Annotated in this window: 48 protein-coding genes (2 of these 48 cut by a window edge); 34 read left to right on the top strand and 14 right to left on the bottom strand. The window is 66.4% G+C overall.

From position 1 onward, the window contains the following. Nucleotides 1–521, top strand: partial view of an outer membrane beta-barrel protein gene (locus tag ABRP17_RS01200; protein ID WP_349985565.1) — the 3' portion only. Its footprint begins 166 nt before the window's first position; 521 of the gene's 687 nt are visible here — the last part of the coding sequence; its start codon lies beyond the left edge, outside the window; the stop codon is at nt 519–521. 104 nt (nt 522–625) lie between these two features. After that, nucleotides 626–1,288 carry a MarC family protein gene (locus ABRP17_RS01195; protein ID WP_349985566.1) on the top strand — a complete coding sequence of 221 codons (663 nt, stop codon included), beginning with the start codon at nt 626–628 and terminating at the stop codon, nt 1,286–1,288. A 61-nt stretch (nt 1,289–1,349) separates the two neighbouring features. Here the strand turns inward: ABRP17_RS01195 and ABRP17_RS01190 are convergent, their stop codons facing one another. Together ABRP17_RS01190 and ABRP17_RS01185 are read right to left on the bottom strand one after the other, a co-directional pair. Continuing rightward, complete coding sequence (locus tag ABRP17_RS01190; protein ID WP_188324217.1) at nt 1,350–1,706, bottom strand: response regulator; 357 nt, start codon at nt 1,704–1,706, stop codon at nt 1,350–1,352. After that, nucleotides 1,699–2,856 (bottom strand): ATP-binding protein, encoded by a 1,158-nt coding sequence (locus tag ABRP17_RS01185; protein WP_349985567.1) that lies wholly within the window; start codon nt 2,854–2,856, stop codon nt 1,699–1,701. Before ABRP17_RS01185 ends, ABRP17_RS01190 begins: the two co-directional genes overlap by 8 nt. A gap of 145 nt (nt 2,857–3,001) precedes the next feature. On the opposite strand from ABRP17_RS01185, the gene ABRP17_RS01180 reads away from it, so the two are divergent. The 9 genes from ABRP17_RS01180 to thrC all read left to right on the top strand — a co-directional run bounded on the left by ABRP17_RS01180 (nt 3,002) and on the right by thrC (nt 15,586). Beyond that, nucleotides 3,002–6,145, top strand: a complete 3,144-nt coding sequence (locus tag ABRP17_RS01180; protein ID WP_349985568.1) for a response regulator — start codon at nt 3,002–3,004, stop codon at nt 6,143–6,145. Further along, nucleotides 6,142–6,966 (top strand): protein-glutamate O-methyltransferase CheR, encoded by an 825-nt coding sequence (locus tag ABRP17_RS01175; protein WP_188324214.1) that lies wholly within the window; start codon nt 6,142–6,144, stop codon nt 6,964–6,966. Before ABRP17_RS01180 ends, ABRP17_RS01175 begins: the two co-directional genes overlap by 4 nt. Continuing rightward, nucleotides 6,966–7,535, top strand: coding sequence for a chemotaxis protein CheB (locus ABRP17_RS01170; protein ID WP_188324213.1), 570 nt, complete (start codon nt 6,966–6,968; stop codon nt 7,533–7,535). Before ABRP17_RS01175 ends, ABRP17_RS01170 begins: the two co-directional genes overlap by 1 nt. Continuing rightward, the gene (locus ABRP17_RS01165; protein WP_349985569.1) at nt 7,532–8,644 is read left to right on the top strand and encodes a hybrid sensor histidine kinase/response regulator; all 1,113 of its coding nucleotides are present in this window, start codon (nt 7,532–7,534) and stop codon (nt 8,642–8,644) included. The genes ABRP17_RS01170 and ABRP17_RS01165 overlap by 4 nt, the downstream gene beginning before the upstream one ends. Before the next feature lie 104 nt (nt 8,645–8,748). Further along, on the top strand, nt 8,749–9,486 hold the full coding sequence (locus ABRP17_RS01160; protein ID WP_349985570.1) for an AraC family transcriptional regulator: 738 nt from the start codon (nt 8,749–8,751) through the stop codon (nt 9,484–9,486). 33 nt (nt 9,487–9,519) lie between these two features. Further along, on the top strand, nt 9,520–10,467 hold the full coding sequence (locus tag ABRP17_RS01155; RefSeq protein ID WP_349985571.1) for a DMT family transporter: 948 nt from the start codon (nt 9,520–9,522) through the stop codon (nt 10,465–10,467). Between the two features lie 387 nt (nt 10,468–10,854). Further along, on the top strand, nt 10,855–13,359 hold the full coding sequence (gene thrA, locus ABRP17_RS01150) for a bifunctional aspartate kinase/homoserine dehydrogenase I (RefSeq protein ID WP_349985572.1): 2,505 nt from the start codon (nt 10,855–10,857) through the stop codon (nt 13,357–13,359). Further along, nucleotides 13,356–14,270 carry a homoserine kinase gene (locus ABRP17_RS01145; protein WP_349985573.1) on the top strand — a complete coding sequence of 305 codons (915 nt, stop codon included), beginning with the start codon at nt 13,356–13,358 and terminating at the stop codon, nt 14,268–14,270. The genes thrA and ABRP17_RS01145 overlap by 4 nt, the downstream gene beginning before the upstream one ends. 26 nt (nt 14,271–14,296) lie before the next feature. Continuing rightward, entirely contained in the window at nt 14,297–15,586 is a 1,290-nt protein-coding gene (thrC, locus tag ABRP17_RS01140; RefSeq protein ID WP_349985574.1) for a threonine synthase, read from the top strand. 315 nt (nt 15,587–15,901) lie between these two features. Here the strand turns inward: thrC and ABRP17_RS01135 are convergent, their stop codons facing one another. Next, on the bottom strand, nt 15,902–16,573 hold the full coding sequence (locus ABRP17_RS01135; protein ID WP_349985575.1) for a helix-turn-helix domain-containing protein: 672 nt from the start codon (nt 16,571–16,573) through the stop codon (nt 15,902–15,904). A 214-nt stretch (nt 16,574–16,787) separates the two neighbouring features. Here ABRP17_RS01135 and hisS point away from each other — a divergent pair, with 214 nt between their 5' ends. From hisS to ABRP17_RS01075, 12 genes are all read left to right on the top strand, one after another. Beyond that, on the top strand, nt 16,788–18,185 hold the full coding sequence (gene hisS / locus ABRP17_RS01130; RefSeq protein WP_188324205.1) for a histidine--tRNA ligase: 1,398 nt from the start codon (nt 16,788–16,790) through the stop codon (nt 18,183–18,185). 173 nt (nt 18,186–18,358) lie between these two features. Next, on the top strand, nt 18,359–18,667 hold the full coding sequence (locus tag ABRP17_RS01125) for a YerC/YecD family TrpR-related protein (protein ID WP_349985576.1): 309 nt from the start codon (nt 18,359–18,361) through the stop codon (nt 18,665–18,667). Between the two features lie 40 nt (nt 18,668–18,707). Next, a complete protein-coding gene (hisG, locus tag ABRP17_RS01120) occupies nt 18,708–19,619 on the top strand; it encodes an ATP phosphoribosyltransferase (protein ID WP_188324203.1) in 912 nt (303 codons plus the stop codon). Then, the gene (gene hisD, locus ABRP17_RS01115; RefSeq protein ID WP_349985577.1) at nt 19,616–20,911 is read left to right on the top strand and encodes a histidinol dehydrogenase; all 1,296 of its coding nucleotides are present in this window, start codon (nt 19,616–19,618) and stop codon (nt 20,909–20,911) included. Before hisG ends, hisD begins: the two co-directional genes overlap by 4 nt. Further along, nucleotides 20,908–22,002, top strand: a complete 1,095-nt coding sequence (gene hisC, locus ABRP17_RS01110; RefSeq protein ID WP_349985578.1) for a histidinol-phosphate transaminase — start codon at nt 20,908–20,910, stop codon at nt 22,000–22,002. Before hisD ends, hisC begins: the two co-directional genes overlap by 4 nt. Then, nucleotides 21,999–23,072, top strand: coding sequence for a bifunctional histidinol-phosphatase/imidazoleglycerol-phosphate dehydratase HisB (gene hisB / locus ABRP17_RS01105; RefSeq protein ID WP_349985579.1), 1,074 nt, complete (start codon nt 21,999–22,001; stop codon nt 23,070–23,072). The genes hisC and hisB overlap by 4 nt, the downstream gene beginning before the upstream one ends. Beyond that, nucleotides 23,069–23,671, top strand: coding sequence for an imidazole glycerol phosphate synthase subunit HisH (gene hisH / locus ABRP17_RS01100; RefSeq protein ID WP_188324199.1), 603 nt, complete (start codon nt 23,069–23,071; stop codon nt 23,669–23,671). The genes hisB and hisH overlap by 4 nt, the downstream gene beginning before the upstream one ends. Beyond that, complete coding sequence (hisA, locus tag ABRP17_RS01095) at nt 23,668–24,402, top strand: 1-(5-phosphoribosyl)-5-[(5-phosphoribosylamino)methylideneamino]imidazole-4-carboxamide isomerase (protein WP_349985580.1); 735 nt, start codon at nt 23,668–23,670, stop codon at nt 24,400–24,402. Before hisH ends, hisA begins: the two co-directional genes overlap by 4 nt. Beyond that, nucleotides 24,396–25,172 (top strand): imidazole glycerol phosphate synthase subunit HisF, encoded by a 777-nt coding sequence (gene hisF, locus ABRP17_RS01090; protein ID WP_192093722.1) that lies wholly within the window; start codon nt 24,396–24,398, stop codon nt 25,170–25,172. Before hisA ends, hisF begins: the two co-directional genes overlap by 7 nt. Further along, nucleotides 25,162–25,797, top strand: a complete 636-nt coding sequence (gene hisIE, locus ABRP17_RS01085; protein ID WP_349985581.1) for a bifunctional phosphoribosyl-AMP cyclohydrolase/phosphoribosyl-ATP diphosphatase HisIE — start codon at nt 25,162–25,164, stop codon at nt 25,795–25,797. Before hisF ends, hisIE begins: the two co-directional genes overlap by 11 nt. 300 nt (nt 25,798–26,097) lie before the next feature. Continuing rightward, complete coding sequence (locus tag ABRP17_RS01080) at nt 26,098–27,690, top strand: calcineurin-like phosphoesterase family protein (protein WP_349985582.1); 1,593 nt, start codon at nt 26,098–26,100, stop codon at nt 27,688–27,690. 174 nt (nt 27,691–27,864) lie between these two features. Continuing rightward, the gene (locus ABRP17_RS01075; protein WP_349985616.1) at nt 27,865–30,249 is read left to right on the top strand and encodes a GH92 family glycosyl hydrolase; all 2,385 of its coding nucleotides are present in this window, start codon (nt 27,865–27,867) and stop codon (nt 30,247–30,249) included. Between the two features lie 88 nt (nt 30,250–30,337). Here ABRP17_RS01075 and ABRP17_RS01070 read toward each other — a convergent pair whose 3' ends face one another. After that, the gene (locus ABRP17_RS01070) at nt 30,338–33,403 is read right to left on the bottom strand and encodes a TonB-dependent receptor (protein WP_349985583.1); all 3,066 of its coding nucleotides are present in this window, start codon (nt 33,401–33,403) and stop codon (nt 30,338–30,340) included. 476 nt (nt 33,404–33,879) lie between these two features. Between ABRP17_RS01070 and ABRP17_RS01065 the strand changes: the two genes are divergently transcribed. From ABRP17_RS01065 to ABRP17_RS01040, 6 genes are all read left to right on the top strand, one after another. Further along, nucleotides 33,880–36,276, top strand: a complete 2,397-nt coding sequence (locus ABRP17_RS01065; RefSeq protein ID WP_372487042.1) for a GH92 family glycosyl hydrolase — start codon at nt 33,880–33,882, stop codon at nt 36,274–36,276. A 94-nt stretch (nt 36,277–36,370) separates the two neighbouring features. Further along, nucleotides 36,371–37,426, top strand: a complete 1,056-nt coding sequence (locus tag ABRP17_RS01060) for a LacI family DNA-binding transcriptional regulator (protein ID WP_188324192.1) — start codon at nt 36,371–36,373, stop codon at nt 37,424–37,426. 44 nt (nt 37,427–37,470) lie between these two features. Next, nucleotides 37,471–38,787 carry a sugar MFS transporter gene (locus ABRP17_RS01055; RefSeq protein ID WP_349985585.1) on the top strand — a complete coding sequence of 439 codons (1,317 nt, stop codon included), beginning with the start codon at nt 37,471–37,473 and terminating at the stop codon, nt 38,785–38,787. Between the two features lie 5 nt (nt 38,788–38,792). Beyond that, on the top strand, nt 38,793–39,788 hold the full coding sequence (locus tag ABRP17_RS01050; RefSeq protein ID WP_188324190.1) for a carbohydrate kinase: 996 nt from the start codon (nt 38,793–38,795) through the stop codon (nt 39,786–39,788). After that, nucleotides 39,788–40,978, top strand: a complete 1,191-nt coding sequence (locus tag ABRP17_RS01045) for an AGE family epimerase/isomerase (RefSeq protein ID WP_349985586.1) — start codon at nt 39,788–39,790, stop codon at nt 40,976–40,978. The genes ABRP17_RS01050 and ABRP17_RS01045 overlap by 1 nt, the downstream gene beginning before the upstream one ends. A gap of 83 nt (nt 40,979–41,061) precedes the next feature. Then, the gene (locus ABRP17_RS01040) at nt 41,062–43,707 is read left to right on the top strand and encodes a glycoside hydrolase family 2 protein (protein WP_349985587.1); all 2,646 of its coding nucleotides are present in this window, start codon (nt 41,062–41,064) and stop codon (nt 43,705–43,707) included. A 146-nt stretch (nt 43,708–43,853) separates the two neighbouring features. Here ABRP17_RS01040 and mtnC read toward each other — a convergent pair whose 3' ends face one another. From mtnC to ABRP17_RS01015, 5 genes are all read right to left on the bottom strand, one after another. Beyond that, entirely contained in the window at nt 43,854–44,549 is a 696-nt protein-coding gene (mtnC, locus tag ABRP17_RS01035) for an acireductone synthase (protein WP_349985588.1), read from the bottom strand. A gap of 6 nt (nt 44,550–44,555) precedes the next feature. After that, complete coding sequence (locus ABRP17_RS01030) at nt 44,556–45,110, bottom strand: acireductone dioxygenase (protein ID WP_349985589.1); 555 nt, start codon at nt 45,108–45,110, stop codon at nt 44,556–44,558. Nucleotides 45,111–45,206: 96 nt separating this feature from the next. Beyond that, complete coding sequence (locus tag ABRP17_RS01025; RefSeq protein WP_188324185.1) at nt 45,207–45,848, bottom strand: methylthioribulose 1-phosphate dehydratase; 642 nt, start codon at nt 45,846–45,848, stop codon at nt 45,207–45,209. Between the two features lie 147 nt (nt 45,849–45,995). Then, complete coding sequence (locus ABRP17_RS01020) at nt 45,996–47,423, bottom strand: amino acid permease (RefSeq protein ID WP_349985590.1); 1,428 nt, start codon at nt 47,421–47,423, stop codon at nt 45,996–45,998. A gap of 96 nt (nt 47,424–47,519) precedes the next feature. Next, nucleotides 47,520–48,995: an amino acid permease gene (locus tag ABRP17_RS01015; protein WP_349985591.1), complete on the bottom strand. Its 1,476-nt coding sequence runs from the start codon at nt 48,993–48,995 to the stop codon at nt 47,520–47,522. A 180-nt stretch (nt 48,996–49,175) separates the two neighbouring features. Between ABRP17_RS01015 and ABRP17_RS01010 the strand changes: the two genes are divergently transcribed. Continuing rightward, nucleotides 49,176–49,739: an NUDIX hydrolase gene (locus ABRP17_RS01010; RefSeq protein WP_349985592.1), complete on the top strand. Its 564-nt coding sequence runs from the start codon at nt 49,176–49,178 to the stop codon at nt 49,737–49,739. An 88-nt stretch (nt 49,740–49,827) separates the two neighbouring features. Here ABRP17_RS01010 and serA read toward each other — a convergent pair whose 3' ends face one another. Next, on the bottom strand, nt 49,828–51,069 hold the full coding sequence (gene serA / locus ABRP17_RS01005; RefSeq protein ID WP_349985593.1) for a phosphoglycerate dehydrogenase: 1,242 nt from the start codon (nt 51,067–51,069) through the stop codon (nt 49,828–49,830). Nucleotides 51,070–51,240: 171 nt separating this feature from the next. On the opposite strand from serA, the gene ABRP17_RS01000 reads away from it, so the two are divergent. From ABRP17_RS01000 to ABRP17_RS00985, 4 genes are all read left to right on the top strand, one after another. After that, complete coding sequence (locus ABRP17_RS01000) at nt 51,241–52,629, top strand: FAD-binding oxidoreductase (RefSeq protein WP_188324180.1); 1,389 nt, start codon at nt 51,241–51,243, stop codon at nt 52,627–52,629. Nucleotides 52,630–52,690: 61 nt separating this feature from the next. Then, nucleotides 52,691–53,005 (top strand): DUF2388 domain-containing protein, encoded by a 315-nt coding sequence (locus ABRP17_RS00995; protein WP_372486851.1) that lies wholly within the window; start codon nt 52,691–52,693, stop codon nt 53,003–53,005. Continuing rightward, nucleotides 53,005–54,816, top strand: a complete 1,812-nt coding sequence (locus ABRP17_RS00990; RefSeq protein WP_349985594.1) for a DUF4105 domain-containing protein — start codon at nt 53,005–53,007, stop codon at nt 54,814–54,816. The genes ABRP17_RS00995 and ABRP17_RS00990 overlap by 1 nt, the downstream gene beginning before the upstream one ends. 49 nt (nt 54,817–54,865) lie before the next feature. Further along, complete coding sequence (locus ABRP17_RS00985; protein ID WP_188324178.1) at nt 54,866–55,321, top strand: hypothetical protein; 456 nt, start codon at nt 54,866–54,868, stop codon at nt 55,319–55,321. A gap of 90 nt (nt 55,322–55,411) precedes the next feature. Here the strand turns inward: ABRP17_RS00985 and yeiP are convergent, their stop codons facing one another. From yeiP to ABRP17_RS00965, 4 genes are all read right to left on the bottom strand, one after another. Further along, a complete protein-coding gene (gene yeiP, locus ABRP17_RS00980) occupies nt 55,412–55,978 on the bottom strand; it encodes an elongation factor P-like protein YeiP (RefSeq protein ID WP_349985595.1) in 567 nt (188 codons plus the stop codon). Nucleotides 55,979–56,030: 52 nt separating this feature from the next. Continuing rightward, the gene (locus ABRP17_RS00975; protein ID WP_349985596.1) at nt 56,031–56,801 is read right to left on the bottom strand and encodes an SDR family oxidoreductase; all 771 of its coding nucleotides are present in this window, start codon (nt 56,799–56,801) and stop codon (nt 56,031–56,033) included. Between the two features lie 33 nt (nt 56,802–56,834). Then, the gene (locus ABRP17_RS00970; protein ID WP_349985597.1) at nt 56,835–57,077 is read right to left on the bottom strand and encodes a hypothetical protein; all 243 of its coding nucleotides are present in this window, start codon (nt 57,075–57,077) and stop codon (nt 56,835–56,837) included. Nucleotides 57,078–57,194: 117 nt separating this feature from the next. Then, on the bottom strand, nt 57,195–57,267 hold the final stretch of the coding sequence (locus tag ABRP17_RS00965) for an EAL domain-containing protein (RefSeq protein ID WP_349985598.1). It continues 2,483 nt past the right edge of the window; 73 of the gene's 2,556 nt are visible here — the last part of the coding sequence; its start codon lies beyond the right edge, outside the window; the stop codon is at nt 57,195–57,197.

Raw genomic sequence — 57,267 nt, 5'->3', positions numbered from 1 at the left:
TCGTGCCGGGCAAGCAGGACGACAAGTTCACCACCGGCTCGTTCGCACTGGGCTACAAGTACAACAACGGGTGGCGCGTGGAGGGTGAATACACCCTGCCGAAGACCGACACGTTCACCAGTGGGTCGACCACCTTCCCGCTCAGCAACAACGTGCATTACATCGAGGCCCAGCGCCTGATGGCCAATGTGTACCGCGATTTCGCCATCACCGACCAGGTGTCGCTGTACGGTTCGGTCGGCATCGGTATCGCCCGCCTGAAGTCTGATGGCTGGCAGGGCACGGTTGCACGCCAGTACAACGTCGGCCGCCAGGACAACCTGTCGTGGTCGCTGGGCGCCGGTGTGGCGTATTCCCCGATCGATAAGCTGACCCTCGACCTGGGCTACCGCTACGTCGACATGGGCCGTACCGAGAGTGGCTGGAATGCGTTCCCGAACGCGCGTTCGCTGCAGGACGAAAAGATGAGCGCCAACCTGGTGTCGAGCGAAATCTACCTCGGCGGCCGTTACGCCTTCTGATCTGACGGGACGGTGTGGGGCCGCTGTGTCCGCCGAGCTTGGCTTGGTGCGACAAGGTGGCCCCTCTTCATTGGCGGGTAATGACCCGCTGGCGTGGAGGTGACATGGAATACATGATCGCGCTGTTGAAGGAAATGGCGCTGGTCCCGGTGACCCTGCTGCCGATCATCAACCCGCTGAGCATCGCCTCGATTTTCGTGTCGTCCGTCGGCAACAAGCACGGACTTGCGCGCCTGCTTGCTCGGCAGATCGGGATGAACGTGGCATGGGTGATCATCGCCTCGATGCTGGTCGGCACCTACGTGCTGACCGTTTTCGGCATTTCGCTGGCGGTGGTGCGCTTTGGTGGTGGGCTGCTGGTCGCGGCGAGTGCATGGCGCATGTTGGCGCCTCGTCCCGATACGTCGCCGACCGCGCACGAGACCGAGGCAGCGGGCATCGCGGATGACCAGTTGATGCAGCGCAGTTTCTACCCGCTGACATTCCCGTTGACCACCGGACCGGGTGTGATTTCCGCCTGCATCACCCTTGGCGCACACGGCGAATCAATGAACCCGCTGCACTTCCTGTCGGGCGCGATCGTTGCGGTCGGCGGGGCGCTGATGGTGGCGGTGGTGATCTACCTGATCCTGCGCAACTCGATCGTGGTGGTCACGCGCCTGGGGCCCTCCGGCGCGGTGGTGATGCAGCAACTGGTGGCCTTCGTGCTGCTGTGCATCGGCATCCAGCTGGTGTGGTCAGGCTGGCTGGATCTGAGCGCAACGTAGGGCCCACTTCAGTCGGCTGGGGTCATATACAGCCGACTGAAGTCGGCTCTACCCACCGCGTTCAGCGTGGGCTGAGCAGTTCCAGCAGCTGGCGTAGTCGATAGGGTTTGGGCAGGAACTCGACGTGGCCGGGCAGGGGCGGCAGCTGCGAGCGGGCGTAGCCCGACGACAGGATCATGCGGGCACCGGGCTGGGCGCGGGCGACGTGCTCGCTCAGTTCGATGCCGGACATGCCATTGGGCATGCTGACATCGCTGAATACCACGTCGTACTCGCGTTCGCTTTCCATCATCGCCACGGCCTCGTGGCCGTCTGCGGTGGTGTCCACGGCGATGCCCATGTCCTGCAGGGCCAGCCCGATCATGTCGCGCAGGTCTTCCTGGTCTTCGACCATGAGTACGCGGATGGGGTCAGTCATTGGCGGGAACCTCCAGGGCAGGCAGCAGCAGGCTGACCGTCGTACCACCACCTTCGGTGCTCGACACGTCGACGAATCCGCCGCATTGGGTAATGAATCCGAACACCTGGCTCAGGCCCAACCCGCTGCCTTGGCCGATGTCCTTGGTCGTGAAAAACGGTTCGCTGGCCCGTGCTGCGATATCCGGCGCCATGCCATGGCCTTCATCCTGGACCCGGATGGCGACGAAATCACGGTAGGTCGGGGTGTCGGCCTGCGGGTCCAGCCGGCGCTCCAGGTCGCCGATGATACAGATATGCCCACCCTCGGGCATGGCGTCGCAGGCGTTGCCCACCAGATTGAACAGGGCCGCCTCCAGCTGCGAGGGGTCCAGCAGCACGTCGGGCAGTACCCGGGTGACCTGCAGTTGCAGCGTGTGTTTGGCCAGGCAGCGCTGCTGCAGGGCGGCCAGCGCAGGCTGCAGCCAATCGGCCGTGGACACACGCTCCCGCACCAGGGTCTGGCCGGCGCCGAAGGCAAGCAATTGTCGGGTGAGCAGGGCGCCGCGGTCGGCTGCCGCCTGCGCGTTGCCGATCAGCCGTTCGGTCGTGTCGTCTTTGTCACAGCGCAGCGCGATGAGGTCCAGGGCGTTGTGGATGGTGGTCAGGAGGTTGTTGAACTCGTGCGCCAGGCCGCGGCTGAGCTGACTGACTTTCTCGAACTGTTGGGTGCTGGCCAGCGCCCGCTGCGCGTCACGCAGCAGTACCTGGGCCTGGTAGCTTTCGGTGATATCGCGGGTGACCTTGACGAAGCCCACCAGCACCTCGGATTCAAATACCGGCTCGATGACCACGCTCGCCCGGAACCGGCTGCCATCACTGCGTAGCCGCCAGCCTTCGCCGGCGTAGCGTCCTTCACGTGCGGCAATGTCCAAGGAACGGTCCGGCTCGCCCGCATCGCGGTCAGTGGGGCAGTGGAAGCGACTGAAATGCGTACCGATGACGTCTTCGGCCGCGTATCCCTTGATCCGCTCCGCCCCCGGGTTCCAGCTGCATACCAGGCCATCCGTGTCGAGCAGGTACAGGGCGTGATCAGTGACGCTCTCGATGAGAAGCTTCAACTGTTGGCTGGACTCTGTCTGTGAGGTGAGCTTGGTGACGGCGTTTACCACGAGACTGCGCTGAAGACCCCTGAGGCCGGTGAAGCTAGAAGCGATAGTGTGAAGGATCTGTGTAGGTGGGCGCGTGCCGAAAGTCGTGCAGGAAACGACAGTCATTCAGTTACCATCTCACTTCTTTGTGCCGGGATCTCACTCCATGACCTCTGCTTCAAGCACGCGCGACCCCTGGGTCTGGGGGCTGTCTGCCGCCTTGTTGGCCTCTACTGCGGCGCTTGAACTGGTTGTCCCGCTTGGATATGCGGTCTGGTTGGCTTATTTCCTGGCCATTGGCGTGACGGTGTTCCAGCGCCATGCGGGCTTGCCGCTGCTGGTGGCCGTCGCCGCCTGCATCTTCCTCGCGGTGGGCTACAACATCGCACCGGCGAGCACCAATTCAGCTTTCTCGTTCGTCAACCGCACCATTGGCGGCTTCGCCTTCCTGATGATCGCGCTGATCGTCAACCGCGCAATCCAGGCCCGCCGTGAAGCCTCCGAAGCACTCTGGTTGCAGGAGAGTGAAAACGTGGTGGCGATGAGCCTGCGCGGTGACCTTGGCCCGGAAAAGATCGCCGAGGCGGCCATGACCACGCTGGCCGAGCAGCTGAACGCGCAGACCGCCGTCATGTATCGCATTGAAAACCACCAGTTGCTGTTGACCGGTGGTGTGGCGCTGCCAGGCGGCATACCGCAGTCGCTGGGGCTGGCCGAGGGCCAGCTGGGGCAGGTGGTCCGCGAGGGCAAGGTCCGTCACCTGCGCGAGGTGGAGGGCAGCGTGCTGAAGATCAGTTCCAGCCTGGGCGACACCCCCCTGCGTGAGCGCCTGCTGGCGCCGATCCTCAGCGACGATGTGATCGTTGGCGTGGTCGAGCTGGGTCGCATCCGCCCGGGGCGCGTTCCGCACCTCGACCGCGTGCTGCTGGAGCGCTGCGCCGACACCATCGGCATCGCACTGCGCGCGGCCGTGCTGCGCGCAAGGTTGGCCGAGCTGCTGGAGGAATCGCAGCGCCAGGGTGAAGAGTTGCAGGCACAGCAGGAAGAACTGCGCGTGTCCAACGAAGAGCTGGAAGAGCAGAGCCGCAGCCTGCTGCACTCCCAGACCAACCTGGAGCAGCAGCAGGCGGAAATGGAACAGACCAACGTGCAGCTGGAAGAGCGCACGCACGAGCTGGAAGGGCAGAAGCAGGCGCTGCTGATCGCGCAGGCTGCGCTGGTGCGCAACTCCAACGAGCTGTCTGCTGCCTCGCGCTACAAGTCCGAGTTCCTGGCCAACATGTCGCACGAGCTGCGGACGCCGCTGAACAGTTCGTTGATCCTGGCCAAGCTGCTGTCCGACAACCGCGACGGCACGTTGAGCGATGAGCAGGTCAAGTACGCGCAGGCCATCCTGTCGTCCAACAATGACCTGCTGTCGTTGATCAATGACATCCTGGACCTGGCCCGCATCGAAGCCGGCCATGTGGAACTGTCCGATGAGGTGGTGGTGATCGACGGCGCGCTGCAGCGCCTGCGCGAGACGTTCGAGCCGCTGGCGCGCGAGAAAGGGCTCGCACTGGAGATCGTGGCCGATGCCGGCGCGCCCAGCCAGTTCACCGCAGACAGCCAGCGCCTGCAGCAGATCCTGAAGAACCTGCTGGCCAACGCGGTCAAGTTCACCGAACACGGCACGGTCAGCCTGCAGGTGCAGGCCGTGGCCCCTGATCGGGTGCGTTTCGTGGTGCGCGACAGCGGTATCGGCATCGCCGCCGAACAACTGGACGCCGTGTTCGAAGCGTTCCGCCAGGCCGACGGCAGCACGCGTCGCCGCTATGGCGGCACCGGTCTTGGGCTTTCGATTTCGCGCGACCTCGCCACCCGCATGGGCGGCGACATCCGGGTGCAAAGCGAGCTTGGGCGTGGCAGCACGTTCTCGTTGGAATTGCCGTTGAGCGGCTCGCCCGAGCAGGCCGACGCGCCGCCGACGATGGGCAGCGCCCACGCCACATCGACGCCTGCCAGCCCTCGTGTGCCTGCAGCGGCGCCGGCCACCATCCCGGTACAGGCGCGCAGTGAAGCCGCAGCGGTGTCCGCGTCGCCGTCACTGGTGGCGTGGCAGGCGGCGGCGAACCAGCGTGCCGGTTCCCTGCGCAGCGAGCGGCTGATCCTGGCCGTGGAAGATGACGCCACCTTCGCCGAGGCGCTGGTGACGCTTGCGCGTGAACTGGACTTCGACTGCGTGGTCGCGACCACGGCCGAGGAGGCCCTGACGATGGCGCGCGAGCTGCGCCCGAGTGGCGTGCTGCTGGACATCGGCCTGCCCGATGTGTCCGGGCTGAGCGTGCTGGAGCGCCTGAAGCGTGATCCGTTGACCCGCCACATTCCCGTGCACGTGGTGTCGGGCATGGAGCGCAGCCAACTGGCGATGGAGCTGGGCGCTATCGGCTATGTGATCAAGCCGGCCACCCGCGAGCGCCTGGTGGAAGCCATCCAGCAGTTGGAAAAGACCAGTCAGCGTGACGTGCGCCGTCTGCTGATTGTCGAGGACGACACCGAACTGCGTGGCAACCTTGAACTGCTGCTGGGCCGCGAACAGCTGCAGATCACCGCTGTCGGCACCATCGCCGAGGCAGTGCAGCAGCTGAGCAGTGCGACCTTCGACTGCATGGTGACCGACCTGGCGCTGCCCGACGGCAGTGGCTACGACCTGCTGGAGTACATGGCCAAGAGCGAGGACGTCGGCTTCCCGCCGGTCATCGTGTACACCGGCCGCGCGTTGGGGCGCGAAGAAGAACAGCGCCTGCGCCGCTACTCCAAGAGCATCATCATCAAGGGGGCTCGTTCGCCGGAGCGCCTGCTCGACGAAGTGACCCTGTTCCTGCACAGCGTGGAGGCCAACCTGCCCACCGACCAGCAGCGCCTGCTGCGCGAGGCGCGTCGCCGCGATTCGGTGCTGGATGGCCGCACCGTACTGCTGGCCGAGGACGATGTCCGCAACATCTTCGCCCTGTCCAGCGTGCTGGAGCCGTTGGGGGTGAAGCTGGAGATCGCACGCAACGGTCGCGAGGCCGTGGACCGGCTGGCGACCATGGAAGTGGACCTGGTGCTGATGGACATCATGATGCCGGAGATGGATGGGTTGACCGCCATGCGCGAGATCCGCAGCCAGCGCCAGCACAAGGACCTGCCGATCATCGCGCTGACCGCCAAGGCCATGCCCGATGACCGCGAGCGCTGCCTGCAGGCCGGTGCCAACGACTACATCGCCAAGCCCATCGACGTGGACAAGCTGGTGTCGCTGTGCCGCGTGTGGTGCTCGCGGCAATGAACGAGGCGGAGCTGTTCGACCTGGAGTTGAAGGTGCTGGTGGAAGCCATCTACCAGCGCTACCACTACGATTTCCGTAACTATGCGGTGTCGTCGCTACGGCGGCGCATGCGCCAGGCCATGCAGCGCTATGAGTGCGAGCGGCTGTCTGACCTGCAGCATCGGCTGCTGCATGAGCCGGACCTGTTCGCCCAGGCGATGCAGTTCTTCACCGTGCAGGTGTCGGAGATGTTCCGCGACCCGTCGTACTTCAAGGCGCTGCGCGAGCTGGCGGTGCCGGTGCTGCGCACGTATCCGTCGATCAAGCTGTGGGTAGCCGGCTGCAGTACCGGCGAAGAGGTGTGGTCGCTGGCGATCCTGCTGCAGGAAGAGGGGCTGTTGGATCGCAGCATCATCTACGCGACCGACATCAACCCCTCTGCATTGGCAGCGGCGGAGTCGGGCACCTACGGTATCGACCGGATCGCCCAGTTCAGCCGCAACTATCTGCAGGCCGGCGGCCAGAGCTCGCTGTCGGATTACTACACCACCGGTTACGACGGCGCGGTATTCGACCGACGCCTGCGCCGCAACGTGGTGTTCGCCGATCACAGCCTGGCCACCGATACCGTGTTCTCCGAAGTGCACCTGGTCTCGTGCCGCAACGTGCTGATCTATTTCAACCGTCCACTGCAGGATCGCGCCGTAGGGCTGTTCCGCGAGGCGCTGGTACACCGCGGCTTCCTCGGGCTGGGCAGCAAGGAGTCGCTGCAGTTCGGCGAGCACGGCAACGCGTTCGAAACCTGCGCGCGGGAGCAGCGCCTGTACCGGAAGGCGGCCTGATGGGCGCTGCGTTTCCGCGGCTGCTGGTGATCGGCGCCTCTGCCGGGGGCGTCACCGCGTTGCAGCGGGTGCTGGCAGCGTTGCCTGCGGCACTGGGCTGTCCGGTGCTGGTGGTGTTGCACCTGCCGCGCGATCGGCCCAGCCGGATTGCCGAGTTGCTGGATCCGTCGTCGGCATTGACCGTGCGCGAGGCCGAAGACAAGCAACCGCTGGAGCGGGGCACGGTCACCTTCGCACCGCCGGATTACCATCTGCTGGTTGAAGATGCGTCGTCCATTGCGCTGTCGATGGATGCACCGGTGTTGTTCTCGCGTCCCGCCATCGACCCGCTGTTCGAATCGGCGGCCGCCGTGTTTGGTGAGGATGTGTTGGCGATCCTGCTGACGGGAGCCAGCAGTGATGGCAGCGAAGGCGTGGCGGCCGTGCGTGATGCGGGTGGCCAAGCCTGGTTGCAATGCCCCGAAGATGCCGAGGCGTCGATGATGCCCGCTTCGGCCCTGCAGCGTGCCGGTGCCGATGCGGTGCTGACGCTTGAAGAGATATGCAGATGCCTGAAGGATTTGAAATGAACCTGCTTCATCCCGTGGCTGTAGCAGACGCAGCGCCGGTCAATGTGTTGATCGTCGATGACGTGCCGCAGAACCTGGTTGCGATGGAAGCGCTGTTGCGCCGTGATGGACTGCGTATTCTCTGCGCGTCCTCCGGCTATGAGGCGCTGGAGCTGTTGCTGGAACATGATGTCGCCTTGGCGCTGCTGGATGTGCAGATGCCGGAAATGGACGGCTTCGCGCTGGCCGAGCTGATGCGGGGTTCGGCGCGCAGCCGCGATGTGCCGATCATCTTCCTCACGGCCTCGCCGCAGGATCCGGTGCGTGCGTTCAAGGGCTATGAAAGCGGTGCGGTGGACTTCCTGCACAAGCCGATCGAACCGCAGATCATTCTCGGCAAGCTCGGTGTGTTCATCGAGTTGTACGAGCAGAAGCGCTTGCTGAAATCGCGCAACGAGGCGCTGGAGCGCGCGCTGACGCTCAATGAAACGATGATGGCCGTGCTGACCCACGACCTGCGCACGCCACTGTCGGCGATCCTGTTGTGCGCGGACAAGTTGTCGCTGGACATCCCGCAGGATGCCAGCGCGCAGCAGACGCTGCGGCACTTGGAGTCCAGTACCCTGCGCATGGCGCGGATGGTCGACCAGTTGCTCGATTTCTCGCGCATCCGGTCCGGCGGCTTGCGCCTGGAGCGTACGCCATGCAACGCCGCAAGCGTGGTCACCGCCGTGGTACAGGAAGTGGAACGCGGCCAGGCCAACGCGGCCATCGACGTGCGGCAGTCCGGTGATGCGCGCATGCAGGGCGATCCGGATCGCCTGGCGCAGGTCGTGTCCAACCTGATCGGCAATGCGCTCGTGCACGGTGGCAACGAACCGGTCGAAGTGCAGGTGGACGGCGAGGATCCGGCGCAGGTCGTGCTGCGCGTGCGCAATCGCGGGCATATTGGCGACAGCCTGCTGCCGCGCCTGTTCGAGCCGTTCAAGGCCAGCTTCCATGCCAGCAAGGGGTTGGGGCTGGGGTTATTCATTGCCGACCAGTTCGTGCGCGCACATGGCGGCGAACTGGAAGCACGCAACGAAGCACAGGACGTGGTGTTCGAAGCCCGCCTGCCCCGGCGGGCCTGATCGGACCCGCGCCGTAGAACGGCAGGTTTCTCTCGCACCGTAAAAGCGCCTTGGTCCCGCTTGCCCTGCTTGCGCGGGTTCAAGGCGAGCGCGAGACTTGCCCGATGAACACCCCGTGCTTCCATATCCGCAGTTACGGCGACGCCGGCGGTGGCGACCGCCACGACTTCGCGCAATGGGTGCTGCCGCTGCGGGGTGAGCTGCAGTTCGAACTGGACGGTCAGGGGGCGCGGCTGGATGCCTTTCAGGGCGTGTTCGTCGCCCCAGGTGAGCACCATGACCAGAGGGGGCAGGGGTGCAATGCCCATCTGGTGATCGATTGCGATCTGCAGTGGTTCGACGACCACACCTTGGACCACCTGCGCCGTCAGCGCTGGCTGTTCCTGCCGCAGTCGCTGCGCCGCGCGTTGCACGCCACGCCCGCCGGCGATCGCGCTTCGCTGATGCCGCAGCTGTTGCAAGCGTTCGCGCCTGACGGCAGTGGCGCACGTCTGCAGGCGCTGTGCACCCACATCCAGGATGCGCCGGGTGAGCCGTGGCCGGTAGAGCGCATGGCGCGACGGGCGGGGTTGAGCGTCAGCCACCTGCATGCCTGGTTCGTGCGCGAAATCGGGCTGCCTCCACAGGCGTGGTTGAGTGCCGTGCGCCTGCGCCTGGCACGCCATCTGCTGTGCACGACCGCGTTGCCGATCAGCCAGGTCGCTCAGCGTGCGGGCTATTCCGAGCAGAGTGCGCTGACGCGTGCGCTGGTGCGCGAAACCGGGCGTACTCCTACCACCTGGCGCTCTCGCGGGCCCGCGACCATAGCCCGGGTCAAGACACGCCGCGCACGCACCCCCTAGACTTCCCGGCCTGACAGCAGGGTAGGCGGTGTGATGAATCGTTCGATGGGTGTGGGCATCGGCAATGGCGTGGCGGCAGGCGCGCTCTGGGGCGTGGTGTTCCTGGCTCCCGCCGTACTGATGGCCTTCGATGCGGTGCAGCTCTCCGCCGGCCGCTATCTGATCTATGGGCTGGTGGCCGTGGCCCTGCTCTGGCCGCGCTGGAAGCGCTTGGCGCCGCAGCTCGGTGCTGCCGAATGGCGCGGGCTGGTGTGGCTGAGCTTGGCCGGCAACCTGGTGTATTTCCTGCTGCTGGCGACCGCCGTGCAGTGGGCAGGCGGTGCGGCGGCATCGCTGATCGTCGGCTTGATTCCCGTCGTGGTGACGTTGGTGGGCGTGCGCGAAGAAGGGGCGGTACGGTTGGCCAAGCTGGCACCGGCGCTGCTGCTGTGCCTGACAGGCGTCGCCCTGGTCGGTTACGAGGCCCTGGTGTCCGAGCACGTGGCTACGCCGTGGCGACAACGCGTGCTGGGCCTGCTGTGTGCGTTTGGTGCCTTGCTGTCCTGGGCGGCCTATTCGGTGGGCAACAGTCGCTGGTTGCAGCGTCGCCCGGATCTGTCCGCACATGATTGGTCATTGCTCACCGGCGTGGTCACCGGCGCGCTCGCGCTGCTGCTGGTTCCGATGGCCTTCGTCTTCAACACGGCGCATCACGATGCGGGGGCGTGGGGGCTGTTCTGGGTCGTCAGTGCCGGCGTAGCGATCATCGCCTCGCTATTGGGCAATGCCTGCTGGAACCGCGCGAGCCGTCTGCTGCCGTTGACGCTTACCGGCCAGATGATCGTGTTCGAAACCCTGTTTGCCCTGCTGTACGGCTTCGGCTGGCAACGGCGCTGGCCCACCGCGCTGGAGCTGGCGGCCATCGCCTGCCTGGTGACCGGGGTGCTCTGGTGCGCGCATGCGCATCGCACGCCACGCGCGATCACCGAGCATGCTGGATGAGGAAGACGATGTCGTGGCCGCCGCGCCGCGCGCCAGCGACATGGTCACCGATGCAACCATTTTCGCCGACGATGCGTGCATATGAAGCGCTGGTGTTTTTGCAGCGCAGCACTTGACAGCAGCGGGGTCGCCGGTGTTTTCTAGACCCATGGTCACCGCCTCCGCTCCCTTCGCCCTCGCACACGTCGCCTTCGCGGCGCCAGATCGTGCGCGGTTGGATGTCGGCAGCACCATGGCCATTACCACGATTACCACCACCACCGGCACCACCTGCCGGGTGCGGTCCGTCGTCTTCGCGTAACTCACGAAAACCACGGCCCCGCACCGAACCAGGTGGCGGGGAAACCTTCCACCGAGCGCGATGCGGGGCCTCCCACCGAGGTTGCCATGTCCAGTGCCGTTTCCGTAGAACCCGCCGCGTCGCCCTTGCCGGTGCCCCCGTGCACCGTCGTGCACAAGTTCGGCGGCACGTCGGTGGCCGACGCCGATCGTTACCGCCATGTGGCTCGTCTGCTGCTGCAGCGCCCCGAGCGGATGCAGGTCACCGTGGTGTCTGCGATGAAAGGGGTGACCGATGGCCTGATCGACCTGGCGCGGATGGCGGCGGCGGGCTCGCCGCAGTGGCGGGATGCCTGGCATGCGCTGCGCGCGCGTCATCGCGGTGCAGCCGCCTCGTTGCTCGGCGAACATTCCGGGGCGAGCGTGGAATGGCTCGACGCGCGCTTCGATGAGTTGGCCGAACTGCTTGCCGCGTTGGCGGTGATCGGCGGGTTGCCGGACGACGTGCTGGACCGGGTGCAGGGACTGGGAGAAGTGTGCTCGGCGCACCTGCTGGGGCATCATTTCCTGGCAATCGGCGAGGACTGTGCGGTGCTGGACGCGCGCGAGGTGCTGGTGGTCGAGCATGGCGAACTGGGTGTCAACGTGGACTGGGAGACGAGTGCCGCGCGGCTGCAGGCGTGGCGACAGCGGCATCCGCAGACGCGGGTGGTGGCTACCGGATTCATCGCGCGCGACGGCAGGGGGCGCATCACCACGCTGGGGCGCAATGGCAGCGATTACTCCGGGGCGATCTTCGCCGCCCTGTTCGACGCCGATGAACTGCAGATATGGACCGATGTGGACGGCGTGTTGTCTGCCGATCCGCGACTGGTGCCCGAAGCGGTGCAGCTTGATGCACTGAGCTACGACGAAGCCTGCGAACTGGCCTATTTCGGCGCGAAGGTGGTGCATCCGCAGACGATGTCGCCGGCCATCCAGCGCGGCTTGCCGATCCTGATCCGCAATACCTTCCAGCCAGACCATCCGGGCACCCGCATCACCGCCGAGCGCTCGGTGCGCGGACCGATCAAGGGGCTGACGCTGAGTGCCGAACTCGCCGTGCTCAACCTGGAAGGCACCGGCCTGATCGGTGTGCCGGGCACCGCCGAGCGGGTGTTCTCGGCGTTGCGCCAGGCACACGTATCGGTGGTGATGATCTCGCAAGGGTCGTCCGAACATTCCATCTGCTGTGTGGTGCGTGGCAACGAGGCCGTGCGCGGCCGCGATGCCTTGCTGCAGGCGTTTGCACATGAGCTTGCGGTGGCGCAGGTGCAGCGCGTGCAGTTGACCACGGGCGTCAGCGTGCTGGCGGCGGTAGGCGATGGCATGGCGGGCCAGCCCGGCGTGGCGGCACGTCTGTTCGAGTCACTCGGCCGCGCGCAGGTGAACATCCTCGCCATCGCGCAGGGGTCCTCCGAGCGCAACATTTCAGTGGCCATCGACAGCGGCGACGCGACCCGTGCCCTGCGCGCCGCGCATGCCGGATTCTGGCTGTCGCCGCAGACGTTCGCGGTGGGCGTGATTGGTCCGGGCAACGTCGGTGCGGCCTTGCTGGACCAGTTGCAGGCCGAGCAGGGGCCGCTGCTCGGCAAGGCCAACATCGACCTGCGCCTGCGCGCGGTGGCATCGCGCGGCGGCATGTACCTGGCACCGCGCGCGCTGCAGGGCAAATGGCGCACCGCGCTGCAGGAGGGCAGGGAAGCCAACGACCTGGATCGCTTCACCGCCCATCTGCTGTCAGCGCATCTGCCGCATGCGGTGGTGATCGACTGCAGCGGCAGTGCCGAGGTGGCCGAGCGTTACGCGGGCTGGCTGGCGGCCGGCATCCACGTGGTCACGCCGAACAAGCAGGCTGGCTCCGGACCCCTGGAACGCTATCAGCGCATTCGCGCAGCCGCGACCGCCAGCGGCGCGCGCTTCCGTTATGAAGCGACCGTCGGTGCGGGGCTGCCGGTGATCACCACGTTGCGCGACCTGGTCGACACCGGTGACGAGGTGCTGTCGATCGAAGGTATTTTTTCGGGCACGCTGGCGTGGCTGTTCAATCGCTTCGACGGCAGTCAGCCGTTCTCTGCCCTGGTGGAACAGGCGCGTGGCATGGGCTATACCGAGCCCGATCCGCGCGACGACCTGTCCGGCATCGACGTCGCACGCAAACTGGTGATCCTGGCGCGTGAGGCGGGCCGCGCGCTCAGCCTGGAGCAGGTGCAGGTGCAGAGCCTGGTGCCGGAGGCGCTGCGCGGCGGCAGCGTGGAGGCATTCATGCAACGCCTTGCCGACAACGACGCGGCATTGCTGCAGCAGCTGCGGCAGGCGAGCGAACGCGGTGCCGTGCTGCGCTATGTGGCCGCGCTGACGCCGCAGGGCGCGTCGGTCGGCCTGGTCGAGGTGCCGCTGGACCACGCATTTGCCAATCTGAAACTCACCGACAACGTGGTCCAGTTCCGCACCCGTCGGTACTGTGACAACCCGCTTGTGGTGCAGGGTCCGGGGGCTGGCCCCGATGTGACCGCCGCCGGTGTGTTCGCGGACCTGCTGCGCGTGGCTGCCGGCGAAGGGGCGCGCCTGTGATCGCACGCGCGTTCGCACCGGCGTCGGTCGGCAATGTCGGCGTCGGCTTCGACATTCTGGGCCATGCCATCGCCGGCGTCGGTGACACGGTGACCGTGCGCCGGATCGCCGAGCGCGAGGTGCGGATCGACGCCATCCGGGGTGCTGACCTGCCGCTGCCACGGGAGCCCGCGCTCAATACGGCCGGCGCGGCCTTGATGGCGATGCAGGAGGTGCTCGAACTGCCGTACGGCTTTGCCGTCGAGATCGACAAGGGCATCGCGCTGGGATCGGGCATGGGCGGGTCGGCCGCCTCCTGCGTAGCGGCACTGGTGGCCGCCAATGCGTTGCTTGATGCACCCCTGGACCGTAAGGCGTTGTATCCGTTCGCGCTGGAAGGCGAGATGGTCGCCAGCGGCGGCCGCCATGGGGACAACCTGGGGCCGATGCTGCTGGGTGGGCTGGTCTTGAGCACCGCTGACCGGCTGGTGTCCATCCCGGTACCGGCAGCGTGGCACAGCCTGCTGGTGCACCCCGACGCGGTGCTGGAAACCCGTCGCGCACGCGAGGCGTTGCAGGGCAGTTATGCCTTGGGTGATTTCGTGGCGCAGAGCGCGAACCTTGCGCTGGTGCTGGCCGGTTGCTTCCAGAACGATGCGGCACTGGTCCGTGCCGGCCTGCGGGATGTACTGGTCGAGCCGCGGCGTGCACCGCTGATCGGTGGCTTCGCGGCGGCCCGTGACGCCGCGCTGGCAGCGGGGGCGATGGGCGCCAGCATCTCCGGCGCCGGGCCCAGCGTGTTTGCCTGGTTTGAAGACAAAGCCAGCGCACAGGCCGCCGCCGCGCCGGTGCAGGCCGCGTTTGCTGCGGCAGGCTTCGCCAGCCAGGCGTGGGTATCTCCGTTGTCCGCACTGGCGGCGGTGCTGTTGTGAACTCTCCCCCCCTTCAGGAAGCTGCGATGCACTTTGTTTCCACTCGCGGCCAGTCCGTACCCGTATCACTGAGCGCAGCCATTGCCGCGGGGCTGGCCCCTGATGGCGGCCTTTACGTGCCGCAGCAGCTGCCAGCGGCGCGCCGCTTCGTCGCCACCGATTCGCTGGCAAAAACGGCCGCGCAGGTACTGGCACCGTTCTTTGACGGCGACGTATTGTCGGATGCACTGCCCAAGATCTGCGACGAGGCCTTCGACTTCCCGCTGCCGCTGCGGCCATTGGCGCGTCGCGGCGACCATGTGCTGGAGTTGTTCCATGGCCCAACGGCGGCGTTCAAGGATGTCGGTGCCCGTTTCCTCGCTGCCGCCTTGGCGCGCCTGCGGGCGGGGCATGCCCAGCCGCTGACGATTGTGGTCGCGACCTCGGGAGATACCGGCGCTGCAGTGGCCGCCGCGTTTCATGGGCAGCCTGGACTGCGCGTGGTGGTGCTGTACCCGGATGGCCGGGTGTCGCCGCGACAGGCGCACCAGCTGGGGTGTTTTGGCGGTAACGTGCAGGCGTTCCGGGTTTCCGGATCATTCGATGACTGCCAGGCCCTGGCGAAACAGGCGCTGGCGGATACGCAGCTGCAGGCCCAGGTGCCGTTGAGTTCGGCCAACAGCATCAGCCTGGGCCGGCTGCTGCCGCAGATGAGTTACTACGCGCACGCCGCGCTGCAGCACCAGCAGGCCGGGGGCGCGCTGCTGAATCTGGTGATTCCCACCGGCAACCTCGGCAATGCGATGGCGGCGATCCTGGCACGCGCGGTGGGCCTGCCCATTGGACGCATCGTGCTGGCGACCAATGCCAATGATGTGCTGCCGCGTTACTTCGCCGGCGAAGATTTCAGCCCGGGTGTGAGTGTGCCCACGACGGCCAATGCGATGGACGTCGGCGCGCCCAGCAACTTCGAGCGGCTGCGCTGGCTGTTCGCGGGGGATGATCGCGCGCTGCGGGAGACGTTCACCGCATACAGTGTGGATGACGTGGCGATCCGCGCGACCATCGCCAGTGCGTTCGCCAGCACCGGCGAGGTGTTCTGTCCGCATACCGCGACGGCCGTGCGGGTGCTGGATGATCTTCGTACGCAGGGTGCCAAGGGGGACTGGGCGGTCGTCGCCACTGCGCATCCGGCGAAGTTCGAATCGGTGGTGGAGCCGTTGATCGGCACCGCGCTGGAGGTGCCGCCTGCACTGGAGGCGCTGCTGCGTCGGCCGACGCATGCCGAACCGATGGCGGCGGACTATGGCGCGCTGCGGGCCGTGTTGCAGCAGTAGCGCCGAGCCGCGCTCGGCGGATTGCGTCCGACGTTGTAGTGCCCGCCGTCGGCCGTGCCGCTGCGCTCGCCGACCATGGGTCGGCGCTACCCGATGATCACGGGCCCCCGCGACCGCAGCGGATTCGCGTAGCGCCGAGCCACGCTCGGCGGATTGCGTCCGACGTTGTAGTGCCTGCCGTCGGCCGTGCCGCTGCGCTCGCCGACCATGGGTCGGCGCTACCCGATGATCATGGCCCCCGCGACCGCGGCCAATGCGCGTAGCGCCGAGCCATGCTCGGCGGATTCCGTCCGACGCTGCGTGGCCTCGAACGGCTCAGCCGGTGGCCAGTCGACGCAGGGCGGGTTCGTCGAGGATCTCCACGACGCTCAAATGGGGCAGGGCGATCAGCGCCTGCTGGCGAAGGCGGGTGAAGGTGCGGCTGACGGTTTCCATCGTCAGGCCGAGATGATCGGCGATGTCTCCACGCCCCATCGGCAGGGTGACACGCAGGGCCACGCCGCCCAGGCGCACTTCGCGCTCGGCCAGCCGCAGCAGGAAATCGGCGACCTTCTCCGGTGGCTGCAGGCGTGCCAGCGACAGTGCTGCATCCTGCGCATCGTCCAGCGCCTGGCAGGCACGCTGCAACAATTTGCGCTCCAAGTGCGGGTAGCGATCACGCAGCTCGCGCATGTGGGCCACCGATACGCGGCAGACGCGGCTGTCGGCGATCGCTTCGACATCGTGGCGGTGGAGATCACTGCCGCTCAGGCCCAGATAATCGCCGGGCAAGACGAACCCGTTGATCTGCCGGCGCCCGTCGGACAGCGTGCGCACCAGCCGCAATGCGCCCTGCGTCAAGGTATAGACATGGTGGCGGGGTTCACCACTGCGGGCCAGCGTGCTGCCCATCGCCACCTGCTGGGACACCGTAACGGCCTCCAGCGCCTGGCCTTCTTCTGGTGACAGCGCCGAGCAGACCGCCAGATGGCGTACCGAACAGTGCATGCAGTCCAATGTCGAGCAGCCGGGCGTGGCAGGGCGGAAGGCATCGGCAGGGCTGGAATCGAACCGCGACATGGCGTGGGGGGCAAAGCGCGCTGCGAGGGGAAGTGGCCATGATACGACATGTGGCCGATGCGCCCGGACGCGGGCGCGGCGGACGGCGCTGCCGCTACAATGTCCGCCCTTGCCCTTCCCCCGTTTTCTGCAGGAGCCCCACGTGATCAAGCCCCGTACCCCGCCCGGCATCATGGAACTGCTGCCGCGCGAGCAGATCGCGTTCCAGCGCATGCTGGACGTCATCCGCCGCAACTACGAGCGCTTCGGGTTCCTGCCGGTGGAGACGCCGGTGTTCGAGCTGTCCGACGTGCTGCTGACCAAATCCGGTGGCGAAACCGAGCGCCAGGTGTATTTCGTCCAGTCCACCGGTGCCTTGGCCAATGCAGCGCAGGCCGAGGACGCCTCGTTGCCGGAACTGGCCCTGCGCTTCGACCTGACCGTACCGCTGGCCCGCTACGTGGCCGAGCACGAACACGACCTCACGTTCCCGTTCCGCCGTTACCAGATGCAGCGCGTTTACCGCGGCGAGAGGGCCCAGCGCGGCCGCTTCCGTGAGTTCTATCAGTGCGACATCGACGTGATCGGCAAGGATGCGCTCAGCATCCGTTACGACGCGGAGGTGCTGGCGGTCATCCATGCGGTATTCGCCGAACTGCGCATCGGTGACTTCGCCGTGCAGTTGAACAACCGCAAGCTGCTGCGCGGCTTCTTCGAAACCCTGGGCGTAGCCGAGGGCGAACGCCAGCTGGCCGTGCTGCGGGAAGTGGACAAGCTGGACAAGCGCGGACCGGACTACGTGCGCGAGACGCTGGTCGGCGCCGACTTCAACATCCCGGCCGATCAGGTCGAGCGGATCCTTGCCTTCGTGGCGGTGCGCTCGCAGGGGCACGACGATGCACTGGCGCAGCTGGCGCTGCTGGAGGCCGACGCGGCGGCGACGGACACGCTGCGCACCGGCGTGGCGGAGCTGCGCGAAGTGCTGCAGCTGGTGAAGGCGCTGGGTGTGCCGGAGCAGGCGTACTGCCTGAACTTCTCCATCGCCCGCGGCCTGGATTACTACACCGGCACGGTGTATGAAACGATGCTCACCGACCACCCGCAGATCGGCTCGATCTGCTCGGGTGGGCGCTATGAAGACCTGGCCAGCCACTACAGCAGGTCCAAGCTGCCGGGCGTGGGCATTTCCATCGGCCTGACCCGGCTGTTCTGGCAGCTGCGCGAAGCCGGCCTGATCGAAGGGATCGAGGCCAGCAGCGTGCACGCGCTGGTCGCCCTGATGGACGAGCAGGGCATGCCGCAGTCGCTGGACATCGCCCGCCGGCTGCGCATCGGTGGCATCAACACCGAGGTGCAGATGGAAGCGAAGAAGATCGGCAAGCAGTTCCAGTACGCGGCCAAGGCGGGTATCCGCTTTGTCGTCCTGGCCGGCGAAGACGAGCTGGCGCGCGGCGTGGTGGCAGTGAAAGACCTGCTGCGCGAACAGCAGTTCGAAGTATCCCGTGACGAGCTGGCCAGCACGCTGCAGGTCGAACTGGAGCAGGCCCGCGCCATGGCGTGAGGGTTGCCCGGGGCGGGATCCCTTTCGCTCGGTGAGAGGGATCCCCGCCCAAGACACGCGCCGCCGAACCACCCACCTTAATCGGTGGGTTTTTTTTGCCCGGGATTTGACCGGTCACCGGGATTTGCGCTAATGTACTAGCACGCTATTACATTGATACCTGCTGCGATCCCATGAAAGCCCGTCCCGCCCCGAACCCGAAAGACACCCAGGCCGACCTTGCATCGCTCGCTGACGCATTCGCCGCGCTGGATGACGTCGGGGAGGTCGCCGCGTTCCTGCGTGACCTGTGCACCCCGGCGGAACTGGAAGCCATTGCCGACCGCTGGAAAGTGGTGCCGTTGCTGCAGCAGGGCATGCCGTACCGCGAGATCCATGAGCGAACCGGCGTCAGCGTGACCACTACCGGTCGCGTGGCCCGTTCACTGGAGCATGGCCACCGTGGCTACGCTGCCGCCATCGCGCGCCTCGCCACGCGCTGAACCGAATGCTCCACCCCTGAATTCCAAGAGACTTTCCCCCATGAGTGCACTCCAGGCAGCCCCGGCACGAGACCGGCTGCGTATCGCCATCCAGAAGAACGGGCGCTTGGCCGAACCCGCGCGCAACCTGCTCAGCGCGTGTGGCCTGAGCTGGCGCGAGAGCCGCGACAAGCTGTTCTGCTATGGCGAATCACTGCCGGTGGATCTGCTGCTGGTGCGCGACGATGACATTCCCGGGCTGATCGCCGATGGCGTGTGTGACCTCGGCATCGTCGGCCGCAACGAGCTGGACGAGCAGGGCGCGGCACGCGTGCAGCGTGGCCTGAAGCCGGCCTTCCAAGCACTGCGCGGGTTGGGCTTCGGTGCCTGCCGGTTGATGCTGGCCGTCCCCGAAGAATGGGAATGGGAGGGTCCGGCGCAGGTGGCCGGCACCCGCATCGCCACCAGCTATCCGGCCATCCTGAAAGACTGGCTTGCCGCGCGCGGGATCGACGCGCAGGTGGTCGAACTGTCCGGCTCGGTGGAGATCGCACCGCGCTTGGGAACTGCCGAACTGATCTGCGACCTGGTGTCCAGCGGCGGCACCTTGCGCGCCAACCAGCTCAAGCCGGTGGAGACCCTGCTGGAGAGCGAAGCCGTCCTGGCCGGCGCCGTGCATGCCCCCGACGACGCGCGCGGCGCGTTGCTGGCCATGCTGCTGCGCAGGCTGGATGGCGTGGTGCAGGTGCAGGATCGCAAGCTGCTGATGTTCCGCGCCGACCCGTCGCGCATCGCGGCACTGGAAACACTGCTGGCCGATGCCGAGCCGCTGGTGCGGTTGCCCGCCGATGACGGTGCGCTGCGGTTGCAGACCATGTGCCCGGGGCCGCTGTCGTGGCAGCGGATGGAAGAACTGGAGCGCGCAGGCGCCCAGGGCCTGATGGTATTGAGCGTGGAGCGGTCGCTGGCATGAATCGTCTGATGTGGTCCCAACTGGATGAACTGTCACGCAGCGACGCGCTGCAGCGCCCCGTGCAGGCTGTTGCCGCGCAGACGCGCGAGGCCGTGGCGGCACTGATCGCGCAGGTGCGCGCAGACGGCGATGACGCGCTGCGCGCGATTACCGCGCGTTTCGACCGGGTGCAGCTCGATGACATCGAGGTATCGGTGGCCGAGTTCGACGCCGCCGAGCAGGCCGTGCCTGCGGCGCTGCGCGCGGCGATGGAAGAAGCGGCGGCACGCATTACGCGCTTCCACGAAGCCGGCATGAGCCAAGGCTATTCGGTGGAAACCGCCCCCGGCGTGCATTGTGAGCGGATGATCCGGCCGATCGGCCGGGTGGGTCTGTACGTGCCTGCGGGCAGTGCCCCGTTGCCGTCCACGGCGCTGATGCTCGGCGTGCCGGCAGCGCTGGCCGGTTGCCTGCAGGTCGTGCTGTGCACGCCGCCGCGTGCTGATGGCAGTGCCGATCCGGCGGTGCTGGTTGCGGCGCGTCTGACCGGTGTGCAACGCGTGTTCAAGCTGGGCGGCGCGCAGGCGATCGCTGCGATGGCGTACGGAACGGCCAGCGTGCCCGCGTGCGACAAGCTGTTCGGCCCCGGCAACAGCTTCGTCACCGAGGCCAAGCAGCAGGTCGCGCAGGACGGCAGGGTGGCGATCGATATGCCGGCCGGCCCGTCCGAAGTGCTGGTAATCGCCGATGCCGGCGCCAACGCGGCCTTCGTCGCCGCAGACCTGCTGTCGCAGGCCGAGCACGGCCCGGATTCCCAGGTGCTGCTGCTCACCGATGACGAGGCGCTGCTGCAGGCGGTGGAAGCGGAGGTGGAGCGCCAGGTCGCGCTGCTGCCGCGCGAAACCATTGCCCGCCAGGCCTTGTCGGCATCGCGGTTGATCCAGGTGGATCGCCTGCAGGATGCCTTCGATATCAGCAACCGCTATGCGCCGGAGCACTTGATCCTGGCGCTGCGCGAACCGCGTGCGTGGCTGGGCCAGGTGCAGGCCGCCGGTTCGGTGTTCCTGGGTGACTACACCCCCGAAGCACTGGGTGACTACTGCAGTGGCACCAACCATGTGCTGCCAACGGCCGGTGCGGCACGCGCCTGGAGCGGGGTCAGCGTGGCCAGTTTCCAGAACACCATCAGCGTGCAGCGTGCCAGCGCTGAAGGCATCGCGGCGATCGGCGGTTGCGCGCGCATTCTTGCCAGTGCGGAGGGCCTGGACGCGCATGAGCGTGCCGTGGCACTGCGCATGGGGGCCGTGGCATGAGCGAGGGCATACAGGCGGTGCTGGACCTGCTGCGCCCGGACCTGCAGTCCTTCGCCGGCTACAGTTCGGCGCGCAGCAGCGCCGTGCAGGGCTCGGTCTGGTTGAACGCCAACGAATCGGCGTGGCCGAACCCGGCCGATGCGAAGGGCAGCAGCCGACGCTATCCCGATCCGCAGCCGCCGGCACTGCTGCGGGCACTTGCCGATGTGTACGGCATGCAGCCCGCGCAGTTGCTGGTCGGCCGCGGCAGCGATGAGGCCATCGACCTGCTGGTGCGTGCATTCTGCCGTCCCGGCACTGATCCCGTGCTGGTGACACCGCCCGTGTTCGGCATGTATGCCGTGTGCGCACGCCTGCAGGGTGCGCCGCTGCTGGAGATTCCGCTGCTGGATGCGCCTGCGGGGCTGCAGGTGGATATCGACGCAGTGATCGACCTGGCACGCGAACAGCGTGCGCGTCTGGTGTTCCTGTGCTCCCCTTCGAATCCGGCCGGCAGCGAAATCGCCACCGCGGATGTCGTGCGTACTGCACAGGCATTGCAGGGCCAGGCCATCGTGGTGGTGGACGAGGCCTACATCGAGTACAGCAGCCAGGCCTCGGCCACCGCGTTGCTGGCAGCGCACCCCAACATCGCCGTGCTGCGCACGCTGTCCAAGGCGCACGCGTTGGCCGCGGCCCGCATCGGTACGCTGATTGCAGCGCCCGAGCTCATTGCCGTGCTGCGCCGCTGCCAAGCGCCGTATCCCGTGCCCCAGCCGTGTGCGGAACTGGCGGTGGCTGCGCTGCAGCCTGCGGTACTGGCGAAGACCAGTGACCGGATCGCCGGCGTCGTGTCCGAGCGCGAGCGCTTGTTCCATGCCTTGCAGGCAGCCCCCGGCGTGCGCCGCGTCTACCGGTCTGCCGGCAACTACCTGCTGGTGCGTTTCGATGACGCGCAGGCCGCGTTCGATGCCCTGTTGGCGGCCGACATCGTCGTGCGCGACCAGCGCGCAGCCCCGCAGCTGGGCGATGCGCTGCGGATCAGCATCGGTAGTCCTGAGGAAAACCAACGCGTGCTTGCCGCGCTCTCGGCCCGGAGGGCTGCCGCATGACCCCCATTCTGTTCATTGACCGCGACGGCACCCTGATCGAGGAACCGGCCGACCACCAGATCGACGCTTACGAGAAACTGCGCTTCGTGCCGGACGTGATTCCTGCCCTGATCCGGCTGCGCGATGCGGGCTGGCAGTTCGTGATCGTCAGCAACCAGGATGGGCTCGGCAGCGAGAGCTATCCACGCGCTGTTTTCGATGCGCCGCACGCGCTGATGATGCACGTCTTCGAAAGCCAGGGCATCCGGTTCCGTGACGTGCTGATCGACAGTTCGTGGCCGCATGAGAACCTGCCCACGCGCAAGCCCGGCATCGGCCTGATGACGCGGTATCTGCAGGACCGCAGCATCGACTGGACACGCTCGGCGATGGTGGGCGACCGCCCCACCGACATCCAGTTCGCCGAGAACCTCAACATCCGCGGCTTCCAGTTGCGTACCAAAGAGTTCGGTGGCGAGTGGGACTGGCCCGGTATCGCACACGCGCTTGCCGATGCACCTCGCACGGCTGTCGTCCAGCGCAACACCAAGGAAACGCGCATCCGCGTGGAGCTGGATCTGGACAAAGCAGCGGAGCCGCAGATACACACGGGGCTGCCGTTCTTCGACCACATGCTGGAACAGATCGGCAAGCACGGCGGCATCTCGGTGCGGATCCAGACCGAAGGTGACCTGCATATCGACGAGCACCACACCATCGAAGATACGGGGCTTGCGCTGGGCCAGGCGCTGCGCGAGGCGCTGGGCGACAAGCGGGGCATCGGCCGCTACGGCTTCACCCTGCCGATGGACGAAACCCTGGCCAGTGCGGCGCTGGATTTCAGCGGCCGTCCGTATTTCGTCTTCGACGGCGAGTTCAAGCGCGAGCGGGTGGGTGACCTGCCAACCGAACTGGTGCCGCACTTCTTCCGTTCTCTGTGCGACGCGGCCGGGTTGAACCTCAACCTGCAGGTGCGCGGCGACAACGATCACCATAAGGTCGAAGCCTGTTTCAAGGCACTCGCCCGTGCACTGCGCACGGCCGTGGCCCGCCAAGGCACCGACCTGCCCAGCACCAAGGGGGCGCTGTGAGTGCCGTTGCGCTGATCGATGCGGGCGGGGCCAACCTCGGCTCGGTCCGCTACGCGCTGGAACGTCTGGGTGCAGAGGTGCGCCTGGTGCGCAACGCCGACGAACTGCGCGGCGCAACACGGGTGATCCTGCCTGGCGTGGGCGCCGCGGTGCCGGCAATGCAGCGGCTGCATGGGCAAGGCCTGTTCGAGCCACTGCGTCAGTTGCAGGTTCCGTTGTTGGGCATTTGTCTGGGCATGCAGTTGCTGTTCGAGCGATCGGAAGAGGGCGGCGTCGAGACGCTGGGACTGATCCCCGGCACGGTGCGCAAGCTGGTGCCCGCCACCGGCATACGCGTGCCGCACATGGGCTGGAACCGCCTGTTGCCGCTGCGTGAGTCGCCGTTGCTGCGCGGTATCCCGGAGCGCGCCAGTGCCTACTTCGTGCACAGCTACGCGGCGCCCTTGAATGCCCACACGGTCGCCGCCTGTGACCATGGCGGGCTGTTCAGCGCGGTGGTCGAGCATGGTCGCTATTTCGGTGCGCAGTATCACCCCGAGCGTTCCGGTGATACCGGCGCATTGCTGTTGCAAAACTTCCTGCAGGACACCGCCGCATGAGCTTCATTGTCTATCCCGCCCTTGATATCCGCGAAGGCCGCGTGGTGCGCCTGCGCCAGGGCGACTACGCACAGGAAACCCGTTACGGCGATGATCCGCTTCCGCGTGCGCAGGCCTTCGCCGCACAGGGCGCGGGCTGGATGCATCTGGTGGATCTGGACGCTGCACGCGCCGGTGGCTACACGCTGGCACCGCTGCTGAGGCAGATCCGTGCCGAGGCTGGGTTGGACGTGCAGACCGGCGGCGGCGTGCGCGGCCGCGATGACGTGGTGCGTATCCTTGACGCCGGCGCGAGCCGCATCGTGGTGGGGTCGCTGGCCGTGCGCGAGCCGGAGGCGGTGATCGGCTGGCTGGCGGAGTTCGGCGCCGAACGCATCACGATCGCGCTGGACGCCCGCCAGGATGAGGCGGGCACCTGGCAGCTGCCGATCCATGGCTGGACCGAGAATGCCGGTGTCACCCTGGATGCGCTGGCGCAGCGTTACGCTGCCGCCGGGATGCGCCACCTGCTGTGCACGGACATCGCCCGTGACGGCATGCTGGCCGGACCCAACATCGACCTCTATCGGCACCTCGCCGCGCTGCTGCCCGGCGTCGCGATCCAGGCCTCCGGTGGCATCCGCGACGTGTCCGATGTGGTCGCCGCGCGAGCGGCAGGCTGCAGCGGCGCGATCCTGGGCAAGGCGCTGCTGGAGCAGCGCATGGACCTGGCCGAGGCACTGGCATGTTGAGTCGCCGCATCATTCCGTGCCTGGACGTACGCGATGGCCGCGTGGTGAAAGGCGTGCGCTTCCGCGACCACGTGGACATGGGCGATATCGCCGAACTGGCGCTTCGCTATCGCGATCAGGGCGCGGACGAGCTGGTGTTCTATGACATCGGTGCCAGCCCGGACGGGCGCAGCGTGGACGTCGCATGGATCGAGCGCATCGCGCGGCTGATCGACATCCCGTTCTGCGTTGCCGGCGGCATCAGTGACGTGGAGACCGCGCGGCGCGTGCTGCATGCCGGTGCGGACAAGATCTCGATCAACTCCCCGGCATTGGGTCGGCCTGAGCTGATCAGCGAGCTGGCCGAGGCATTTGGCGTGCAATGCGTGGTGGTGGGTATCGATTCGGTGCGCGAGCCCGACGGACAGTGGCGGGTGCGCCGCTTCACCGGCGACCCGTCCAAGACGCAGGCGGTGGCGCTGCGCACGCTGGACTGGGTGCGTGAGGTGCAGCAGCGCGGTGCCGGTGAGATCGTGCTGAACTGCATGGACAGTGATGGGGTGCGGCGCGGGTATGACGTGGAGCAGCTGCGCCATGCGCGCGCGGCCTGCCACGTGCCGCTGATCGCATCGGGTGGGGCAGGTACGCCGGAACATTTCGCCCAGGTCTTCGACCAGGCGGACGTGGATGGGGCCTTGGCCGCCAGCGTGTTCCACAGCGGCGCCATCGCCATTCCCGAATTGAAGCGCTATCTGCGCGAACAACAGATCGAGGTCCGGGATGTCTACTGAAGTTGCAATCATCAACGTGCTGCCCGACCGTGCGGCGCTGGCGGGCCTGGACTGGGGCAAGGGCGATGGGCTGCTGCCTGCCGTCGTGCAGGATGCCGACAGCCTGCAGGTGCTGATGCTGGGTTACGTCAACGCCGAGTCACTGCAGGTCACTCTGCAGCACGGTCACATGACCTTCTTCAGCCGTAGCAAGGATCGCTTGTGGACCAAGGGCGAGCAGTCCGGCAACGTGCTGGTGGTGCAGTCCATCGCGGTTGACTGCGACGCGGATACGTTGCTGGTGATGGCGCGGCCGGCAGGACCGACCTGCCACACCGGTGCGGAAAGCTGCTTCCCGCAGGCCGCAAAGGACTTCATCGGCGAGCTTGACCAGCTGGTGCGTACACGTGAAGCGGAGCGACCGGCGGGTAGCTATACGACGTCGCTGTTCGATGGGGGCATCCGCTGCATCGCCCAGAAGGTGGGTGAGGAGGGAGTGGAAGCCGCGTTGGCCGCAGTTGCGCAGGGTGACGAAGAACTGCTGGGCGAAGCCGCCGATCTGGTGTTCCATCTGCTGGTGCTGCTGCGCGCACGCGGGCTGGGCCTGCAGGATGTGCGCGACCTGCTGCAGGTACGGCACCGCTGAGTTGTTTGGGGCTGGTGGTTGTTAGTCCGCCAACGGCGTGCGGGTGATCACGAACGGTTCCTTCGCTGATGTGGTGTGGATCTGGTAGAGCCGACTTCAGTCGGCTGCGGATACAACCAGCCGACTGAAGTCGGCTCTACCGCAGCCGCAGCCGCAGCCGCAGGCGCAGCCGCAGAGGCCGAGGCGGAGGCCGACGCGGAGGCAGAGGCCGCAGAGGCGGCCGACATCGGCGCGCGTAACACGCTTGTACGGGGCATGGGCTTTACAATGCCCCCGACTTTGATCTGGACCTGTCCAACCATGAAACTCTCTGCCGCCTGGCTGTGCTGCTTGCTGCTCACCAGCGCGCCCGCATTCGCAGATGCGATCACCGTCAGTGGACGGGTATACCAGGACCGCGACGGCAAGCCGGGGCGCGGTGCCACCGACCCGGGCATGGGCGGTGTGCAGGTCTCCAATGGCCGCAGCATCGTGCGTACCAGCGCCGACGGCAGCTATCGCCTGCCGGTCGAAGCGGGTGACACGGTCTTCATCATCAAGCCCGATGGCTACCGGATGGCGGTCGGCCCCGATGGCCTGCCGGCGTTCTGGCGGCACTACGCGCCACAGGGTTCGCCTGCGCTGAAGTACAACGGTATCGCGCCGACGGTCACACCGGTCAATGCCTACGATTTCGCGCTGACACCGGACAAGCATGACGTTCGGCGCGGCTTCCAGATGCTGGTGTTCACCGACCCGCAGACCGCCACGTTGCGCGACATCGGGTACTACGAGCAGTCGATCGTCAAACCGCTCGCGGGCCGGACCAAGGCGCGCCTGGGCACGACGCTGGGTGACATCGTCAACGACGACCTGTCGTTGTACCCGGCGATCAACCAGGTCACCACACAGATGGGCATGCCGTGGTTCCACGTCCCGGGCAACCATGATCTGGACTTCGATGCCGCCACGGATGCCCATTCGCTGGACAGTTGGCGCGCCGTGTACGGCCCGGACACCTATGCGGTGGAGGAGGGCGGTGCCAGCTTCCTGTTCCTCGACGACGTGGTCTATGACCCGAATGCCAAGCCGACCTACATCGGAGGGCTGCGCGAAGACCAGTTCGCCTTCATCGCACAGTATCTGAAGGGCCTGCGCCACGATCGGCTGTTGGTGCTGGGCATGCATATCCCGCTGTTCGACGCGGCACCGGGGCGCGAGACGTTCCGTCACGCTGACCGCCAGCGCCTGTTCGACCTGCTGAAGGATTTCAGCAATGTGCTGGTGCTGAGCGGCCACAGCCACACCCAGCAGCACTACTACCATGCCGCTGGCGAAGGTTGGCACGGCGAAAAACCGCTGCACGAGTACAACGTAGGCGCGAACTGCGGTGCGTTCTGGTCGGGGGTGAAAGACCGCCACGGCGTGCCGGACAGCACGATGAGTGATGGCACGCCAAAGGGCTATGCGCTGCTGGACGTTGCCGGCAACGGCAGCTATCGCCTGCAGTACCGTGTGGCGGGTGCAGCCGACACCGACCAGATCGGCCTGCATGCACCGAAGGTGTTGCGCCAGGGGGCGTATCCGGCGTGGGGCGTGTTCGCCAATGTGTACATGGGCGAGGATGCCACCCGGGTGGAGTTCCGTGTCGACGGTGGCGCATGGCAGCCGATGAAGCAGGTGCGGCAGGGCGATCCGCGGCTGCAGCAGGAGAACGTGGCCGATGACCTGGCGACGACGTTGCGCGGTTACGACCGGTCCCCTGAAGCCACGGCGTCGCCGCATCTGTGGCGCGGCGCGCTGCCCACCGATCTGGCGGTCGGCGAGCACAATGTCGATGTGCGTGCGACCCAGCCGGATGGATCGGTGTTCACGGCGAACACCCGTTACAGTCTGGCCACCGCCACGCCCTGACGCCGACCCGCCCGCCGACGCCGGAGCGGCGCATGCGCTGATAGGCGGGGATGCGGTAGGCGCGCACTGTGGATTTCTCAGCCCAGGTCGAGGAATCCGCCCATGTGCCGCCATTGGACACTGTCATCACCACGCCTGCTGAGCAGGGGCGTGCGCGCCACCTGCGGGGTGCTCATGCTGCTCGTCGGCGCGGTTTCTGTCGCCTTGGCGGTGGAATCACCGGACGAGGTCAACACGTTCATCGGCACCCAGGACGACGGCAACACGTTTCCCGGCGCGTCCGCGCCCTTTGGCATGATCCAGGTCAGCCCTACGGCAGAGCACTGGGCGGGGTGGAAGTACGACGAAGCACGTATTCGCGGGTTCGGCCACTCGTTTCTGTCCGGCGCCGGTTGCTGGGAGCAGGGCGGCCACGTGTCGGTGCTGCCGGTCATCGGCAGCATTGGTCCCGGCAAGCAGTTCGACACCCGTCGGCCGGAAAGCTTTGACCATCGCCGCTATGCCGCCCGGTCAACCCACGACGGCGAAGTGGGCCGCGCCGGCTACTACCGGACCCGACTTGTCGACTACGGTGGCATCGATGTGGAAGCGACAGCGCTTACGCGCGCGGCGGCGGAGCGATACACCTTTGCTGGAAGCGCCGAGACAGGGCACATCCTGGTCAATGTCGGACAGGCGAACGAGCGACACCAGGTCGTTTCCAGCGACATCCATGTGGTGGGTGACAACGCAGTGGAGGGCAGTGTCGTCACCCAGAGCTTCTGTGGGGGGACGCGCTACACCACATGGTTCCGGCTGCAGTTCAACCGTCCGTTCACTGCAAAGGGGACCTGGAACGGGGCCGGTGGCGTAGAGGGAAGCGGCGACAGTACGAACACTTACGGCCTGAACGGCGCGTGGCTGACATTCGATCTGGGGCGCGATCGTGCGGTGGAGGTTGTCAGTGCGTTGTCCCTTGTGGATGGCGAAGGCGCACGCAACAATCTGCTGGCGGAGGGCCACGACGATCGGGGTCTGCGCTCCTTCGAGCAGATGCACGCCTCGGCGCGCGCCCGTTGGAAGCAGGAACTGGATCTGGTGGCGTTGGACGGGGGCAGCGCGGGTGATCGGACGGTCTTCAGAACGGCGCAGTATCACGCCCACCTGCAGCCGCTGACGGCCAGCGATGCTGATGGCCGCTATCGCGGCTACGACAACGCGCTGCATTCCGCGGCCGGATGGACGTATTACGCGTACTTCTCGTTATGGGACACCTACCGGGCACAGAACCAATGGCTGGCCCTCGTGCGCCCGCAGGTGGCACGCGACATCGCGCAGAGCTTACTGGCCATCGAGCGGGAAGGGGGCTGGTTGCCGCGCTGGGGCTATGCGAACTTCGAAACGAACATCATGACCGGGGATCCCGTGACGCCCTTCCTCGTTGACCTCTGGCGCGCTGGCGCCCTGCGGCGCCGAGAGGAGGACGCTTGGCACGCGCTTCGCAGAAATGCCTTCGAGATGCCGCCCGCTGCATCACGTCACGCTGGCCGGTCCGGCAATGTGAGCTACCGGCAGAACGGCTTCGTGCTGTTCGACAAGCGCTGGCCTGCCAAAGGCATGGATGCCGATCCCCATTACGGCGCGTCGGCGACGCTGGAGTATGCGCTGGCCGACTGTGCACTCTCGCAGTTCGCCGATGCACTGGGGCAGACGCAGGACGCCAGCGTGCTGCGCGCGCGCAGCCAGAACTGGAAAAGTATCTGGGACGACACCCTGCGCGACGCGGACCTGGGGCATACCGGGTTTCCGCGGCCGCGCATAGCCGACGGCAGCTGGTACGGCGGAGGGGACTACACACCACGCTCGGAAGGCGGGTTCCACGAAGGAACCGCATGGCAGTATCAGTGGCTGGCCCAGCACGACGTGGTGGGACTATCCCAGGCCATGGGCGGGCGCGATTCGGCGGTGAAGCGGCTTGATGACTTCTTCGCGTATCCCGCGCTGCAGGCCGATCCGGCCGGTGCGGCGCGCAGGGAGTGGGTGGTTGGCCCGTACGATTATTACAACCAGTACCGTTACAACCCCAACAACGAGGCCGACCTGCATGCGCCCTGGATGTACACGCTGCTGGCGACACCGTGGAAGACCGCAACCGTCGTCCGCGCTGCGCAGCATCTGTTTACCGAAGGGCCCGCCGGGGTGACCGGCAACGATGATCTGGGCGCGATGTCGGCGTGGTACCTGTTCAGTGCGTTGGGCATTTTTCCTGCCGTGCCGGGCAGTGGGCAGTTTCTTCTGCATGCCCCTCGCTTTCCCGGTGTGACGCTGGATCTTGGCGAGGCGTCTGGCCGTCTGTCCCTGCGGGCGCCGGGTGCCAGCGGCCGGGACTTGCAGTACGTGAGCGGCGTGCGGATCGATGGGCGCCAGCATCACCCGGTGTGGGTGGACTGGGCCCAGCTCCGGGCCGCGCGCAGCATCGACTTCGATCTCAGCACGATTCCACCGGTGGATGGCTGGGGTACCCGCGCCGCGGATCTGCCTGTCTCGCGCTGTGCATCGACGTCGGCATCCACGCCGTAAAGGAATCGGCGCCGCGCAGGTCGCGGCGTTGCCGGAACAAAAAAAGGCAGCCGCCCAGCACGGCGCGGCTGCCCCGGAAACCGTCGGATCAGAACTTGTAGTTCAGCCCGAAGTACAGCTGACGGCCGCTGTAGATGTTGGAGATCAGGCGGGCCTTGGTGTCACCGCCCAGGTGGGTGCGCTGTTCGGACTTGGTGGCGTTGAGCACCGATGCCGTAACGGTCAGCGCTTCGGTCAGGTTGTAGGCCGCGTTGAGGTCCAGCTGATCGTAGGGCTCGGTGAACACCGTCATGCCGTTGTTCAGGCCGCCGACCACTTCACCGCGACGGTTGTACGAAGCGCGCGCCAGGAACTTGTCATTCTCGTAGAACAAGGTCACGTTGGCCTGGTTCTTGGCGCTGCCCACCAGCGGCGATGCGCCGATGTTCTCGCCATCCAGCACGATCGAGGCGAGGTTGGTGTCGTTGTAGGTGTAGTTGGCCTGCACGCCGAAGCCCATGTCGAAGGTGTACTGACCGTAGACTTCCACGCCCTGCGACACACCATCACGGCCGTTGGCTTCGGTGGAATAGTTCTGCACCGTCACCAGTTCACCGCCGACCATCATCTGTTGGTCGGCTACCACCGGCACGGTGAAGTTGTCCACGTCCTTGCGGAACAGCGCGACGCCGGCCACCGCGCCCGGCTGGAAATAGTACTCCAGGCCCAGGTCGTACTGCAGGGCTTCGAACGGCTCCAGCTGCTTGTTGCTGCCCGATCCGTACCAGCCCGGGGTCAAGGTGCCACCGGCCACGCGACGGTCGTTGCTGTACTCCTCGCTGATGTACTCCAGGCCGCCGGGGTAGGCGATGCTGGTGTAGCCCGGGCGGGCGATCACCTTCGACGCGGCACCGCGCAGGACCAGGTTGTCGGTGATGTCCCAGGCAATGTTGAAGCTGGGCAGTACATCGGTGTACGTCTTGTCCAGCGATGAGAGCGCGTACGACTTTTCGCGGACGTCGGAGCGGACGAAGCCCGATTCGCAGACGGTGCCGGCCGGCGCACCGGTCGGCGGGCAGGCCAGCGGATTACCGTCGGCGCCATCGACGAAATAGTCCTCGAAGCGCTCGACCGAGTCACTCGAAGCGGCGTGTTGGCGGGTCTGTGCGATGCGTACGCCGATGTTGCCTCGCAGGCGCTCGGTACGGAAGTTCGCCTGGAAATAGCCCGAGTAGACCTTCTCGCCCACGTCGTAGACGAAGTCGGGTTCGCGGCGGTTCTGCATGCCGCCATAGCGATCGTTGAGGTAGTCGATGTAGGCCGGGTAGTTCACGCCCGGCAGTACATTGGCGTTGAAGCCGCCTGCGATGTTGTCGATCGGGTTGGACAGGAAGAAGCCCGGCTGGGCCACGTCCTTCTGCGGATCGTTGCAGTTCTTGAACTGGTAGCGGGCCTCGTAATCGGCCGGGTCAGCGCCTTGGCACACCCAGTAGGTGTTGCCGGTATTGCGGTGCACCTTGCTGTCGCGGTACTTCAGGCCGAACTGGATCGAATCCATCCAGCCCGACTCGAACATGCGGGTGACGTCGGCCTGGAAGTAGTTCTGCTCGATGCTGGTTTCGCGCCATGACGAATCGGTCGACCCGGTGTCGATCTCGGCGATGCCGGCCATCAGCTGCTGCTGCAGGTCAGGCGAGAAGGTGGCCGTGGGTGTCCCGGTCAGGTCCCACGCGCTGTAGCTGTTGCCGTTCTGCCAGGCACCATCGACCTGCCGGCGCGGCTTGGCCGACATGCGGAAGTTGAGGGACGGGCCACCCTCGGACCACGTACGGCCGCCCTTGAAGGTGGCCTTGGTCAGCGTGCTGATGTCCCAGTCGACGGTCAGGTCGGCGGTCTGCGACAGCGCTTTTTCCTTGCTGTAGGTGCCGGTCAGCTGCGGGGTGGGGATGGTGCAGTCATCCGGGCCCCAGCCACCGGGCGCCATGCCGGCGGCGGCCGCTTCGGCCTCGTTGCAGTAATAGGCCTTGCCCGCCAGCTTTTCATACTGGGCGCCGGTGACGACGCTGCCACTGGAATCGAAGTCCAGGCCATTGAGCAGGCGTCCGCCGGCCCAGTTGCCGTCGCCGTTGAAGCGCGCGATGTTCCACTCGGGGATGGCTGCGCGGTTGAGCGTGTAGTCGCCGGACAGCTCGAAGCGAAAGTAATTGGCGGTCAGGGTGAGGCTGTCCACCGGCTTGAACTGGAACGTGAACTGGCCGCCGGTGCGCTCGCGCTCTTCTTCGCGTACGCCGAAGCCCACTGCGGTGGGCATGAAGAATTCGCTGTAGTTCTGCCCGGTCTGGTTGTTGAAGCCGGACTCGCCCCACCAGTACTTCACGCCACCCTGGGTGATCTTGTTGCCATAGGCGTCCACCGCGTCGGTACCGTTGCCGTACCACTGGTAGTCATCGACGTTGACTTCCATGCTGCGGTTGGTGCGCTTCTGCTTGGTGGCCCCGATCAGCACGCCGAAGCGCTCATCGTTGCTATGCCAGGAATACAGCGCCGACATCTGCGGATCGATCCCGTCGCTGGTGTCGGACGACACGCCTTCCAGATTGACGAAGCCGGAGTTGGCCTCCATGTCCAGCGGGCGGCGGGTATGCAGGATCACCGTGCCGCCGATGCCACCTTCATCGATGCGGGCTTCGGGCGACTTGAACAGCTCCGCGCTCTCCAGCATGTTCGACGGCAGCAGGGTGTAGTTGAACGAACGCGAGGCCTCGTTGTTGGTTTCCGAGGTGGCGACGTAGTTGCCATTGAGCTGGGTCAGGGTGAGATCCGAATCCAGGCCACGCACGCTGACATTCTTGCCTTCGCCGCCGTCGCGCGTGATCACCACGCCCGGCACGCGTTGCAGTGCGTCGGCGACGTTCTTGTCGGGGAACTTGCCCACGTCTTCGGCAGTGATGACTTCCACCACGGCATTGGCGTCGCGCTTCTGCTGCAGGCTCTTTTCGATCGCATAGCGGTAGCCGGTGACGTTGACGCTGTCCAGCGTGGTGGCGCTGGGCGATGCGGCGGGCGTGGACGGCGCAGCATCCTGGGCAGACGCCGGCGCCACGCTGGCCGCCAAGGCGAATGCAATGGCTGCCGACAAGGTGTGGCGACCGTAGTTGTGTGACATGTAATTCATTCTCTCCCTCTCCTGGATCGAACCGTTGGCTGATACGAAATACTTGAATCGATCTTATGTGTCGACGCGAGACCGCAAGCGTGGGGCAGGAGAGACAGGGCACCTGATGGCGTTGCTGTCGGATTCCGAACCCGGCAATCGTGACCGTTTGAAGTTGGATCGATCTAAACGATTGGCGCGCATTTTTTAACACGGCCCGACGCAACTGGCATGCTGCTGCGCAATATGAAAACGTTTGCAGACGCTATTGGCCCGCCCGCACGGGGCGTGATGTTGCGCTGCAGGATGCACGGCGGCGATCGTTCATGTTTACTTCAATCGATCTAAATCGCCCGAACATGGATGCCGCCCGGATCTTCGCGGACGTGTTGCCGGTTCGGATCCGACGCCCCGACGCCCTCAAGGAGCCAGTGAACGTGACCTTCCGACGTTGTTCCCCCCTGCGTGTCTTCACGCCTCTCGCCTCACTGGTGTGCGTGATCGCCCTGTCCGTCGCACCCGCGCTGCAGGCGGCACCGGCTGCGCTCGAGCGGGAAGTGAACACCTTCATCGGCAGCAAGGACGACGGCAACACGTACCCGGGTGCCTCGGCACCGTTCGGCCTGATCCAGGTCAGCCCGATCGGCAGCCACTATGCCGGCTGGCGCTACGACGACGAGAAAATCCGCGGCTTCGGCCATTCGTTCCTGTCCGGCGCAGGATGCTGGGAGCAGGGGGGCCAGGTCTCCGTGTTGCCGGTCACCGGCACCATCGGCGCGGGCGGCGATTTCGACATCACCAATCCCAAGGCCTTCGACCACAAGGCGTATGCCTCCACCTACGACCACGCCGGTGAAGTGGGGCAGGCCGGTTACTACCGGGTGAAGCTGACGAGCTACGGCGGCATCGATGCCGAAGCGACCGCGCGCACGCGTGCCGCCGCCGAGCGCTACACCTTCGCGGCAGGCCAGAAAGAAGGTCACGTGCTGGTCAACGTCGGCCAGGCCAACGAACGCCATTCGGTGATCGGCAGCGTGATTGATGTGGTCGGTGATCGCGTGGTGGAAGGCAAGCTGGTCACCAAGAGCTTCTGCGGTGGCCATCAGTACACGACGTGGTTCCGCATCGAGTTCGATCGTCCGTTCAAGGCCCACGGGGTGTGGGGCGAAGAGCGCGGCCTGGCCGGCGCACGCCACAGCATGGAAGGCGAGGCCAAGCCGAACGGTGCGTGGTTGAGCTTCGACATGGCGAAGGGCCGTGCAGTGACAGCGGTCAGCGCGATCTCGCACGTGGACGCGGAAGGTGCGCGCACCAACATGCGCAGCGACGGCATGCAGGGCGGCAAGCTGCTCAGCTTCGACCGCATGCGCGGCCTCGCGCAGGAGGCGTGGCGCGAGGAACTGTCGACGGTGAAACTGGACGGCGGCAGCAAGGATGACCGCACCGTGTTGTACACCGCGCTGTACCACGCGCTGCTGCAGCCGCTGACCGGCAGTGATGCTGATGGTCGTTACCGGGGCTACGACGATGTGATCCATCGCGCCGACGGCTGGACGTATTACGAGTATTTCTCGCTGTGGGATACCTACCGCGCGCAGAACCAGTGGCTGGCGCTGACCCGGCCGAAGGTGGCGCGCGATATCGGCCGCACGTTGCTGGCCATCGACGAGCAAGGGGGCTGGCTGCCGCGCTGGGGCTATGCCAACTTCGAAACCAACATCATGACCGGTGACCCGGTAACGCCGTTCATGGCCGACCTGTGGCGTTTCGGTGCGTTGGAAGGCCGTGAGCAGGAAGCGTGGTCGGCGCTGCGTCGCAACGCCTTCGACGTGCCGCCGTTGAACTCCCGTGCGGCCGGCCGCTCGGGAAACCCGTCCTACCTCGACAAGGGGTATGTGGTGTATGACCGCGCATTCCCGTCCAAGGGCATGGACGTGGATCCGCACCATGGTGGCTCGGCGACCCTGGAATATGCATTGGCCGACTGCGCGCTCGCGCAGATGGCCGATGGCCTGGGGCATGCCGCCGACGCGGCCATCCTGCGTCAGCGTGGACGTAACTGGCGCAACGTATGGGACGTGTCGGTGCGCGACGAAGAGACCGGGTTCACCGGCTTCCCGCGGCCGCGCACCGAGGGCGAACAGTGGTACACCCCGTCCGATGGTCACTACAGCCCGCGTTCGCACCATGGCTTCCATGAGGGCACCGCGTGGCAGTACCAGTGGCTGGCGCAGCAGGACGTCCCCGGACTGGTGGACGCGATGCACGGCCGCGAGCAGGCCGGCAAGCGACTGGATGCGTTCTTCGCGATGGATGCCCTGCTGGCCGATCCGCTGCAGGCCGCGCGCAAGGAATGGGTGGTGGGCCCATACAGCTATTACAACCAGTACCGCTACAACCCCAACAACGAACCGGACCTGCACGCACCGTGGATGTATACGCTGATCGGGCAGCCCTGGAAGACGGCCACGGTGGTGCGTGCCGCGCAGCAGTTGTTCACCAACGCACCCAATGGCGTGACCGGCAACGACGACCTGGGCACCATGTCGGCGTGGTACCTGTTCAGTGCGCTCGGCCTGTATCCGGCCGTGCCGGGCAGCGGTGAGTTCCTGCTGCACGCGCCGCGCTTCGCCAAGGTGGATGTCGCCCTCGGCAATGGCCGTCAGCTGACCCTGCGGGCCCCTGGCGCGGACGGTCGTGCGCTGCAGTACGTGCAGGGCGTGGACGTGGATGGCAAGGCGCATTCGGCCGTGTGGCTGGACTGGGAAACCCTGCGCCGTGGCGCCGACATCACCTGGACACTGGGTGCGCAGGCACCGCAGCAGGGCTGGGGAACCGCGACCAAGGACCTGCCGGTGTCTTACTGCGCCGCGCCGGGCAGCGTGCTGGAATGAAGCGTTGCGATGCCTTCGCTGCATGCACCCGTGGCATGGCAGGCTGCGCCCGCTATGATTCAGGTACCTATCCGATCCCAGGGTCCATTCCAGGATGAATGACGCCAGCAGCACAAAGCCCCCGCGCAAAGGCGGGGAGCGTGCCGTCACCGTGACCGACATCGCCCAGGCGATCGGCGTGTCACGGGCGACCGTATCGCTGGTGCTGCGGGGCAGCCCCTTGGTGAACGTGGATACGCGCGCCAAGGTGGAAGCCGAGCTGCGGCGACAGCGGTATGTCTACAACCGTGCGGCGGCGAACCTGCGCCGTCGCACCTCGTCCAGCGTGGCGCTGGTGATCAACGACCTGTCCAATCCGTTCTTCGCGGAATTCGCCGCGGGCGTGGACGAGGCGCTGGGCGAGCAGGGGTATGTGACGCTGCTGGGCAGTACGGGTGAATCGCCGCAGCGCCAGCAGGCCGTGCTGGGCACGCTGATGGAGCACACGCCGGCAGGCCTGATCCTGTCGCCGGCCGAGGGCAGCGACACGGCACAGGTACGCCAGGCGTTGGGCCCCACGGCCAACGTGCTGCTGTTCAATCGTGCGCTGGTCGGGGCGGACTGGGATTTCCTGGCGCTGGACAACCAGCAGGGCGCGTACCTGGCAACCCGCCACCTGATCGAGCGCGGACACCGTGACATCGCCTTCTTCGGGGGTCACGCCGATTCCAGTTCCTGCGAGCAGCGCCGCGCCGGTTATCAGCAGGCGCTGGCTGAAGCGAACCTTGCGGTGACGCCGCAATGGCTGATCGAATCAGCGCCCAACCGCCTTGAAGCGGCGCGGCGGGTGGATGAGCTGTTTGTCGATGGCCTGCGTCCGAGCGCAGCCGTCTGCTACAACGACACCGTGGCGCTGGGCCTGATGCTGGGCCTGACCTCACGCGGCATCCGTCCGGGCGGCGACTTCGCCGTGACCGGGTTCGATGACATTCCCGAAGCGTCGGTGGCGGTGCCGCCGCTGACCACGCTGACCGTCGACCCGCGCGCGCGCGGTCGGCAAGCCGCCGAGCTGCTGCTGCAGCGCGTACAGTCTCCCGATGCGCCGCCCGTGCGCACCGTTGCCCCCGTGCAGCTGCGCATCCGCGAAAGCAGCGCGGCCCGTCCGAACTGACTCCCTTCCACATTCAACCTACGCGCACCGAGGCGCGAACCCGCATGCCGATTTCATCAACGCCCCGTTTCAACACCACGCCCGGGCAAGGCGCACCGCCGGTCAACACCCGCATGGCGCTGGGCGTAGCCACCACGATCTTCTTCATGTGGGGCTTCCTGACCTGCCTCAACGACATCCTGATCCCGCATCTGAAGGCGGTATTCGAGCTCAACTATGCGCGCGCGATGCTCGTGCAGTTCACCTTCTTCGGTGCCTACTTCCTGATGTCGCTGCCTGCGGGCCGGCTGGTGGCCCACCTGGGCTACAAGAAAGGCATCGTGGCCGGCCTGCTGATCGCCGGCGTGGGCGCGCTGGGCTTCTGGCCTGCGGCCGAGCTGCGTGAGTACAGTGCGTTCCTGGGCGCGCTGTTCGTGCTTGCTACCGGCATCACCGTGCTGCAGGTGGCCGCCAACCCGTACGTCGCGCTGCTGGGGCCGGTGGAAACCAGTTCCAGCCGCTTGACCCTTGCGCAGGCGCTGAACTCGCTGGGCACGGCCATCGCACCGATCTTCGGCGGGTTGTTGATCCTCGGCAACACGGTGAAGAGTGCCGATGAAATCAATGCACTGTCGGTGGCCGAACAGGCGGCTTACCGCGCAGCCGAAGCGCAGTCGGTGCAGGGCCCGTACATCGGCCTGGCGATCGCGCTGGTGCTGCTGGCGTTGTTCGTCTATCTGTTCCGCCTGCCCACGCTGAGCGAGGCTGTGGAGAAGGTGGACGATGGCCCGCAGCAGAGCTACGGCGCCGCGTTGCGTCACCGCCACCTGCTGTTCGCGGTGCTGGGCATCTTCTTCTACGTCGGCGCCGAAGTGTCCATCGGCAGCTTCCTGGTCAACTACCTGTCGATGCCGACCATCGGCGGCTTCACCGAGCAGCAGGCCACCCATTACGTGTCTGCGTACTGGACCATGGCGATGATCGGCCGTTTCGCTGGCTCGGCGCTGCTGACCCGTTACTCGCCACGCCACATGCTGGCCCTGTTCGCCGCCATCAACGTGGTGCTGCTGGGCACCACCATGGCCAGCTCGGGTCAGGTCGCGCTGTACTCGGTGGTGGCCATCGGCCTGTTCAACTCGATCATGTTCCCGACCATCTTCGCGCTCGGCATCGAGCGTCTGGGGCCGCTGACCAACAAGGCGTCGAGCCTGCTGATCATGGCCATCGTCGGTGGCGCGCTGGTGCCGTACCTGCAGGGCGTGCTGGCTGACCATATCGGTCTGCAGCCGAGCTTCATCCTGCCGCTGCTGTGCTACGGCTACGTGATCTTCTTCGGCCTGTCAGGCGCCCGCCTGCCGGCCATCGCACCGCGCGGAGGCTGAGTCAGATGGGCAACATTGTCTGCTTCGGCGAGATTTTGATCGATCTATTAGCGCAGCCGCCGGCATCGCCCGAGCAGCCGCGGGCCTTCCTGCAGTACGCCGGCGGCGCGCCGGCCAACGTCGCCGTGGCCGCTGCCCGGCTTGGCGTGGGCACCCAGTTCGTCGGCATGCTGGGGCGTGACATGTTCGGCGATTTCCTAGCCGACAGCCTGCAGCAGCATGGCGTGGGAACCGACTTCATTGCGCGCACCGACGCGGCGAAGACCGCGCTGGCCTTCGTGGCGCTGGATGCACACGGCGAGCGCAGTTTCAGCTTCTACCGCCCGCCGGCTGCGGATCTGTTGTTCCGCGCCGCCGATTTCCAGGCAGGGTGCTTCGACCAGGCGAGCTGCTTCCATGTCTGTTCCAACAGCCTGACCGAGGCGGAGATCGCACGGACCACGTTCGAGGGCATGCAGCGTGCGCGCGCTTCGGGTGCGCTGGTCAGCCTGGACCTCAACCTGCGCCCGGCGCTGTGGCCGACCGACGCTGACCCGCTGCCGACGCTGTGGCAGGCGCTGGAACTGGCCGACGTGGTCAAGCTCTCGCGCGAGGAACTGGACTACCTCGCGGCCCCGCTGGGGGCCCAGGGTGCCGAGCAGGTGCTGCAGCGATTGCTGGGCGCGCACGCACGTTGGGTGGTGGTCACTGACGGAGCGGCGCCGCTGCAGTGGCATGCCCGTGACAGCAGCGGCCAGGTGGAAAGCTTCAGCGTGCCGACGGTGGACAGTACCGCCGCCGGTGATGCGTTCGTCGGTGGCCTGCTGACCGCCCTGGTCGAGCGTGGCGTGGATGCCGCCGGATTGCCGGCGTTCTGCGCTGATCCCACGGCGATGCGCGCGGTGCTGCGCTTCGGCGCTGCCGTCGGGGCATTGGCGGTGACCCGCAAGGGTGCGTTCGCGGCCATGCCGTCGCGCGCCGAAGTCGATGCCTTGTTGCAGCAACCCGAGGAGACCCACTGATGATGCAGACCCCGGACTTCCGTTCGCCCGCCTTCCTGCGCGGCCACATCGCCCACACGATGGCGTTCTACCATCCGCGCTGCATCGATCCGCAGGGCGGCTTCTTCCACTACTTCCGTGACGATGGCAGCGTCTACGACGCAGGGCATCGGCACCTGGTCAGCAGCACCCGCTTTGTCTTCGACTATGCGATGGCCTACCGCGAGTTCGGCGATGCCGCCTACCTGGAAGGCGTCACCCACGGCGTGCGTTACCTGCGCGATGTGCATCGCAATCCCGCGACAGGCGGCTATGCCTGGACGCTGCGCGATGGCGTGGTGGAAGACGATACGAACCATTGCTACGGCGTGGCGTTCGTGCTGCTGGCCTACAGCTGCGCACTGAAGGCCGGCATCGAAGAAGCGCGCGGCTGGATGGATGAAACCTGGCAGTTGCTGGAGACGCGATTCTACGAAGCGCCGTACGGGCTGTACCGCGATGAAGCCGACGCGCAGTGGAATTTCAGTGGCTACCGCGGCCAGAACGCCAACATGCACATGTGCGAAGCGATGCTGGCGGCGTACGAGAGCAGTGGCGAACAGCGCTACCTGGATCGTGCATTGCAGTTGGCCGACATCATGACGCGCCGCCAGGCGGCCAACGCCGACGGCCTGGTCTGGGAACACTATGACAGCGAGTGGAATGTCGACTGGAAGTACAACCTGGATGATCCCAAGCACCTGTTCCGTCCGTGGGGCTTCCAGCCCGGCCATCAGACCGAGTGGGCCAAGCTGCTGCTGATCCTGGACCGTCATGTGCAGGCCGACTGGCTGGTGCCGTTGGCACGCCATCTGTTCGACGCGGCGGTGGAACGCAGCTGGGACCGCGAGCGCGGTGGCCTGTACTACGGCTTCGCTCCCGATGGCAGCGTCTGCGACGACGACAAGTATTTCTGGGTGCAGGCCGAAACGCTGGCCACCGCCGCGGTGCTGGCGCAACGCACCGGCGACGCGCAGTACTGGGCGTGGTACGACCGGCTTTGGGCGTATTCGTGGGAACATTTCGTCGATCACCAGTACGGCGCATGGTTCCGCATCCTCGACGCGGATAACCGCAAGTACAGTGACGAAAAGAGCCCGGCCGGCAAGGTGGATTACCACACCATGGGTGCCTGCTACGAAGTGCTGAACGTGGTCCGGCCCAAGGCCTGAAACCGGAGCTGTCGGTAACGCCGGGCCATGCCCGGCGGATGTCCATCCGGCGGCGCAAGCCCGCCCACCTTCCAGGTATCGACATGCAGACCAGAATCACCTTGTGGTGCTTGGCCATTGCCGCGATGCTGCTGCTCATGCCAGCGCAGGCGCCCGCTGCGGTCCTGGACGCACGGTGGGAGTTCCGCCTGCTGCCCGGCAACGCGCAGGCGTCGGCGCATCCCCGCGCCAGCGCCTGGCGAACGGCGCAGGTGCCCGGCAGCGTACACACCGACCTGCTGGCCCATGCGCTGATCCCGGACCCCTATGTCGGCGCACCCGAAGCATCGCTGCAGTGGATCGGCCTGGCCGACTGGGAATACCGCGCCACCTTCGATGTCGCCGCCGCAGCCCTGGCGCGCCCCCATGCCGAGCTGGTATTCGAGGGGCTTGATACCTTTGCCGAGGTCGAACTCAACGGCCAGCCGTTGCTGCGTGCCGACAACGCGCACCGCAGCTGGACCGCACGGGTGGATGGGCGGCTGCAGCCACGTGGCAACACGCTGCGCATCGTGTTCCGCTCGCCGATCACCACGCTGCTGCCGAGCGTGCAGGCGATGCCGCACAAGATCGCGGGCAACTATCCGTCGCCCTATGGCGACGAGCCGCGCGATGCGATGGTGGGCAACTTCGTGCGCAAGCCGGCGTATCACTTCGGCTGGGACTGGGGCCCGCGTTACATCACGGCGGGTGTGTGGCGTCCGGTCCGGCTGGAGACCTGGGGCGCGCACCGTATCGACGACCTCGCCGTGCGCACGGACCGGCTGGATGCGGATGCAGCACTGTTGACCGCACAGGTTGCGGTGCGGCACGAAGGCGCGGCGGCCTCGGCGATGCTCGACGTGGACGTGCGCGACCCGGAGGGCCGCATTGTGGCGCGTGCACAGCACAACGCGTTGTTGCAGCCGGGCGAGCAGCAGATCGACGTGCCCCTGCAGATCGACCAGCCCCGCCGCTGGTGGCCGGCCGGTCAAGGCGCGCAGGACCGCTATACCGTGCACGCGTCACTCGGTCGCGATGAGGATCCCGCGTTGCGCGCAGAACGCCGCATCGGCCTGCGCAGCATTGAACTGCGGCGGCAGGACGATGTCGACGGTGGGCAAGGCTTTGCCTTCGTGATCAACGGACGCGAGATATTCGCCAAGGGGGCCAACGTCATTCCGTTCGACGCGTTCCCTGCGCGGGTGGACACATCGCGTCTGCGTACGATCCTGACCGCGGCGCGCGACGCCAACATGAACATGCTGCGCAACTGGGGCGGCGGCTATTACGAGGACGACGCCTTCTTCGACATCGCCGACGAGCTCGGCCTGCTGGTCTGGCAGGACTTCATGTTCGGTGGCGGCATGCAGCCGGGCTACGATCCGGCGTTCCGCCAGAGCGTGGTAGCGGAAGCGCGCGACAACGTCCGCCGCCTGCGTCACCACCCCAGCATCGTGTTGTGGTGTGGCAACAACGAAGAAGAGACGGCCTGGAAGGATTGGGGGCATGGCCGCGATCTGGAGAAGGCCGATCCTGTGTTCGCCGCCAAGGTGTGGCAGGGCTATGTTGATCTGTTCGGCAACGACCTGCGCCGGGTCGTGGCTGAGGAAGCGCTGGGGGTGCCGTACTGGTCCAGCTCGCCGAGCAACGATCTGGACACGAAGGCCAACGACTCCACGCGGGGCGACAAGCACTACTGGCAGGTATGGGGTAATCCGGCGCTGCCGGTGACGGCCTACCTGCGCGAGACTCCCCGCTTCATGTCCGAATACGGCCTGCAGTCATGGCCGTCGCAGGCGATGGTCGACCGCATTGCGCCGCGCGCGGAACAGCGTATCGACAGCCCGGTGATACAGGCGCATCAGAAATTCATGGCTGGGCAGGGCAACGAACGGCTGTTGCACTACATCCGACTGGGCTACGGCGAACCGCGCGATTTCGCCGCGTTCCTGTATCTCGGCCAAGTGATGCAGGCGGAGGGTATCCAGTTGGCCGCGCTGCACCATCGCGCATCGCGCCCCTACACGATGGGCTCGCTTTATTGGCAGCTCAACGATGTGTGGCCGGGCGCTTCGTGGTCCGGCCTGGACCATGACGGCCACTGGAAGGCGCTGCATTTCCAGGCGCGGCGCTTCTTCGCCGACCTTGCGGTGGCGGCGTTGCGCGATGACGGCATGACCCGGATCAGCCTGTTGAACGATACGCCCACACCGCAGCGGGTTGACTGGCGGCTGCGGGTAATGGCCCTGGACGGTCGTGAGATAAGCCGTAGGCAACAGGCCATCGTGCTCGCGCCCGGTTCTGCGACCGAGGTCGGGCGGCTGGGGGATGCCCGATTGCTGGGGGTGGAGGACCCTGCGCGCACGATTGCCGTGGTCGAGCTCCTGCAGGATGAGCGGGTGGTGTCGCGGCAGGTGGTCAGCTTCGTCGAAGCGCGCGATCAGGCGCTGCAGGCCGACCAGGTGCAGGCGAGCCTGCAGGGCGAGGGCGATCAGCTTGAGGTGGTGCTGCAGGCGCGGGGTCTGGTGCGTGCGGCGTGGATCGATTTTGGCCCGCACGAGGTGGTGCTGGAAGACAACCTGCTGGACCTGCTGTCGGGTGAGCGCCGTGTGCTACGCGTACGATCTGACCGTGACGCCGCGACGCTGCGCGCGGCGATGCGCGTGCAGACGCTCGGCGATATTCGCGGGGTACACGCAACGCGGTAGCGCCGAGCCGTGCTCGGCGGATTTTCGCGGGAAGGCCCCCGCCGAGCATGGCTCGGCGCTACCGGGATATCGCGGGTGCCGCCGTCACCAGTTTATCGGGGTCTGGTAGCACCGAGCCACGCTCGGCGAGCGCAGCGGCGCAACCGTCAGAACGCGATCTGCTGGAAATTCTCCACGCGCTCGTGGCCGTGCGTCGCTTCACCGCTGCGTGGCAGCGGGTAGTCGTCCAGCCGATCCAACAGCCGCGTCTGCAATCCGGCGTCGCGCGCGGCATCGAGCTCTTCCACCACATCGGACAGGAACAGGATCTCGCCGGCCGGTACGCCGATCGTATCGACGATGCGGCGGTAGCTTTCCGCCTCGCGCTTGCCACCGATTTCCGTGTCGAACCAGCCCGATACCAGGGCGGTCAGGTCACCGGCGTCGCTGAAACCGAAGAACTGCTTCTGCGCCGGCACCGATCCGGACGAATACACATTCAGCGGCAATCCCGCGGCATGCCAGCCCTTCAGCACGGCGGCCACTTCCGGATAGAAGTGCGCCTTGTAATCGCCATTGCGGTAGCCGGTCTCCCAGATCTTTCCCTGCAGCGCTTTCAGCGCGGTGTGCTTGCGGTCCTGGTCGATCCAGCCCTGCAACGTTTCCGCCACCAGGCTGTCCTGGCAGGCACCGCCGATTTCGGTCGCTACGGCGTCCAGCCACCGCCGCACGTCCGGTTCGTTGCCGTGGGTCGCGATGAAACTGGGCAGCGCCTTGCGCGCATACGGGAACAGCACGTTCTTGACGAACGAGATGCTGCTGGTGGTGCCTTCGATATCGGTGAGGATGACGCGGGGCTGCATGGCGATTCAGTCCTGGGTAGGCACGTAGCGGGGGAACTTCTGCGCGATGTCGGTGCCGGTGAAATGCCCGACCCAGCCATCGGCTTCGGTGAAGAAGCGGATCGCCACGAAGCTCGGCTCATCGCCCATGTCGAACCAGTGATTGACACTGTCCGGCACGGCGATCAGGTCGTTCTTGACGCACTCGATCTCGTAGACCTTCTCGTCCACGTGCAGGGTGAACAGCCCGGAGCCGGCGACGAAGAAACGCACTTCGTCCTCCTTGTGGAAGTGTTCGTCGAGGAATTTCTTCCGCAGCTCGGCGCGGTTCGGGTTGTCCGGCGCGATCGAGGCCACGTCCACGCTCTTGAAGCCGCGCTCGGCGACCAGCCGATCGATGTCGCTGCGGTAGGCGGCAAACACCTCGTCCTGGCTGGCGCCGGGGGCAACGGCCTGGCTGGCGGTCCAGCGCTCGAAGGTCACGCCGATCTTCTGCAGTTCGGCGGCAATCTGCGCACCGTCCTGGGTATCCAGCAGCGGCGCGTCGGGGGCAGTGTCGTTGTAGATGCGCAGTCGGCTCATGGCGGCAGCTTGAACAAGGTGGGGGAAGACAGGGTAGCAGCGCGGCGGGCGGGGGTCAGATTCCAATCCGGCATCTGACCCGGCACCCACGGCGTGTCAGTTGCGCAGGCGGCGCAGTTCCAGCTCGCAGTGGAACAGGAACTCGAAGGCTTCCAGATGGCGCCGCGCTTCGGCCATGTCGCGGCCCCATGCGTACAGGCCGTGGCCATCGATCAGGTAGCCCCACAGGCACTGCGTGTCCAAAAGGGCATCGACCTGTGCCGACAGCACGTCCATGTCCTGGGTATTGGCGAACACCGGCACGTCGATGGCCATTTCGTGCGTACTGTTGCCGGCGAAGGCCTTCAGCAGCTCATAGCCTTCCAGGCGGATGTGGCCCTGCGGTGCATACAGGCGCGAGGCGATCGTCTGCACCGGCGAATGCGTATGCAGCACGCAGCCCACTTCCGGAAAGCGGCGATACAGCTGGGTATGCAGCAGGGTTTCGGCGGACGGGCGCAGCGGGCGGCCGACGGCCTTGCCGTCGAAGTCGACGACCATGATGTCGTCTTCGATCAGCCGGCCCTTGTCGCGGCCGGAGACCGTGATCGCGGCATGGTGGTCGTCCAGCCGATGGGAGAAGTTGCTGCTGGTCGCCGGCGTCCAGCCGGCCTGGGCCAGCTCGCGGATGTTGTCGATCAGCAGCTGCGCCAGTTCACTCAGGCGCTGGGTGTCGTAGGGGAAAGTGGGCGCGTTCATGGCCCACATTCTATCCGGTCCCGCCGACCACGTTGGGGGCTGTGCCTGCCTCGGTAGTGACGGCCGCTGTCCGTCCGCTTCTGGCCTTGGCCGCTGCGCTCGCCGAGCATGGCTCGGCGCTACCGACACCGCTCGGCGAAACCCTGATTACTTCCCGCGCAGGCGGCTGTGGCGGTAGCCGTAGCCGAAGTAGATCGCAAAGCCCACCGCCGTCCACACGCCCATCAGCATCCAGTTATGGACCGTCATGGCCGACAGCAGCGCCAGGCAGCTCAGCACGCCCAGACTGCACACCAGCCACGCGGCGCGGATGCGGAACGGCCGCGGCAGGTCCGGCTGGGTGTGGCGCAGCACCAGCACGCCGGCGCACACCGCCGCGAAGGCGATCAGGGTGCCCATCGAGGTCAGCTCACCCAGCACGTCCAGCGGGAACAGCGCCGCCAGCAGCGCAATGCCGATGCCGGTGATCACGGTGTTGATGTGCGGGGTGCGGTACTTCGGATGGATCTTGGTGAACAACGGCGGCAGCAGGCCGTCGCGGCCCATGATCATGAAGATGCGCGGCTGGCCGATGATCATCACCAGCACCACCGACGACAGGCCCACCAGGGCGCCGATTTCCACGACGACGCGCAACCAGCCGAGCGTCGGGTGGGCGGCTACGGCGGTGACCACCGGTTCGTCGGTACCCAGCAGCTGATACGGCACCAGGCCGGTCATCACCGCGGCCATGGCGATGTACAGCACCGTGCAGATCACCAGTGAGAGCATCATGCCGATCGGCATGTCGCGCTGCGGACGATGCGATTCCTGCGCCGCCACGGACACCGCTTCAAAGCCGATGTAGGCGAAGAACACCATCGCCGCGCCACGCAGCACACCTTCCATGCCGAACTGGCCGGGACCGGTGTTTTCCGGGATGAACGGATGCCAGTTGGCGGTGTCGACGTACTTCCAGCCGACGGCGATGACCAGCACGATCAGGCCCGTTTTCAGGATCACCATCGCCATGTTCATCGCCGACGACTTGCGGATGCCGTGGTAGCACAGCCACGTCAGCGCCAGCACCAGCAGCGCGGCCGGCACGTTGGCGATGGCGCCGGTCGGGCGCAGCTGCCCATCCAGCGGTGCGCTGACCAGCGCGGCAGGCAGGTGGATGTCGAAGTGGCTGAGCAGACTGAGGAAGTAGCCGGTCCAGCTGACCGCGACGGCCGACGCGGATACGCCGTATTCCAGCACCAGCATCCAGCCGATGAACCAGGCCGCCAGCTCGCCGAAGGTCGCGTAGGTGTAGCTGTAGGCACTGCCGGATACCGGCACCATCGCGGCGAACTCGGCGTAGGCCAGTGCACAGAAGCCGCAGCAGATGGCGGCCAGCACGAAGGACAGCATGATCGCCGGCCCGGCGTGGTTGGCGGCGGCCTGGCCGGTGATGACGAAGATGCCACCGCCGATCACCGCACCGATGCCCAGCGCCGTCAGTCCCCATGGCCCCAGGGTACGGGTCAGGCTGAGACCGTTGGCGTCTTCATGGGCGGCGTGCGGATGCTTGGTGGCCCACAGTTGCTTGAGCATGGTGTGATGGTCTTTCGGTGCGGGCAGGCCGAAGGGCCTGCAAAGGGTGCGGCATGATACCGAACGGGCCGGCAAAGGAGCCGGCCCGTCGATGCATCAGGGAGACTTGGCGAGCTTGCTGTTACGCATGCCGTAGCCGAAGTAGATCAGCAGGCCCAGGAAGGTCCAGCCGAGGAACAGATGCCAATGCACCACGAAGGCCTGCCAGAACAGGAACAGGCACATCGCCGCACCGAGCGGGCAGATGACCCAGACCAGCGGCACGCGGAACGGACGCTCCAGTTCCGGGCGGGTATAACGCAGCACCAGCACGCCCACGCACACCGTGGCGAAGGCCAGCAGGGTCCCCATCGACACCAGTTCACCCAGCACGTTCAGCGGCACCATGCCGGCCAGCGCGGCGGCCAGCACGCCCACCACGATCGTGGCCCAGTACGGGGTGTTGAAACGCGGGTGGATCTTGCCGAAGAACTTCGGCAGCAGGCCGTCGCGGGAAATGGTGTACGCGATGCGGGTCTGGCCCATCATCATCACCAGCACCACCGACGACAGGCCGGCGATGGCGCCGATCTCCACGGCGGTCTTCAACCAGCTCAAGCTGGCATACGGCTCCAGCGCGGTGGCAACCGGCTTGTCGGTGCCGAGCAGGTGGTACGGCATCATGCCTGTCAGCACGGCGCAGACGATGATGTAGACGATGGTGCACACCGCCAGCGAGCCCAGCAGGCCGATCGGCATGTTGCGCTGGGGGTCCTTGGTCTCGCCCGCCGCGGTGGAGACCGCATCGAAACCGATGTAGGCGAAGAACACGATGGTGGCGGCACGGAACACGCCGCTCCAGCCGAACTCACCGCTCACGCCCGTGTTCTCGGGGATGAAGGGAGTCCAGTTCGCCGGATCGATATGGGTCGCGCCAAAGCCGATGAACAGGCAGATGACGGTGACCTTGATCGCCACGATGATCGCGTTGACGAAGGCCGACTGGGTGATGCCCACGTACAACAGCCCGGAGACGGCAGCCACGATCAGCACGGCCGGCAGGTTGAACAGCTTGCCCGAGGCGATGAACTCCTGGCCGGTCCACGCGATCGGCGCTGCGCTCAGCGCATCCGGGAACGGCATGTTGAGCGTGGTGGTGATGAAGCTGATCAGATAGGCCGACCAGCCGACCGCGACCGAGGCCGAGGCGAACAGGTATTCCAGCACCAGGCACCAGCCGATGAACCAGGCCATGCCTTCGCCCAGGGTGGCATAGGAGTAGGAGTACGCGCTGCCGGACACCGGCATCATCGCGGCGAACTCTGCGTAGCACAGGCCCGCCAGTGCGCAGGCCAGGCCCGCCAGCACGAAGGACAGCATGATCGCGGGGCCGGCATGATTGGCGGCTGCCTGTCCGGTGAGTACGAAGATGCCCGCACCGATCACGGCACCAATGCCGAGCAGGATCAGGTGTTTTGCCGTGAGCGTCCGTTTCAGGGTGGCTTCGCCGTCCAGGCTGCCTTCGATGGGTTCGCCAGCGTCTACGTGTCCGGCTGGCTCAACCGGTTTGACCCTCAACAGAGCTTTCAGCATGCGGTACTTCCCTAAGTCATCGTGGAGCAGTCGGCGATACGTGGCCGCCGACGCGTGTGGTAAGTGAAGGCCATGCGAATGGCTCGCTGTACCTTAGCCAAAGCTGAAGGTGATGCACAAGCCGCATGTGCAACATTTGTGGCGATAATGGCCGATTGGTTTGCTGAACACGCATAGGACATGTCGGAAACAACTACAACCGTTGCCGCGCTTGACGATCAGCTTCGTCAATTGTTACGGGATCATGCGCTCCGAGTACCTGATCAGGCTGCGCTCGCTGACGAATTCAGCACACTTCTGGACGATCCTCTCAATCCCTTCCTGCGCGAGCGTCTCGCCGGCCACTTCACCGGCAGCGCGTGGCTGGTGAGCGCCGACGGGCGACGCGTGCTGCTGACCCATCACCGCAAACTGGCGCGATGGCTGCAGTTGGGCGGACATGCGGATGGCGATCGCGACCTGGCGCGTGTGGCACTGAACGAAGCGGAAGAAGAGTCCGGCCTGGATGGGCTCCGAATGGAGCATTCCGCGATATTCGATCTGGACAAGCACTGGATACCGGCGCGTACCGACGTGCCGGGGCACTGGCATTACGACGTGCGTTTCGTGGTGCGTGCCGGCACCTCCGAAGCCTTCGTCGTCAGCGAAGAGTCGCTGGAACTGGCCTGGCGCGACATCGCACAGATCGCTGCGGACCCCGAAGCCGACCCCTCACTGCAGCGCATGGCCCAGCGCTGGCGGTAGACCGAAAAAGGGGACGGAGGGGGTTAAGTCGTTATCGGCCGCGCAGAGAGGGCCGATAACGACTTAACCCCCTCCGTCCCCTTTTTTATCAGTACAGCACGCGGGTGCGCAGGGTGCCGGTGATCGCGGCGAGTTCGTCGCGGACGGCGGCGGCTTGTTCGACGCTGGCGGTGATGTCGATCACCACGTAGCCGACCTTGGTGTCGGTGCGCAGGAACTGCCCGTCGATGTTCACGTTGTGGCGCGAGAAGATCTCGTTGACCTTGGACAGCACGCCGGGCACGTTGCGATGGATGTGCAGCAGGCGCAGGCTGCCGTGGTGCTCGGGCAGGGTCACTTCCGGGAAGTTCACCGCCGACAGCGTGCTGCCGTTGTCGCTGTAACGCACCAGCTTGGCGGCCACTTCGATGCCGATGTTGTCCTGGGCTTCCAGCGTGCTGCCGCCCACGTGCGGGGTCAGGATCACGTTGTCGTGCGCGGTCAACGGGCTTTCGAAGGCATCGCCGTTGCCCTTGGGCTCCACCGGGAACACATCCAGTGCGGCGCCGCCGATATGGCCGGCCTGCAGCGCCGCGTCCAGCGCGTCGATATCCACGATGGTGCCGCGCGCGGCATTGATGACGTGCGCGCCGCGGCGCATCTTCGCCAGCTCGGTCGCGCCGATCATCCACTGCGTAGCGGCGGTTTCCGGTACGTGCAGGGTGATGATGTCCGAACGCGACAGCAGGTCATCCAGACTGGCGGCCGCACGCGCGTTGCCCAGCGCCAGCTTGGCTTCCACGTCGTGGAAGATCACCTGCAGGCCAAGGGATTCGGCCAGCACGCCGACCTGGGTGCCGATATGACCATAGCCGATGATGCCCAACGTCTTGCCGCGGACTTCGTGGCTGCCGGCGGCCGACTTCGACCAGCCACCGCGATGGCACTCGGCGTTCTTCTGCGGGATGCCGCGGGTCAGCATGATCGCCTCGGCAATCACCAGTTCGGCCACGCTGCGGGTATTGGAGTAGGGCGCGTTGAACACCGGGATGCCGGCCAGCTCGGCGGCGTCCAGGTCGACCTGGTTGGTGCCGATGCAGAAACAGCCCACCGCGATCACCCGCTTGGCCTCGGCCAGTACGTCGGCCGACAACTGGCTGCGTGAGCGGATGCCGACAATGTGCGCTTCGGCGATGCGGGCCTTCAGCTCGGCCTCGGGCAGCGCTTTGGAATGCAGTTCGATCTGGCTGTAACCGGCCGCGGTGAACACATCCACGGCGGTCTGGCTCACCCCCTCCAGCAACAGCACGCGGATATCCTGCTTGGGGTAGGAGGTCTTCTTCGGCGACATGGGACGGCACGGCCAGTGGGGCAAGGGCTGTCCACTATGCCAGATGGCGAAGGCGATGGTGCGCTGCGGAAATGGTTGCATCCGTAGCCAATCGGTAACGCCAGCGGGGCTGGACGCTGGACGCGACCGCTGGCACGCTTGCGTGCTATTCGTGCGCCGCGCTGGACTGACATGACCGATTCCCGCCTTGCTTCCCTGCTGCAGGCCGTTCCCGGACTGCGGTTGAAGACCGATGCCGCAGACCTGGAGCATTACGGCCGCGACTGGACACGGCGCTGGACGCCCGCGCCGCTGGCCATTGCCTTGCCGGGCAGTGTCGAGGAAGTGCAGGCGGTGATGCGCTGGAGTGCAGCCGAAGGCGTCGCGGTGGTGCCATCCGGCGGTCGCACTGGGCTGTCCGGTGGCGCGGTCGCCGCCAACGGCGAGTTGGTGCTGAGCCTGGAACGGATGAACGCGGCGCTGCACTACGATGCCGTGGATCGCACGCTGGTGGTGCAGGCGGGCATGCCGCTGGAGGCGCTGCACAATGCGGCGCTGGAGCACGGGCTGATCTACCCGGTGGATTTCGCTGCACGCGGTTCGTGTTCGATCGGTGGCAACATCGCCACCAATGCCGGCGGCATCCGGGTGATCCGCTACGGCAACACGCGTGAGTGGATCGCCGGGCTGAAGGTAGTGACCGCGCAGGGTGATCTGCTGGAACTCAACAAGGGTCTGATCAAGAACTCCAGCGGCTACGACTTCCGGCAACTGCTGATCGGCTCGGAAGGCACGTTGGGCGTGATCGTGGAGGCGACCGTCAAGCTGACCGACCCGCCACCGGCCAGCAATGTGATGTTGCTGGCCGTGCCCAGTTTCGACGTGCTGATGCAGGTGTTTTCCGCGTTCCGCGCGCGGCTGCAGCTGCAGGCGTTTGAATTCTTCACCGACAAGGCACTCCGGCACGTGCTGGCGCATGGTGCCCAAGCTCCCTTTGCCGAGGTGCATCCGTTCTACGTGGTGACCGAGTTCGCCGCTGGCGACGAGGCGCAGGAAGCCGCCGCGATGGCTGCGTTCGAGGATTGCATGGGCAATGGCTGGGTCAGTGATGGCGTGGTCAGTGCCAGCGACGCGCAGGCGGCGCAGCTGTGGCGCTTGCGCGAGGGCATCACCGAGGCGGTCGCGCGTTACACGCCCTACAAGAACGATGTATCGGTGCGCATCTCGGCGATGCCTGCTTTCCTTGCGGAAACACAGGCGCTGATCGGGGAGGCGTACCCGCAGTTCGAGGTGGTGTGGTTCGGCCACATCGGCGATGGCAACCTGCACATCAACGTGCTCAAGCCGGAAGGCACCAGCGACGCGGAATTCGTGCAGCAGTGCGAGCACGTCACCACGTTGCTGGCGCAGGTGCTTGCGCGTTTCGACGGCAGTATCTCCGCCGAACACGGTATCGGGCTGGTCAAGAAGAAGTACCTGGACAGCACGCGCGGGCCGGCCGAGATCGCACTGATGAAAGCGGTCAAGCGCGCGTTTGATCCGCAAGGGCGGCTGAACCCCGGCAAGGTCTTCGATCTGTGACGCGCCGTTCGCGCGATGGGTCGGGTACGCTCTGCACACACCCTTCACGAGTAACCCGACGATGACCCGATTGCCTTCGCTGCTGGTTCCCTTGGCGCTGTCCCTGCTGGTCCTGCCGCTGGCAGCGGGTGCTTCCAGCTTTGCTGGTACGTCGGCCGGTTCGGCGTCGGGCGCGTCGTCGAATTCGTCGGGCAGCAGCTCCGGCGATGACAAGGTGGTCGTGGCGGCCCGCGACGATGCAGCCGCTTTCGTGGCCAGCGATGGCCAGATCCGCGGCGCACGGCTGCAGGCTGCGCTGGTACATCTGCGCGAGCATGATGCCGCCGCGCGTGAGCGCAGCGACCTGGCCCTGGCGCAGTCCCTGCTCGCACGCTGATGCGGGCCCGCCCCCGCGCGTGGTTGGCGTGGGGGCTGCTGTGCCTGTCGCCCGCCGTCCAGGCGGTACAGCTGACGCCGGCCGATGCAGGACTGCGCGTCGAAGAACGTGCGCGCCTGGACCACGCGATAGCCGATGTCGTGCCCCGTCTGCCGGCCGGGCTGCTGGCCGCACTGCCGGCGGACGTGCCGTTGCGCGTTTCCGACGCGTTGCCTGCCCACGTGGCCGGGCGGGCGCTTGCCGGCGTGATCCTGCTTCCGCGCCGCATGCTCACCGGCAGTGACCCCGCGGCGGCAGATGCCCTGCGATCCACGTTGATCCACGAACTGATGCACGTCGCCGACCGGTCTGCCGGTGGCGGCTGGTCGCGCAGCCCGCGCCTGCGTGAGCTCGCCGGATGGCAGCGCCGGGTGTGGAAGCTCGGCCGAGGGGCCAACCACTTCACCGATCGAAATCCGGATGCCTACGAGCGGCAGAGTGCGGCGGAGTATCTGGCCGTCAATGCCGAACACTGGCTGCTGGATGCGGAGTTTGCCTGCCGGCGCCCGGCATTGGCTGCGTGGTTCAGTACGACCTTCGGTGCGGCGCCGCTGCAGGCGACGCCCTGCGCTTCCACGCTGCCGCTGGTGCAGGCCAGCGAAGCGGAGGGCGCTGTCGCGTTGATGCAGCTGGATCCGGCCCGCGTGTACGCAGTCGATTACCTGTTCGCCGAAGGCGGCCGCGTGCCGATGAGCCGCTGGGGGCACAGCATGCTGCGCTTGGTGATCTGCCGCGAAGGCAGGGCGCCGGGGCCCGACTGCCGGCTGGACCTGGACCAGCACCGTGTCCTGTCTTTCCGCGCCTTCGTGGGCGACGTGGAACTGTCCAGCTGGCGCGGATTGACCGGTGGTTATCCGTCACGTCTGTTCGTGCTGCCGCTGCAACAGGTGGTCGACGAATACACCAAGGTCGAGCTGCGCGGGCTCGCATCGATCCCGTTGCAGCTTTCGCCGGCGGAGATCAGCGGCCTGCTCGAGCGTACCGCGCAGGTGCACTGGGGCTATGACGGTCGCTACTACTTCGTCAGCAACAACTGCGCGGTCGAGACCGCCAAGCTGCTGCAGGCCGGCGTGCCTGCGCTGCAGGAACCGGGCATCGAGCGGATCAGTCCGCGCGGCCTGCGTCGCCGATTGGATCGACTGGGCCGGCTGGATGAAACGGTGCTGGACGATCAGGCGGCGGCGATCCGTGACGGCTACTACTTCCCGTCCAGTGACCGCTACTTCGCGACCCTGTTTGCTGCCGCCCGCGCGGAGGTGAATCTGCCCGCGCGCGACGCACGGGCGTGGATCGACCTTGATGCGGATCAGCGCACGCCGTGGCTGCAGCGTGGCGGCCTGCGGGCCACGGCGGGTCTGCTGCTGCTGGAGCAGGCAGCCTTCGCGCGTGCTGAACTGCGGGCGCGCGATCAACTGAAACACGCGCTGCTGAAACAGCCGGACAGCGAGGGCGCGCGCCAGTTACAAACGCTGTTGGAGGAATCAGGCCAGTGGCTGCGACCGGCGGGGTTGCTGGCCGGAAACGGCTATGGCCTGCCGCAGGCCGCAGAGCTCACGGCGTTGCAGCCGGCGCTGCAGGACATCGCCGCAAACGCACCTGACGCCTGGAAACTCCTGCGCACGCAGATGCGCATGCAGTTGCCGGACGCACAGCGCGCCGAGCTCGATACGCTGGAAACGAACCTGGTATCGCTGCGCGCGCGGCTGCGTGATCTGGCGGCGGTGCCGACGCTGCCGGCTGAACCGCAGGATGCGGCATTGCCCTTGCGTTGACGGTGCGGATGTTAGCGTCCTGTGTGTAGCTAGAACACAAGGAGCTTACATGCGCCCCTCTCTTTTTTTGTTGCCCACGCTTGCCGTAGTGGCCTTGGCTGTCGCCTGCCAGTCCGGTAATGAGCCGGCCGCGCCCGCTGCCGTGGTGCAGCCCGCCGCCGCGCCCGTGGCATCACCCGCTTCAGCGGATACCGCCAGCGGCACCGCACCGCAGGCCTTTCGTGCAACCGGCAACGAGCCCGGTTGGCTGGCCCAGGTCGGTACAGACGGCCATGTCGGCCTGCGCGTCGAGGTGGATCATGGCCAGACGACGTACGACGTGGCGGCACCCACGCAGGGTGCCGACGGGTGGGCGGGTACCGCGACGGACGGCACGCCGGTGAAGTTGAGCATCGAGCGCGTACCCTGCCAGGACACCATGAGCGGTGATTCGTTCGACGCCAAGGCGATGCTGACGGTGGGAGCGCGCCAGTTGCACGGGTGTGGGAGTTTCAGCGCGCCGTAGGCGCGGTAGCGCCGACCCAGGGTCGGCGCGGCTGCCTGGTGACGAGGTCGGAAGCTTTGCGCCGAGCATGGCTCGGCGCTACCGCGACACTCAGTCGGCGCGACCGCCGAATTCGCCGGTTGCGGTGTTGACCAGCACGCGTTCGCCGTTGGCGATGTACTCCGGCACCATGATCTCCAGGCCGGTGCTCAGCTTGGCCGGCTTCGGGCGCTTGGTGGCGGTGCCGCCCTTCATTTCCGGCGGGGTCTCGATCACTTCCAGCACGACGCTGGTCGGCAGTTGGATGGCCACCGGCTGGTCGTCGATCACCTGGACATAGATGCCGGTCAGGCCATCGGTGATGTAGCCGGCGTCGTCGCCGATCACGTCCGCATCCAGGGTGTAAGGGGTGTAGTCCTCGTCATCCATGAACACGAAAGCGTCGCCGTCCTTGTAGGAGTACGTGGACAGCCGGCGCAGCAGTTCGACTTCCGGCAGGTTGTCGTCGGAATCGAAGCTGGCATCGAGCTTGTTGCCGCCCGGCACGCTGTACATGATGAAGCGGAAGCGGACGTTGCCGCCGCGGCCCTGCGGCGAGCTGCGCTCGATGTCGCGGATCTGGTACACGCCGTTGTTGTATTCGACGACGTTGCCCTTCTTGATATCGCTGGCTTTCATGATCGTATGGCTTGATTGGGGGGGTAGGGCGCCGTCCCGGCGCCCGGGGGAATCACTTCGGACCGAGCCGGGTGGCGCCGTCCAGGCGGATGGTCTCGCCGTTGAGATAGGTGTTTCCCAGAATGTAAGCGACCAGGCTGGCAAAGTCTTCCGGTTTGCCCAGGCGCGAAGGGAACGGGATCGACGCGGCCAGCGATTCCTGCACGGCGGGCGGCATGCCATCCACCATCGGGGTCCAGAAGACACCCGGCGCAATCGTGTTGACCCGGATGCCGAAGCGCGAGAGTTCGCGTGCCATCGGCAGGGTCATCGAGACGACGCCGCCCTTGGAGGCCGCGTAGGCGGCCTGGCCGATCTGGCCTTCGTAGGCGGCGATGCTGGCGGTGTTGATGATCGCCCCGCGCTCGCCGTCGACGCCGGCCTCGTTGTGCTGCATGCGGTTGGCGGCGGCCTTGGCGACGTTGAAGCTGCCGACCAGGTTGACCATCACCGTGCCCTGGAAGCCGGCCAGCGGCATCGGGCCTTCCTTGCCGAGCACGCGGCCGGCGCCGAGGATGCCGGCGCAGTTCACTGCGACATTGAGGCCGCCGAGGAAGGTGTGGGCCTGTTCGATGGCTTGGGTGACGGCTGCCTCGTCGCTGACGTTGACCTGCAGGTAGTGGGCGTTTTCGTCGCCGAGCGCGGCGACGGCGGCGGCGCCCTTGTCGTCATTGAGGTCGAACAGGACGACCTTCGCGCCCTGGCCCACCAGATGTTCGGCCACGGCAAGGCCCAGGCCGGAGACACCGCCGGTGATGACGGCACGTACGTTGCTCAACTGCATTGCGCGGTCCTGCAGGTTCAAGAGCCCGCGATTCTAGCGGATGGCGGGGGCAGGGCTGTTGTGCAGTGCGTTGCGCCTGCGGCGCGGCCGAAGCAACAGCAACAGCAACAGCAACAACAACAGCCGAAGCGGCAGGGCGTCCTGTTGGGCGGGGCGGGGTGGGCTGGCGGGGGACGGCAGGAGCCGCTCCTGCGTGCCTTGTTTCGCGCCATCCATGGCGCTCAACACCCCCGCCAGCCCACCCCGCCCCACCTTCGACCGGTCCACGGTGGCCATGAAATCATCGGGCGTGCGCACAGCGGTAGCGCCGACCCATGGTCGGCGGGATGCGTCAGGGGAGGGGAAATAGTGGGGTGGGACATGAGGCAAAGAGCCGCCGAGCATGGCTCGGCGCTACCGTAGCTTGCGCACGAATTCTTCGGGGGTCAGGCCGGGGGCGAACAGGAAACCTTGGCCGACGTTGACG

The organism is Stenotrophomonas sp. WHRI 8082 (genome assembly GCF_040223995.2).
Lineage (GTDB): Bacteria > Pseudomonadota > Gammaproteobacteria > Xanthomonadales > Xanthomonadaceae > Stenotrophomonas.
This window is presented reverse-complemented; position numbering and strand designations above follow the sequence as displayed.

What these genes read in the sequence shown, in the direction of transcription:
- thrA (WP_349985572.1), top strand. Translation starts at nt 10,855, where the DNA reads ATGTCCAGTGCCGTTTCCGTAGAACCCGCCGCGTCGCCCTTGCCGGTG.
- ABRP17_RS00975 (WP_349985596.1), bottom strand. Translation starts at nt 56,801, where the DNA reads ATGCAGTTGAGCAACGTACGTGCCGTCATCACCGGCGGTGTCTCCGGC.
- hisIE (WP_349985581.1), top strand. Translation starts at nt 25,162, where the DNA reads ATGTCTACTGAAGTTGCAATCATCAACGTGCTGCCCGACCGTGCGGCG.
- hisD (WP_349985577.1), top strand. Translation starts at nt 19,616, where the DNA reads ATGAATCGTCTGATGTGGTCCCAACTGGATGAACTGTCACGCAGCGAC.
- ABRP17_RS00985 (WP_188324178.1), top strand. Translation starts at nt 54,866, where the DNA reads ATGCGCCCCTCTCTTTTTTTGTTGCCCACGCTTGCCGTAGTGGCCTTG.
- ABRP17_RS01070 (WP_349985583.1), bottom strand. Translation starts at nt 33,403, where the DNA reads ATGAATTACATGTCACACAACTACGGTCGCCACACCTTGTCGGCAGCC.
- ABRP17_RS01010 (WP_349985592.1), top strand. Translation starts at nt 49,176, where the DNA reads ATGTCGGAAACAACTACAACCGTTGCCGCGCTTGACGATCAGCTTCGT.
- ABRP17_RS01165 (WP_349985569.1), top strand. Translation starts at nt 7,532, where the DNA reads ATGAACCTGCTTCATCCCGTGGCTGTAGCAGACGCAGCGCCGGTCAAT.
- ABRP17_RS00995 (WP_372486851.1), top strand. Translation starts at nt 52,691, where the DNA reads ATGACCCGATTGCCTTCGCTGCTGGTTCCCTTGGCGCTGTCCCTGCTG.
- ABRP17_RS01180 (WP_349985568.1), top strand. Translation starts at nt 3,002, where the DNA reads ATGACCTCTGCTTCAAGCACGCGCGACCCCTGGGTCTGGGGGCTGTCT.
- ABRP17_RS01175 (WP_188324214.1), top strand. Translation starts at nt 6,142, where the DNA reads ATGAACGAGGCGGAGCTGTTCGACCTGGAGTTGAAGGTGCTGGTGGAA.
- ABRP17_RS01055 (WP_349985585.1), top strand. Translation starts at nt 37,471, where the DNA reads ATGCCGATTTCATCAACGCCCCGTTTCAACACCACGCCCGGGCAAGGC.
- ABRP17_RS01000 (WP_188324180.1), top strand. Translation starts at nt 51,241, where the DNA reads ATGACCGATTCCCGCCTTGCTTCCCTGCTGCAGGCCGTTCCCGGACTG.
- ABRP17_RS01190 (WP_188324217.1), bottom strand. Translation starts at nt 1,706, where the DNA reads ATGACTGACCCCATCCGCGTACTCATGGTCGAAGACCAGGAAGACCTG.
- ABRP17_RS00970 (WP_349985597.1), bottom strand. Translation starts at nt 57,077, where the DNA reads ATGGCCACCGTGGACCGGTCGAAGGTGGGGCGGGGTGGGCTGGCGGGG.
- ABRP17_RS01155 (WP_349985571.1), top strand. Translation starts at nt 9,520, where the DNA reads ATGAATCGTTCGATGGGTGTGGGCATCGGCAATGGCGTGGCGGCAGGC.
- yeiP (WP_349985595.1), bottom strand. Translation starts at nt 55,978, where the DNA reads ATGAAAGCCAGCGATATCAAGAAGGGCAACGTCGTCGAATACAACAAC.
- thrC (WP_349985574.1), top strand. Translation starts at nt 14,297, where the DNA reads ATGCACTTTGTTTCCACTCGCGGCCAGTCCGTACCCGTATCACTGAGC.
- ABRP17_RS01030 (WP_349985589.1), bottom strand. Translation starts at nt 45,110, where the DNA reads ATGAGCCGACTGCGCATCTACAACGACACTGCCCCCGACGCGCCGCTG.
- ABRP17_RS01125 (WP_349985576.1), top strand. Translation starts at nt 18,359, where the DNA reads ATGAAAGCCCGTCCCGCCCCGAACCCGAAAGACACCCAGGCCGACCTT.
- ABRP17_RS01025 (WP_188324185.1), bottom strand. Translation starts at nt 45,848, where the DNA reads ATGAACGCGCCCACTTTCCCCTACGACACCCAGCGCCTGAGTGAACTG.
- ABRP17_RS01060 (WP_188324192.1), top strand. Translation starts at nt 36,371, where the DNA reads ATGAATGACGCCAGCAGCACAAAGCCCCCGCGCAAAGGCGGGGAGCGT.
- ABRP17_RS01050 (WP_188324190.1), top strand. Translation starts at nt 38,793, where the DNA reads ATGGGCAACATTGTCTGCTTCGGCGAGATTTTGATCGATCTATTAGCG.
- serA (WP_349985593.1), bottom strand. Translation starts at nt 51,069, where the DNA reads ATGTCGCCGAAGAAGACCTCCTACCCCAAGCAGGATATCCGCGTGCTG.
- mtnC (WP_349985588.1), bottom strand. Translation starts at nt 44,549, where the DNA reads ATGCAGCCCCGCGTCATCCTCACCGATATCGAAGGCACCACCAGCAGC.
- hisC (WP_349985578.1), top strand. Translation starts at nt 20,908, where the DNA reads ATGAGCGAGGGCATACAGGCGGTGCTGGACCTGCTGCGCCCGGACCTG.
- ABRP17_RS00990 (WP_349985594.1), top strand. Translation starts at nt 53,005, where the DNA reads ATGCGGGCCCGCCCCCGCGCGTGGTTGGCGTGGGGGCTGCTGTGCCTG.
- ABRP17_RS01015 (WP_349985591.1), bottom strand. Translation starts at nt 48,995, where the DNA reads ATGCTGAAAGCTCTGTTGAGGGTCAAACCGGTTGAGCCAGCCGGACAC.
- ABRP17_RS01075 (WP_349985616.1), top strand. Translation starts at nt 27,865, where the DNA reads ATGCTGCTCGTCGGCGCGGTTTCTGTCGCCTTGGCGGTGGAATCACCG.
- ABRP17_RS01020 (WP_349985590.1), bottom strand. Translation starts at nt 47,423, where the DNA reads ATGCTCAAGCAACTGTGGGCCACCAAGCATCCGCACGCCGCCCATGAA.
- ABRP17_RS01195 (WP_349985566.1), top strand. Translation starts at nt 626, where the DNA reads ATGGAATACATGATCGCGCTGTTGAAGGAAATGGCGCTGGTCCCGGTG.
- hisB (WP_349985579.1), top strand. Translation starts at nt 21,999, where the DNA reads ATGACCCCCATTCTGTTCATTGACCGCGACGGCACCCTGATCGAGGAA.
- ABRP17_RS01160 (WP_349985570.1), top strand. Translation starts at nt 8,749, where the DNA reads ATGAACACCCCGTGCTTCCATATCCGCAGTTACGGCGACGCCGGCGGT.
- ABRP17_RS01170 (WP_188324213.1), top strand. Translation starts at nt 6,966, where the DNA reads ATGGGCGCTGCGTTTCCGCGGCTGCTGGTGATCGGCGCCTCTGCCGGG.
- hisA (WP_349985580.1), top strand. Translation starts at nt 23,668, where the DNA reads ATGAGCTTCATTGTCTATCCCGCCCTTGATATCCGCGAAGGCCGCGTG.
- ABRP17_RS01045 (WP_349985586.1), top strand. Translation starts at nt 39,788, where the DNA reads ATGATGCAGACCCCGGACTTCCGTTCGCCCGCCTTCCTGCGCGGCCAC.
- ABRP17_RS01080 (WP_349985582.1), top strand. Translation starts at nt 26,098, where the DNA reads ATGAAACTCTCTGCCGCCTGGCTGTGCTGCTTGCTGCTCACCAGCGCG.
- hisF (WP_192093722.1), top strand. Translation starts at nt 24,396, where the DNA reads ATGTTGAGTCGCCGCATCATTCCGTGCCTGGACGTACGCGATGGCCGC.
- ABRP17_RS01040 (WP_349985587.1), top strand. Translation starts at nt 41,062, where the DNA reads ATGCAGACCAGAATCACCTTGTGGTGCTTGGCCATTGCCGCGATGCTG.
- ABRP17_RS01135 (WP_349985575.1), bottom strand. Translation starts at nt 16,573, where the DNA reads ATGCACTGTTCGGTACGCCATCTGGCGGTCTGCTCGGCGCTGTCACCA.
- hisG (WP_188324203.1), top strand. Translation starts at nt 18,708, where the DNA reads ATGAGTGCACTCCAGGCAGCCCCGGCACGAGACCGGCTGCGTATCGCC.